Below are 57,671 nucleotides of genomic sequence, written 5' to 3'. Positions count from 1 at the left end.
GCGTTTCCTTCCTGGGCCGCCCCGCAGCAGGGACAGTTCTCCCGGCGGGGCAGCTCCACCTTGGTAACGTCGCAGCTCCAGGCGTCGTACATCGCCAGCGTGCCGGACAGGCTGGGCTCCACGCCCAGGATCTCCTTGATCACCTCGATGGCCTGCAGCGCGCCCATGACGCCCACCGCCGGGCCCAGTACGCCGATCTCCGAACAGCTGGGCGCCACCGCCGGCACCTCGGGATAGAGACACCGGAAGCAGGGGTGCTGTCCCCCCAGGTGGGACTTGAAGGTGGTCAGGATGCCATCGGCCAGCTGCACGGCGGCGCTGACCAGCACAATCCCGGCCCGGCGGCAGGCGGCATGCACCGCGTCGCGGGTGGCGAAGTTGTCGCAGCCATCGGCCACGATGTCATACTGGGCCACCAGCGCGTCCGCGTTCTCCGCATTCACCGGCACCGCGTGCTCCACCAGCCGCACATGCGGGTTGATACGGGCCAGCGTCAGGGTGGCACTCTGTACCTTGGGCATGTCCAACCGGTCGACGCCGTGCAGGATCTGACGGTGCAGGTTGGATGGCTCGACACAGTCGAAATCGGCGAAACCCAGCGTGCCCACCCCCGCCCCCGCCAGGTACATCAGCAGGGGGGAGCCCAGGCCGCCGGCACCGATGACCAGCACGCGCGCGGCCTTAAGCCGGGTCTGGCCGGCAACGCCGATCTCCGGCAGAACCACCTGCCGCCGGTAGAAACTCGCCTCATCAGGAACGGTCGACATCACCCAGGCCTCCTGTTCCATTTTTCTTGATTGCTCAGGCCGCGCCGGCGGCCTCGCGGATACGCTTCACGATCAGGTGCACGCCGTTGGCACGGCTGGGCGCCAGATTGCGGCCCACGGCCAGTCGGTCCAGCACCGCTGGACTGTGGGCCAGGATCGCGGCGGGCGGCCGCCCGTCATACAGCCGCAGCACCAGGGCCAGCAGGCCCCGCATGATCAAGGCGTCGGAATCCGCCCGGATACGCAGGGCCGCCGGCGTCCGCTCGATGACCAGCCACAACTGCGACTGGCAGCCGGTCACTTGATCCTGGTCACGCCGCTGGTCCGGCGGGATGCCGTCCAGGGCGCGGCCCAGGTCCATCAGGTGCTTCAGGCGGGCGGACCAATCGTCCAACCCGGCGAACTCCGCCTCCAGCGCCGCGGCGGCGGCGTCGATATCCGCGACGGTGGAAACGGGGAGGTCGGCCAGGTCGGTCATGGTCCGCCCCTGTCTTCAGCGTTTGTGCCGGGCCACGATGCCGCCGGTCATGGGCGCCTTCACCCCCGTGGTCTTGGGGAAGCTGATGGGAAGGCCGGCCAGCACGCGGGCGGCGAGATAGGCGAAGCACTCCGCCTCCACCGCGTCGCCGCGCCAGTCCACCGCCTCCGCCGGCACAGCCTCCACCTTGGCGCGCTCGCCCAAGGCGGCCATGATGGCCGGGTTCTTGCGGCCGCCGCCACAGACGATCAGCTTGGTCGGCCGGGTGGGCAGCAAATCCAGCGAGCGCCCCACCGTCCCCGCCGTGAAGGCCGTCAGGGTGGCCGCGCCATCCTCCAGCGACAGGCCGTCGGCCATGTCGGCGGTGAAGTCGTAGCGATCCAAAGACTTCGGGTATGCCGCCGACAGGTAGGGATGGTCCAGCAAGCGGGCCAGCCGCGCCTCATCCACCCGGCCGCGCCGGGCGATGGCGCCGTCCACATCCATCTCCCCCGCCCCGTGGCGCATGATCCAGTCGTTGATGGGGCCGTTGGCGGGGCCGGTGTCGAAGGCCTCGAACTGGTCCTTGCCATCCCACCAGGTGACGTTGCCGACGCCACCCAGGTTCAGGGCCGCGACCTCAGGCCCGGCGTGGACACGCTTCAGCAGGGCGGCATGATAGCTGGCGGACAGGGGCGCACCGTGACCGCCCGCGCGCATGTCGGCGGTGCGGAAGTCATAGACGACGTCGATGCCCAGGATGTCGGCCATCAGTTGACCGTCGCCCAGCTGGCGGGTGTCGCCGAAGCGGCCGGGAACCGGCGCGCGGTGCAACACCGTCTGGCCGTGGAAGCCCACGGCCGCCACCTCCCCCGGCCGCATGTCGTTCTCGACCAGGAACTGGGCCACCGCCTCGGCCTGGGCACGGGACAGGGCCCGTTCCGCCTCAGCGAAAATCGGGGGCTCCGCCCCCTCGAAGCGCCAGGTGAGCGCCTGGGCCACCGCCTCCCCCAGAAGGCCGCGCAGGTCCGTCGGATAGGGCGCCAGCTTCCACGGGCCGAAATCGTACACATGAACGCCATCCGTGCGGATGCACGCGATATCGATCATCCCGTCCAGGACTGTGCCCGTCATAAGGCCGATGGCCCACATCGGTTGCATTGATTGATCTCCCTGATTTCCCCAATGGTTCTTAACTCTACGCTCAACGGACTGAGGCGTATTGGAACGCCTCCTGATGCCGCGCCGGGGGCGGCGTCGCCGCCTTATGCTTGGCGTGGATCTCACCATTCGGCTTGCGGCAACCGGCACAGAGCAGGATGGACTGGCGCCCGTCCTCCGCCATGCGGCGACGGAAGTCGACGGCGCGTCCCACCACCGTCTCCGCCGTCTCTGTCATCAGGTTGCCGACGACACCCTGAGCGCCGTGACTGATGACGCAGACCGACGTTTCGCCATCCGGGGCCATGCACAAGGTATGGCCGGCCCAGAAGCAGGCGCCGGTGGGCACGGGCAAGGACGGGTTGATATCCTGCGACATGCGGCGGTGCAGCGCCTCGTCACTTTCCAGATCATCCAGTTCCCGGATTTTGTGATGGGCGCCGCCCGGCAACAGGGGCGTGACCTTCACATGGGTGTCCACCCGTGCCGCCAACGCCAGAAACTCTGGATCATAATCCTCGAGCGGTTCGTTGAGATCGATCTGGTACACGCCGACGCGGACGTGGCCATGGTCCCGGCCCCGCGCGTCCAGCAGGGTGCGCAAGCCCCGGAGGGTCTTCTGGAACGTGCCCTCCCCCCGGTTCAAATCATGGCTCGCCTGGTTGCCGCCATCAAGCGACACATAAATGGTGTGGGGAAAGGGTACCGATAGAATTTCGCTAACCCGTTTGGGTGTCAGCAGGGTTCCATTGGTATGCCATTGGAGTGGGGCGTCCGGCAAAAGCCGTCGCGTCATGGCCAGCAATTCATGAAACCGCGGGTTCATCAAGGGCTCTCCCCGCCAATTCAGGTGTATTCCCTTGACATCAACCGACGATGAAGTCGCCAGTTTCACCAATACCGCTTCAAGATCATCCGGCTCAAGGTCCAATTTCCCATGACTTTGCTTTGTATAGCAAAGGCGACAGGACAAGTTACACCTGCTGGTCGGATCAAGCCATAACCATATCGGATGTATATGATGAGACTGGTCATGCAGTGGTTTGAGCAACGTACACCTCCGACCGTTTTATTGTCATACAGGGGCGGCCCGTTAGCCCCAGGCGGGAAGGATGTCGTGCCGAGACGTATACCAGATTAATACCATCATGACATCATTAAATTCACATGGTACGGGTGGAAAAAATTTCCCAGGGCGAAGAGACTGTTGGCCATCGCGGGAAGCGGGGCGGGGAGCGGGCCGGACGCGATAGGGGAGACCACGCTTGCTTCAGGTTTGCGCGTTGATTTCAGAGGCCGGCGGCACGTCGGCCAACGAGGATGCGGCGGGTCACCACGGCGACTGGGCCTGGGTCATCGACGGGGCGACGGGCATCAGCGGCGCCACCATCACGGGCCTGAGCGATGCCGCCTGGTTCTCGCGCCAGGTGGACCAGGCCCTGCGCCGGCATGCGGCGGACAGTGATGGCCTTGCCACCGACACCGTGCTGCGCCGGGTGGTGGAGGATGTCGCCCAGGCATTCATCGGCGCCACCGAAGGACATCCCCGCGCCCGGCATGAACGGCCATCCGCCGCCTTCGCCCTGCTGCGACGGATCGACGACCGGCTGGAGATGACCACCCTCGGCGATTGTGGGATCATCCACCGCGACCGCGACGGGCGGGCGGGGGTCTTCGGCTCTTCCAACATTCCCGTCTTCGAGGCGCGCACCCTGCACGCGGCCCGCCAGGCACTGGAGGCGACTCCCGACCTGACCCCGGCCGAACTGTGGAACCAGGTCGTGGGCCAGGTACGGGCCAACCGCCAATCCATGAACACCGCGGATGGCTATTGGGTTTTGAGCACCGATACCGAGGCGTTGGCGCATGTGGACCGCCAGATGGTTCCCTTGGACAACGGTCCGGTCGCCCTGGTCACCGACGGCTTTCTGCGCCTCATTGATCTGTTCGGACGGGCCACGGCATCGGATTTCCTGGACCTGGACGATCAGGCCAGGGCGGAAACGGCCTTGCGCGACCTGCGCCGCATCGAGGCGGCGGATGATCCCCACCACGGCCATCTGCGGCTGAAGCGATCAGACGACGCCAGCCTTATTGTCGTTCGCCCCGCCTGAGGGTCAGTCGGGCGCCCGCCCAGCCAGCGCCAGGGCACCTGTCACGGCGTCGCCCAGGGTGGGCGACAGGCGGCGGCGAACGTCGGGGGCCAGCCAAGCCTCCATGGCGCTGGCCAGGCCGCCGATCAGGCTGACGCGTGGCACCCCGTCGGACAACAGCGCCCGCACCAGACCGTTCACATGCTCCGCCGCCTCCTGCACCACATGGCGGGCCACGGCGTCCCCCTGGTCTGCCTGCCGCAACACCAGCGGGGCGAGGGTGGCATAGTCGGTGGCCGTCGCCCGGTCCATCCACAGCACCACCTCCGTCGGGTCCCCCTGGAAGCGGGCCATCAATTCCCGCGTCAGCACGCCGCCCGCTTCGCGCCCGTCATGGGCGCGCAGGCTGTGCTGCAGGGCCCGCAGGCCCAGATAGGCGCCGCTGCCCTCATCGGAAATGGGGAAGCCGTAGCCGCCGAACTTCATCTCCCGTTCCGCCACACGGCCAATGGCGCATGAACCAGTGCCGACGATGACGATGCCGCCGTCCCGGCCACCATGCGCGCCCAGACAGGCGATCATGGCGTCGCTGGTGAAGGCGATACTGGCGAAGGGATGATGGATGGCCTCCAGCGCCGCGCGGGCGCCCTTGCGGCCAATGCCGGCCACGCCCACGCCGGCGCGGATGCGGCCCACCCGTGCCGCATCCAGCCCCGCCTCCGCGATGGCGTGGCGGGCCGCCGTCTCGATGGCTTGCCACGACGCCTCGATACCGAAACGGGTGGCGGCGGGGCCGGCGATGCCCTGCCCCAGGACGGTGCCCGCCGCATCCTCCAGCCGCGCGCGGCAGCCGGTGCCGCCGCCATCCACACCCAGGTACAGCGTGTCGTCCATCAGCCGGGCACCCGCTCGATATCAGCGCCGCAGCGTACCAGCTTGCGCGCCAGATCCTCATAGCCGCGGTCCAGGTGGTAGACGCGGTTCACCACCGTCTCCCCCTCCGCCACCAGCCCCGCCAGGATAAGGCAGACAGAGGCGCGCAGGTCCGTCGCCATGACGGGCGCACCACGCAGCCGCTCCACCCCGCGCACCAGCACGGATGTGCCGCGCAGGGTGAGATCGGCACCCAGGCGCGCCAGTTCCGGCACATGCATGAAGCGGTTCTCGAAGATGGTCTCGCGGATCATGGTGGCCCCCTCCGCCACCGACATCAGGGCCATGAACTGGGCCTGCAGATCGGTGGGGAAGCCGGGATAGGGTTCGGTCGAGACGTCGGTGGCGCGCAGATGCCCCGCCCGTTCCACCATCAGGCCCCGGTCGGTGGGATAGACGCTGACCCCCGCCCGCTCCAGGATCTGGCATTGCACCGCCAGATGTTCCAGCCGGGCCCCGATCAGTTCCAGCCGGCCGCCGGTGATGGCGGCGGCCACGGCATAGGTGCCGGCCTCGATACGGTCGGGGATCAGCGTGTGCGTCGCCGGGCGGAAGCTGGCCAGCCCCTGCACCAGGAGGCGCTGCGTGCCAGCACCCTCGATATGGGCGCCCATGGCCACCAGGCAGGCGGCGAGGTCCGCCACCTCCGGCTCCCGCGCGGCGTTCAGGATTTCCGTCTCCCCCCGCGCCGTCACGGCGGCCATCAGCGCCGTCTCCGTCGCGCCCACGGAGGGCAGGGTCAGGACGATGCGGGCGCCGGTGAGGCCACCCTGCGGCGCCTGGGCGGTGACGTAGCCGCCGTCCACCGCCACCTCGGCACCCAGGGCGGTCAGCGCTTTCAGGTGCAGGTCGATGGGCCGGGCACCGATGGCGCAGCCGCCAGGCAGGGAGACGCGGGCGCGCCCGAAGCGGCCCAGCAGGGGGCCCAGCACCAGGGCCGTCGCCCGGGCGCGGCGCACGGTGTCGTAGTGCGCCTCGGCATTCACGGCGGCCGCCGCGTCCAGCGTCACCTGGTGCGCCTGTCCGCGCGTCACCCGCACGCCATAGCCACCCGCCAGCGCCAGCATGGTTTCCACATCGGTGATGGCCGGCAGGTTGGCCAGCGTCACCGGCCGATCGCTCAGCAGGCTGGCGGCGATCAGGGGCAGCGCCGCGTTCTTGGCGCCGGCGATGTCCACCGTGCCGGCCAGCCGCCGCCCGCCCCGGATGATCAAGCGATCCATGAGGTTTTCCGCATCCTAGCCCCGTACCGACCGGCACCGCGCCTGTTCCAATCATCATGCCAGTTCGCCAAGTGGTGACAAACTGGTTTTATACTGTTAGCCTCGACACCGATCCCCATCGACCGAGCAGAAGTCCAACCGCGATGCCTGCTGCACCGATCCATCCAAGCTTGACCCCAGATCAGGCCCCCGATCAAGCCGGCCCGACCCAGACCGCCGGCGCAACCTGCGAAATCTTCGTCAACCGCCGCCGCTTCGCCATCGGCAACCAGGGGGTGACCGCCGCCGACATCGCCGCCCTGATGGGCGTGCCGGCGGACAATGCGGTGGTTGAACGCAGCGCCCCCACCGGCGACTGGGTGGCCCTGCCCCTGGCCGACACCCTGGACATCCACCCGGGCGACACCTTCCTGGTCACCCGCCAGTTCGTGATGGGCGGCCATGGCTGAGCGCCTCTCCCCGAACGGGAAGCCCTGCCGCGCCACGCCCACAGGCTTGCTGCGCCTGGCCTCACCGGAGAAGGAGGCGCTGTTCGCCACCACCTTCACGGGACAGCCGGATCGGGAGGGCGGCTGTTTCGCCCGTTTCGGCTGGCGGACGACAGGCTCCCACCTGGCGGTCACGCTGGCCGCCATCGACCCGCCGCAGCCCGGCGATATCGAGGGCGGCGGGGCGGATATCAAGATCACGGCCAACGCCCTGCGCCGTGCCGCCCTGGCGGCCGAGGGCCATCCCCTGGCCGTCGGCTTCATCCACGCCCATCCCGCCGGCGTGGCGCCCAAGCCCAGCGCCCTGGATGACGAGATGGACCGGTACATGGCCGGCTATTTCGCCGACCTCGTCCCCGGCCGCCCCTTCGTCAGCCTGATCGTTTCTAGGATCGGCAACGACACCGCCATTTCCGGCCGTATCTTCCACGACGGCGCCTGGCATGAGATCGGCCGCGTGGCGGCGGAGCGGGACCCCACCGTGATCGCCTGGCCGCGTGGCGAGCCACCGCCGGAGCCGCCCATTCCGCCGGAGCGGGTGGCCCGCCTGACCAGCGCCTTCGGGCGCGAGGCGTACCAGCGCCTGCAACGCTCCACCGTCGCCCTCATCGGCGCCGGCGGCACCGGCTCCGCCGCCATTCCCATCCTGGCACGGGCCGGCGTGGGCCGGCTGATCATCATCGACAGCGACCACGCCTCGGAATCCAATCTGGAGCGCCTGCACGGCAGCACCCCGGCCGACGTGGCCAGCCGCGTGCCCAAGGTCACCATCGCCAAGCGGTCGGTGGCGGAATACGCCCCCGGCACGGTGGTGGAGGCCATCAACGGCCGCCTGCCACAGCCCGAGGTGCTGGACGCCGTGCTGCAGGCCGATGTGCTGATGGGCTGCACCGACCAGCATTCCAGCCGCATGGCGGTGGCCGACATCGCCACCCGCTACCTGATCCCGGCGGTGGATTGCGGCGGCCTGATCGAGGGGCGTGATGGGGTCGTCACGGGCCAGCTGGTGCAGATCGTCCGCTTTCTGGCGGCCGACCCCTGCCCCCGCTGCCGCGGCATGATCTCCCCCACCCGGGTGACGCAGGAACTGCTGCCGGTGGTCGATCGCCTGGCCCCGGCCGACCAGGCGGCCCTGGCGGCGGCGAATGGTGAGCGGCCGGACCCCATCCTGACGGCCGTGCCGCAGATCGATACCGTGGGCTACATCACCACGACGGCGGGCACGCTGGCGGCGGGCTTCGTCATCGGCTGGCTGACCGGCCGCTTCTCCCCCACCTTCGAACGGCTGCAGCTGGACCTGGTATCGGACTGCCTGGGCGCGGTGGATCGGCCACAGCGGCCCCGACCGGGATGCGCCTGCACCACGACGCGGGGATATGCCGACCAGGCGGCCGACGCGGCGCCATTCCAGCCGCCCGCCCACTGGCCCGCCCCGGTGCGGCTGTAAGGGCGCCCCTAGAATCCCAGGCCGGCCGCGGGGCGGTGGCAGGAACAGCCGACGAAGTGGCCCGACAGCGCCTCCAGCGAGCGCAACTGCGCGCCGTTGGCCACATGATCCTCCCCCGCCGCCGGCTCCACCTCCAGCACCACGTCGCCGTCGGTGCCAAAACGCGCCGGCAGGTCGGCGAAGGGCAGGTTGCCCGCACCCAGCTCCAACCCCTCGGACGAGAGGGCGCGCACCAGGGTGGCCGCGTCCAGACCCGGATCGGCGCAGGCGCGTTCATCCAGGCGGATGGCATCGGAGACGTGCAGGTAGCTCATCCGCTCATCCACGAAATCGAAGGGTTCCAGCCAGTGCGCCCGGTCCAGGTCATCCGTCGTGATCCAGCCGAAGCGCGCGTCGCCGTCGGTCAGGCGCGGCTGGGCGCGGCGGCGGTTGAACAGGTTGGCCGACAGGGTGGCGTGCGCCACGTCGATGAACGGCTCCACCCCCGTAAGCCCGTGGCGGGCCACCACCTCGCGGAAGCGCTGGATCTCCCAGGGGAAGAAATGGTCCAGCGGGCCGGTCATGTAGCTGCGGCCGTCACGGGGCAGTAGGGAATAATGGCCGACATTCTCCACCAGCAGCCGCATGCCGCCCGCCAGGCGCGCCAGGTCGCGCACCGCCTCCTCGAAGCCCTGGGCGGCCTCGTCCCGGTCGCGGGCCCGGGGCGGGGCCTGGCCGAAGACCATGTCGAAATAGCGATGCAGCACCACCGCCTCGGCCCCGATCTCCGACGCGAAAGCCAGGGTGTGGCGGCATTGGTCGGCATCGAAGCCGACGCGGGTGACCAACGGTACCGACTGTGGCGGGATATGGACGATCAGCCCGTCCACCGGAAACGCGTCCCGCAGCCGGGCGACATTCCGCCGGGCCAGGGCGAGGCCGGCGGCGGAGGTCACGTCCCGCTCGCCAAAGGTGTGCAGTTCCAGCCGCACCGGCCGTCCCCGGGCGACGAGATAGGCGGCGCGCGCGGCCAGTTGGCCGTAATCGGCCACGGCGGCCTTCAGGACAAGGTTGGGCATGATCGCATCCCCGCCGGATCGCTGGAGCCAGCGTCGCATGGCCAGCCCACCTGGACAAGCTGGTATTCATATGGTATCTAATCGGTGGTCCGGTGGCATGCCCCAGGCGGAGTTGCCGGCCCTTCCGATAAGGACAAGAACCAGGGGGCGGGCCCCATGCCGGAATCATGGTCGCGAACACGGACGGACGTGCCGGGGGCGTCGGCGCCGTTCACGCCCCTTGAGGTTCCCGCCGCCATCCTGGACCGCGCCCACCAGCTGCTGCCCCTGATCGATAGCCTGAAGGTGGAGGGGGAGCGTGAGCGCCGCGCCCCCGCCGCCCTGATCGACGCCATAAGGCAGGCCGGCCTGTTCCGTCTGCTGCAGCCCCGGCGCTATGGCGGGGCCGAATGTCATCCTGCCACCTTCTTCGCCGTGCAGGCCGCCCTGTCGGCCGGGGACATGTCCATCGGCTGGCTGCAGGGTGTCATGGGCATGGTGGCCTTCCACCTGGCGCTACTGCCGGTCGAGGCGCAGGACGATGTCTGGCGGGATGATCCGCTGGCGCTGCTGGCCTCCAGCTACATGCCAGCGGGCAAGGCCACGCGCGTGCCGGGCGGCTTCCGCCTCAGTGGCCGCTGGGGCTTTTCCAGCGGCGCCGACCACGCCGACTGGTTCATGCTGGGCGCCATGGCGGCGCTGGAGGGCGACACGCCGGAGCATGTCATCTTCCTGGTGCCGCGCGCCGACGTGCGCATCCACGACACCTGGGACACCATCGGCCTGCGCGGCACGGGCAGCCATGACGTGTCGGTGGAGGACCGCTTCGTCCCCGCCCACCGGCGTCATGGCGTGCAGGAGCGTTTCCTGACCGGCGGCCCCGGCCTGGCCGTGAACCCGGCGCCGCTCTACCGCATCCCCCTGCCCCAGATGCTGTTCCGCGCCATCTCCACCCCGGCGCTGGGCGGCCTGCGCGGCATGCTGGACGCCTTCATCGAGCACAACCGCCGCCGCGGGACGGGGCCCTTGACCGACCCCGTGGCCCAGCTGGCCTGCGGCGAGACAGCGGTCGAGCTGGACGAGATGACCCGCACCCTGGAAGGCAATTTCGAGCGCATGCTGGACCATGCCCGCCAGGGTGGGGACGCGCCCATCGCCGACCGCATGCTGTATCGCGTCCAGGCCACCTCGGTGGTGGAACGGTGTGACCGGCTGGCCCGGCGTCTGTTCAAGGCCGCCGGCGCGTCTGCCTTGTCCGTCGCCAATCCGCTGGGCCCCATCTGCGCCGACATCCAGGCTGCCCGCCAGCACGCCGCCAACCAATATGAAGTCTACGGTCGGACCCTGGGCGCCCACCTGTTCCAACTGGACGTGAAGGATACTTTGCTTTGAGCGGACAGCCGGACCAAAACCCCTCCCCGCCCCTACCCTTCAGCCTGGGGTACGACGACCGAGATGAGGAAGAGATCATGCGCCGCTGGCGCGCCATCCTGCGGTCCAACAAATGGAGCCACGCCGCCCAGCTGGAGGAGTTCGAGGATGCCTGGCGGGCGTGGAACGAGCTGCCGGCCGTGGCCTTCGACAATTGGGCCGGTGGCGCCATGGCCGTGCTGGACCATTTCGAGGTGCGGGGCGCCACCGTGCTGTGCCCCTCCAACACCTTCCTGGCCACGCCGCGCGCCGCCCAGCTGTCAGGGGCGGAGGTGGTGTTCTATGACTGCAACCGCCACGATTTGTGCGGGTCCTTCGATGATTTCGTGGCCAAGGCGGAACGGCATCGCCCAGCCCTGGCCTTCATCGTCCATATAGGCGGCCACATCGCCTTCGACATCCACAAGATCGCGACCTATTGCCGGGACAAGGGCATCATCCTGGTGGAGGATTGCGCCCATGCCGTGGGCGCCGACTGGAACGGGCAGAAGCCGGGCAGCTTCGGCGACGCCGGCATCTTCTCGCTCTACGCCACCAAGACCATCACCACCGGCGAGGGCGGCGTGGTGGTCAGCCGGCATGAGGACGTGTTGCGCCACGCCCGGTCATACCGGGACTACGGCCGGGGCTCGGGCTACAAGGTGCAGAGCCTGAACCACCGCATGGATGAGTTCCGCGCCGCCTTCGGCACCGTGCAAATCCGGCGCATGCCGGAAATCGTGGCCTGGAAGCAGGCCTATGCCCGCGATGTGCTGGACCCGGTCCACCCCGACCGGGTGCACTTGCCCGATGGCATGAGCAGCGGCTTCTACAAGTACATCGTCTTCCAGAGCATCCCCACCTCGACCGGCAAGGTTTACGAACTGCCCTGTCACCGTATCATGGGGGTGGAGGCCGACCTGCCCAATACGGAATGGGTGGCCAAGAACCATTGGTGCGTCCCGATTTATTATCCCCGTCCATCCTTGTCGTAAGCAAGCTCAGGGAGTGGGGTTTCCCCACCCCTCATCCACACCCGCCGCACGGCCAGGTCGGGCGACAGCTCCACCAGGTCCGCCCGGGCCCCCGGGGCGATGCGGCCCACATCCGGCAGTCCCAGGAAGTCCGCCGGCACCTTTGAGGCCATGGCCAGCGCCGTTTCCCGCGACACGCCCATCAGGCCCATGGCGCCGCGCACGGCCGCCGCCATGTCGATATCGGCGCCGGCCAGCACGCCGTCCGCCGTCTCCAGGCGGCCATTGCGGCGGTGGATGGTCTGGCCGTACAGCTCGAACCGGTCGGCGTCGGTGCCGGTGGGCGGCATGGCGTCGGTCACCAGGAACAGGCGCTCCGGCCCCTTGGCCGCCAGCGCCAGGCGCAGCATGGCACCGTGGACATGCACGCCGTCGGCGATGACGCCGCACCAGCCGCGCGTGTCCGCCAGCGCCGCGCCGGCGATGCCCGGCTCCCGGTTCATCAAGGGCGGCATGGCGTTGAACAGGTGGGTGAAGCCGGTCAGGCCGTGGTCCAGCGCGCCGCGCGTGCGGGCGAAGCTGGCGGCGGAGTGGCCCCCGGCCAGGATGAGGCCGGCATCGGCCAGGCGGGCCAGGATGCAGTCGTCCACCACCTCCGGGGCCAGGGTCAGCAGGACGCGGCCGCCGGCGAAGCGCGCCGGCAGGCCCAGCAGGAACGCGACGTCCTCATCGGTGGGCGCGCGGACATAGGCCGCCTCATGCACGCCCCGGCGTTCCATGTTCAGGAAGGGGCCTTCCAGGTGGATGCCGATGACGCCGCCGCCGGGCATCCGCGCCGCCTCGGCCGCCGCGTCCACCGCCCGGCGCCATGTGCCGGCGGCGTCGGTGATGAAGGTGGGCAGCAGCGCGGTGGTGCCGAAGCGGCGATGCGCGGCGGCGATGGCCAGGGCCCCCGCCGCCGTCGGCGTCTCATTGAACAGCACCCCGCCGCCACCGTTCACCTGCGTGTCGACGAAGCCGGGCGCCAGCAGGCTGTCCGACGCCAGGACCACCTCGGCCGCGCCCGCCGGCGGCTGGGGCGCCAGGTCCAGCACGCGCCCATCCTCCACCAGGACGCCGGCATCCGTCACTGTCCGTTCGCCGGTGAAAACGGGGCAGCCGTGGAAGAAGGTCCGCATCACACCGTCTCCGTCACCTTGCGCAGGTTGGGCGGCACGTCGGGGTCCAGGCCCCGGGCCCGCGCCACCCGGTGGATGGCCCTGTAGAAGCTGGCGACCGCCGCCAGGGGGCCCACCTCCGCCGGCAGGCCCGGCACCACGGGCAGGGCCTCGACGCCGTCGATGCCGATCTCGGTGGCCAGGATGGGGGCGCCCAGGGCGGCGGCCTTGGCCAGGGTGTCGCGCGTCACCGCCGCCGTCACGTCGTCCTGGGTCAGCGCCAGGATGGGGAAGCCGGGGCCCACCAGGGCGAAGGGGCCATGCACCACCTCGGCCGCGCTGAAGGCTTCGGCATGCAGGCGGCAGGTCTCCTTGCACTTCAGGGCGATTTCCGCCGCCGCCCCGCTGCCGATGCCCCGGCCCAGGACATAGAGGCCGGTGGCCAGTTCCAGCCCGCGCAAGGCCGGGTACCAATCCAGGGCCACGGCCTGGTCCAGCCAGCCGGGGACCCGGGCCACCGTGTCCGCCAGGCCCGCATCCTCCCGCCAATGGGCCACCAACTGCAAAAAAGCGACGCAGGCGGTGAGGTAGGACTTGGTGGCGGCGACACTCCTCTCCGGCCCGGCGCACAGCGGAATGAAGACATCGGCCAGCGCGGCCAGGGGGGAGGTCTCGTCATTCACGAAGCCCACCACCAGGGCGCCGCCGGCCTTGGCGGCCTCCGCCAGGCGCAGCAGGTCGGGGCTGCGGCCGGACTGCGACACCGCCACGAACAGGGCGCCGTCCACGGCCAGGGGGGCATTGTAGAGGGAGACGACGGAGGGCCCGACGGAGGCGACGGGCACGCCCAGCCGGGTTTCGATGAGGTATTTGCCGTAGGCGGCGGCGTGGTCGCTGCTGCCCCGCGCGCAGGTGACGACCACCTTGGGCTTCAGCGCCCGCAGCCGGGCGCCCAGTTCGCGGAACAGCGGTGCCGTGCGGGCGATCTGCCGGGCCGCGGCGGCGCCGGACTCGGCCGCCTCCAGGGCCATTAGCGGAACCGTCGGGGACGCGGTCTTGGCAACAACCATAGCCTATCCTGCATCAAATGATGGCGGCGCCCGATGACGGGCACGACATAATACCATATAGAAACCAGTCGCCAATCCCCGCATATCCGCCTGACTCGGCCATCTCATAATTTGTTGTTATATAATTATCTATAGCCACTCTTCCCTGGTGGTGGCGCAAGGAGGAATAGCACCACGCCAGACCAGAATAATACCATATGTGAGTGACAGGGATGGTCGGGGTGACGCGCCCCCCTGCCGCCTGTCAGCCGTGCCGGCCGAAATCGAAGATCAGGGGCTGGGTGATGGGCACCTGGCGGTTGCGGCACACCGCCAGGAGGCCCGTGCCGCCCAGTTCCCCCATCCAGCGGGTATAGACGCCCTCCAGCATGTAGGACATCCAGGGAGGGGACATCAGGGCCGGCGCGGTGTCACCGGGGTGGGGTGGTCCGGCATGGGGCACGGGGTAGGCGCCGTGGCTGATACGCAGGAACTGCCCCTCATCCACCAACCGGACCCAGCCCCAGTCCAGCGCCGCCCAGCAATCCCCGATGGCACGCTCCAGATCCTCCAGGGATTCGCAGGGCGGCAAAGCCATCCCTTCGGCGAAGCGCAAACCGACCGATCGGTAGAAAGCTTGCGCCGCCGCCGGTTCCACACCGCTTTCCAGTTCAGCGAACAAGGTATGGATGAAGGCGCGCCACTGAAGGGCGCAGGATTGCCACCGGTGATGGCGCAAGGTGACGGCATCCGGGGATTCCGGCGCGGCGGGCGACGCCTGCAGGGCGGCGAACCGTTCCTGAAACGCGGCAAGCATGGGGGTCAATCTCCAAGAGGGGTTTTCAGGGTGATGCGGCCGGTGCTCTCGGTCCAGTCGGCGGACCGTTTCACGGACAGCGAACCACCCAGCGTGAGGAAGGAATTGATCCGGTATTCGAAGGCGCCGTTCAGGCCATACCCGATGTTGGTCGTTTCCTGCCCGCCGAAGCGCGTGCGGAACAGGCTGTCGGTGACGCGGTCGGCCGACAGCGCCACCAGCGCCGCCTGGCTGGTCGGATCATCCGGGAACAGGTTCGTCGCCTCCTCCCGGAAATGCTGGACGCCCAGGCTGCCGCCCAGCGAATATCGGAAGTTCGCCCCCTGCACGGTGTAATTGACAGGGAACGTCAGGGCGTAGAACTCCTGCGGGCTAAAGTAGCCGCCCTGACCGTAGGTGAAATAGCGCAGATTGCGGTCATAGCCCATGCCCGTGGCGTTCACGCCCAAGGTCAGATCGGACGCGGACGTCTTCGCCAGGTGCATGTAGGCGCCCAGCGTGGCCTGGACCTCACGATTGGCCGTGACATGGACACCGCGCAGCTCGCCATAGCCCATGTCGCCGTACAGCCCGAGGCTTCCGTCGTCATAGGCCAGCCCGGCCAGAGCGGCCGTCTTGGTCACCCCGCCCCAGGTCTGCCCCGTGATGGGATCGCGGGCGCCGGCGTAGCTCAGCACGCTGTCGGTGACCGCGCGCCGCGACATTTCGAGTTGCAACTGCGTCACATCGGAAAGCTGGGGCGTCCACCTCAGGCCACCGACCGGGCGCACGACACGGAAGCCAAGCGGCGTGGCGCCCACGTCCAAGGCCACGTCGTCCAGCCGGTACGACAGCTCCGGCGCCGCACCATTGGCGGCCTGCGCCTCCGGCTTGGTCACCTGCGTCGCCGTCAGGAACATGTTGCTGCCGAAGCGGCGGTAGGTGTCAGTGTTGGTGCCCATGTCGCCGGCATCCAGGTGCACCCCCGTCAGGGAGGCCTGCAACTGCCCCATGCCGAACAGCGGCGTGCTGAACCCGGCCTTGGCCGACGATTCCACCAGCCGGCTGAGGCCCGATTCACCGGAGCGCAGCCGCGCCTGCACCTCAGCCACGAAGCGGGGCATGGACTGTTCCTCCACCGCCGCCGTATCCGCCGCCAGCGTGGCCAGCAGGGGGTCGCCCAGGGGCACCGCGTCGGATGCCTTGGCCGGAGCGCGGAACGGGTTGGCGTCGGGGGCATCAGCGGCGGCCACTTGCATCGGCCCCCGCCCGAGTTGGGCCAGCCGCAACTCTTGCGCCGTCTTCAGCTCCTTGAGAGCCGTGCCGCTGTCATCCTCCTTCCGCGCCAATAGCGCCAAGGCTTGGTGCACCTGAGGATCGTCCGGGTGGGCACGGGCCGCCGCGGCCAGGATTCGACGTGCCTGCCGCGTCTCGCCGGCGGCGATGGCCGCCTCGGCGGCACCCCGCTGGGCATCCAGGTCTTCGGGGTGGGCGGCCAGGACACCGCCCAGCAGGGCCAGCGCTTCGGCCGGCCGGCCGGCGCTGAGGTAGATGCGCCCCATCGCCTGGACCAGGGCCGGGTCCCCGCTGTTCGCCTTGAACAGCGGGGCGATGGCGTCGTAGGCGTCGGCATAGTCACCGCGTTGGCGGGCGCTGTCGGCGATACGAACCGCCATGGCCGATTTCAGCCCCGCCAAACCCTGGCGCTCGGTATCGGTGAGGTCGGCGCGCTGCTCCAACTGGCGCAGCAGACCCGCCGCCTCAGCCCCACGGTCGGCCTTCATCAGCAGGGCGGTATATTGCAGGAGCGGCGTGGCCGTCACCTGGGCGCCATAGACGTCCGGCTGCAACAGGCTGAGCGCGGCCTGCGCGTCCCCGGCGTCCGCCAGGGCCCCCGCCAGCAAGCCCCGCGTTTCCGCCGTCCGCGCCAGGGGGCGCAGCCCCAGCAGGCGCACCCGGGCCTCGACAGGCGGCTGCATCTGGGCCAACGTCATCTCACGCCGCAGGGTCGCCTGCTCCAGCAGGGCCGTCATGGCCGGCGTCAGGGCGGCGGCGGGCACACGCTCCAGCAGGCCGCGCACCGCGGTCCAGTCCTGCCGGTCGGCCTGGAACAGCGCGGCGGCATGCAACAGGTCGACCCGCGTTTCCTCCGGCGTCACCGCCATGATCGATCGCGCAGCCGCATCGTCATGCTGGGCCACCAGGAAGCGGGCATAGTCCAGACGCAGCCAGGCGTCATCCGGCGTCAGTTGCCGGGCCTGGACGAACGCCGCCCGGGCGCCCAGCACGTCGCCGGCGGCCACCGCGGCGTTGGCGCGGGCGTGCGCCAAACCGCCCTGCAGGACGGTGTAGGCCGGTGATTGGCGCAAGGCCTCGGCCTCCGGGCTGGCCGCCAAGGCTTCCGCCTCACGGTCGCGCCGCTGCCGCAGCAGCACGTTGAACAGGCCGGACAGCGCGGTGGGCTGGCCGGGGGTCGCCTTCAACACGGCGCGGTAGGCTTCCTCCGCCCCGGCAAGCTCGTCGCGCCGCACCCGCACATCCGCCAGCAGCAGCGTGGCGGCCTGCCGGTCGAGGGGGGAGCGCGCGCCGGCGCCCAAGGCCTGGGCCCGATCCTCCGCCGACGCCAGCCGCCCCGCGTCACGGTCTTCCGTCGCCGCCTGCATGTCCCGCCAGAACACGGCGCTGGCCAGCGCGTCGCGCCATTGCGCGGCCCGGGCCGGTGCGGCCTTGCTGGCGCCATCCAGCAGGCTTGCGGCCTCGGCGAAGCGGTTCTGGCGCAAACGCACCAAGCCCAGCCCGGCACGGGCCTCCGCATCCGCCGCATTCTCCTTCAGGGCCGATTGGAACCCCGCCTCGGCCACATCCAGCCGTTCGGCCCGCAGGGCGGCGTAGGCCCGCGCCCGTGCGACACCCCGGTTGTCGGCGCGGGCCGCTGGCTTGTCCAACGCCGCATAACGCGCCCTGACCGCCCCGTCATCCGGGTTGTCGGCCAAATACTGGGCATACGCCGCCTTGTCGTCGGCGCCGGCGTTCAGCCACAGCAGCGTGTCATGGCGTATCTTCTTGGCCTCGCCATCGAGCGGCGCCGACTTCGCCATGGCCGCGAGCTGGGACAACACCTCCCGCCGCGTCGCCTCGCGATAACTCAGCACCCGCAAATAGCTGATCCGCGCCTCGGTTGGCGCGCCGGGCTGTTCCGCCAGTTCACGCAGGCCATCCCGCGCCTCCTCCCAGCCGCTCTCGGTGCCGGCCAGCGTCTGGTAATACTCCAACGCCAAGGGGATGGTCGGCGGGGGGCCCTGGAAGATCTCCTTGTACCGGGCGATGGCGCCGGCCAGGTCGCCCGATTGGGCCGCACGGCGCGCATCGGCCAGGGTGGCCCGGTGACCGCCGGCCTCCACGGCCCGCACCTCCGCCGCGACACCCGGGCTGGCCGGGCGCAGGGCGGACAGACGGCGCATCAGCGCCTCCGCCTCCGCGCGATGCCCCTGGTCAGCCTCAATCTCCGCCAGGCGGGCCAGCGCCACCGGCTGATTGGGTGACACGGTGAGCACGGCGTTCAGGGTTTCCCGGGCCAGGTCCGGCCGGTCGCGCCGAACCCAGAAGTCGGCCTTCTCCAGCATCAGGTTCAGGGCGTCGGGCATGGTCTCCGCCCAGGCGGCGGAGAGGGAGGACAACAGCAGGAGTCCGGCGAACGCGACGGTCTTACGCATGCGACGCCCCTTAGGAACCAGTGCGGGCCAAGCGATCCTGGGCCCGGCGGCGCAGGAAGCGGATGGACGGAACGGAAATAAGCAGGATGGCCAGACCGAGGGCGCCGAGCACCAGGATGGGATGGCGTGACGCCCCCCACACCACAAACATCAGGGGCGGCAGATCACCCACCCAATAGCGGCGCCCAACCTGAAAGCTGGACACCTCGGCGCGATTGAGGATGACCAGGTCGCCCTGAATCCTGGGCGCCGTGCGTGGCTGCCGCAGCGCGTCGACCAGGCCCGGCAGCAGGTCGGCGTTCCCCGCCGTCAACGCCACGACGCTGCGCTTGGGGGTCAGCGGCGACTCAAAGCCCATCATCAAGGCCAGCTGCGTACCGCTGACCAGGACGCGCTCCGCATCACCATCGGTGAGCACCCCCGCCGATACCGGGTCGGCATCCAGCAACTGGGTCAGCCGCTGAAGGGGCGACAGGGTATTCAGGGCCATGACATCGTCGGTGATGCGCACGGGTGCGGCCGCCGCCCAGTCCCGCAGCAAGGGTTGATGCGCCGTGTCGCCGATCAGCAGCAGGTCACGGTCTTCAAGACCGGCCTTCCCCTCGGACGCCCGCCGCACGGTCACCTGGGTGGCGGGCATGCCCGTGCTGGCGCCCATCAGTCCCATCATGCCCAGATACGCGGTGACATCCCCCGCCTGCGGCCTTTCCGGCAGCACCACCACCGTCTGCGACAGATCGGCCATGCGGCTATAGGGGAAACCCGCGCTGGCCAACGACGCCATGTTGGGCAGGGCCGCGAAATGGTGGGCGGAGGACAGATCCAGCGTGCTGTCGGGATCGACGCCCGTGCGCAGATTGTCCGGGGTGGTGCCGTGACAGGCGCCCCGATCCACCGGCTGCAGCGAGTACATGAACTGCAGTTGGTTGCGGCCATAGAAAAGGTAGGGCGGCACCTCCACCATCCGTTGGCGCGCGGTGTAGTCCCCCAGGGCGTAGGTCCGGAACCAGTCCGTCAGGCCGTCCTCGCGCAACTTGAGGCTGGTGACATAGGTCCCGTTGAGGGAGACATCGAGGCGGGACTGTTCCATATCCAGCCACTTGCCACCCGGATACCGATAATTGACATGCAGCGGCACACCCCGGTTCTGCCAGACGAACAGATCCGGCGGCAGGCGGAACGGCACCTGCATCGGGCCCGGCGCCATGCCGTTGCTTTGCAGCACGTCGGCCCCCACCAGCTCACCCAACCGGACGGACCGGTTCAGGGACAGCCAGCGCGGCGCGTCGTAGGGCTGGCGCGGCACCAGCAAAGGCGGGGTCGCCCGCGCCTCCGCGCCGTTGAGCGCGGAGGCGCCCAGCACCAGGGTCAGCGCGGCGGTGCGCAGTTCCTCATCATTGCGGCCCATAACCAGCAGCAGGCGCCGGTTGGGGGCCACGGGATTGGACCGCACCGCCACCATCGGGCCGTCCACCACCCCCAGGTCCAATTCCACCGGGTGGCTGGCCGGCGTCGCGAAGATCACCGCGTTGTCCGGCGGAAGGCGGCGACCCGACGATGGGAAGCGGGCGGGACGATAATCGGCCATGGCACCAAACCAGGAGGCCACGATGCCCGCCGCCCGCAGCACACCGTCCGAAGGCTCATCCCCCAGCAGGAAGGGCAGCGCCAGGGGCCGGCTGTCATGATCGTTGAAAAACGGACGGGGCAGGATGGACAGGTCGGCGGCCACCGGCAGGCGCTGCAATGTCAGCCGCAGGCTGGAATTGGCGCTGAGCAGGGCCCAGAGACTGGAATGTAGCGGATCCTCGCAGCCGGTGGCGTAGTGGCCAATGAACTGGAAGGTCAGATGGTTGTCCTGCTGGATGAGCAGGGGATTGACCGGCAGTTCCACCACCTGGCCGCCGGCCGTGGCGGCATTGAGGGGAATGGTGGTCAGCAATTCGTCATTCAGCAGGACCTTGAGCTGGCTCAGGTCCTTCAGCAGGGCCGGCGAATTGGTGATGGACAGGCTGAGCTTTGCCGCCGTGACGACATCATCCCGGCGGATGGGAAAGTCAACGGTACGGAAATCCTGCACCCCGTGGAAGGTGAGCGCCCCGGCGCCAAGGTCCGTCAGGGTCAGCACCTCGCCGCGCGCCGGTTCCAGCGGCGTCGCATCGGTGGGCTCGCCCTCCGCCGCCCCCTCGGACGGCGTCCCCGGGGACGCCGCGGCGAACGGGGCGGAGGTGGCTTTGCCCGGATGGGCCGGCGCGGACATCGCCCGCGCCGCCGGCAGCAGCAAGAGGCCCGCCAGACCCAAAGCGACCATCAAGCCGCCGGTCCGCCGGGCCCGCCGCCGTGCGGCGATCAGGCCGAAACCATTGCACATGATCGCCCACGCCGACCGTCGGACCCCCGTCACCGATTGGCCGGTCCAGTCCAGCCAGGCGTCGGCGCGCCCGAAAATGGCGCGCACCAGTTGCCGGTGCTGCCAATCGTCCAGATCATCGAACGCCAGGCGCACCGTGCCGTTCCGCTGTTCGATGACACGCGCCGGCAACAGGACGGGTAGGCCCCGGGCGGTCAACTCCACCGTGACCCTGTCGGCAAAGCCGTCGATCGACTGCCTATGGTCCATCGCCAGCAAAGCGCCGCCCATGGAGATGTTCCGGGTTTCGCCCACAAAGGCGCGGCCATCCGGCAGCGTCACCGCCATCTTGAGATGGGCACCGATGCGGACCTGCCGGCGCACTTGCCGTTTTTCCACCCCCGCCGCCGCCGCCGCCGCGAGGATGGCGATGCTGAAGAAGGCCCAGAACAGGTTGGCCACCAAGACCACCACGTCCTGGCCCTGCATTCCCTCGTACAAATATCGCCCAATGCCCCAGATATAACCGGCCAGCAGCAGCAGCAACGTGGCCAGTTGCGGCAGTACCGAGCGGCCATCGAACTGGTCACGATCAAGGATGTCGCCCTTGCGCGTGACGTTGAAGGCGCCCTTGTAGGGGTTCAGCACCGTGCGCAGCGTTGGCACCAGCAGATGGAACGCCAACATGGTCTCATAGACCTCCGCCATGAAAAGCGGACGCACGGCCCCTTGCAGCCTCTGGTTCACGCCAACGGACAAGATGAGGTGGGGGATGGCGTAGGCCAGGACGACGATCGGGCTGGCGCCAATGATGTTCATGCCGAACAGCAGGTAACAGAGCGGCGCGGTCAGCACGACAATGCGCGGCAACGCGAAGAAATAATAAAGCATGGCATTGAGGTAGCAGAGACGCTGGGGCAGCGTGAGCCCGCGCCCCAACAACGGACTGTCCAGGCGCGCGATCTGGACCATGCCGCGCGCCCAGCGCGCCCGCTGCCCCAGATGCTGCACCAGCCGCTCGGTCGCCAGGCCCGCCGCCAGCGGCAGGCGCAGATATTCGGTGTTCCAGCCGTGGCGCTGAAGGCGCAGGGCGGTGTGGGCGTCTTCGGTCACCGTCTCCACGGCGAAGCCGCCGATCTCTGCCAACGCCTCGCGCCGCAGCACCGCGCAGGAGCCGCAGAAGAAGGAGGCGTTCCAAAGGTCATTGCCGTCCTGGATCAGGCCGTAGAACAGCAGGCCCTCCCCCGCCAGTTCGTGGCCTCGGGTCAGGTTGCGCTGGATGGGGTCCTGGGAATAGAAGTGATGCGGGGTCTGGACGATGGCCAGTTTCGGATCGCGCAGGAAACCGCCCACAGTCATCTGCAGGAAGGCGCGGTTGGGAACGTGGTCGCAATCGAACACCGCGACCAACTCCCCATCCGTGCGGGCCAGGGCGGCGTTCAGGTTGCCGGCCTTGGCGTGGCGATTGTCGGACCGTGTCAGATAGCCGACACCGTTGCGCGCCGCGAACTCCTTGAACTCCCGCCGGTTGCCGTCGTCCAGCACATAGATGCGCATCTTGTCCGCCGGCCAGTCGATGTCCTGCGCCGCCCAGATGGCCTGGCGAACGATCTCCAGCGGCTCGTTATAGGTGGGAATCAGGATATCGACGGTCGGCCACGCGGCGATGTCCTCGGGCAACGGGGCCGGCGTCCGCCCCAGGGGCCACACACTCTGGACATAACCCAGCGCCATGCCCAGCCCGGCATAGATCTCCGCCAGGAAGAGGAGAATGCTGAAAAGTCCTTCGGCGGGATGGGACAGGACGAGCGTGTCCGTCATCCGCCACCACAGGTAACGCGCGGTGTAGATCGACGAGGTGACGCACAGCAGGACCGACACCTCCCGCGACCGGCGGCCATACAGCACCAGCAGCATCAGGACCGCGCCAACCCCCAGGGCGACCTGCGCCTTCAAGTACAGGGGGGTGACAACAACACCAACGGCAAGCACGCATCCAAGGGCCAGCATGACCAGGTGGACGGGCGTGCCCGGCTCCAGCCACGACAAAGCCAGACGCCTGACAAACGGCACCGGCGGCAACGGGGGAGACTGGTTCATCGGGTCCACCATCTCAGGGCGCGGCGGCCGAAGCCGGGCGCTGCTTGGGGAGAGGATGCGGCAGGCGGCGGGACCAGGGCCCGCACCTTGGAGGCGAGGTCGGCGATATCGGCGGCGGCGCGCGACGCGGTCTTGCGGCTCAGGATCGGACTTTGCGCCGCGGCAGCCTCGGCCACGCATTCATCGCGATGGATCGCGCCGACTATGCCATCCTTGAGCAGGGATCCCAGCAAGGAAGCGACATCGTGGTTGAGCCGCCGGGCCGGATCGACCTGATTCAGGACATAGCGCTTCGCGACGCTGGACGGCAGCCGCCCGGTGGTGAAATGGCCTGACTCGATCTTGGGCACCAGCGACAGCGACACCGCGTCGGCCAACAGCACCACCAATTCCAGATCGGCCGCGCGCCGCATTTCCTCCAGATACACCGACACGCCTGGGGCCTGGTCGACGACGACATAGGCCCCGCCGGATGCCATCCGGGCGCATTCCGCCGCCAAAGCCCCCTCTCCCGCCAGGACCCGCGCCTCCAGTCGGGGCAACTCGATATTCGGCACGTGCCCGAAAGGCAGGACCCGCACACCCATCACCATGTGGGTGGAAAGCTGCGGCCGACCAGCCACGGTCCATGGCGCCTGGGCGAAGCCGGGCGTGTTGATGGGCAGGCCGAAATGCAGGCGCAGCGAGTTCTGGGGGTCGAAATCGAGCGCGACCACCTGCTCACCGGCCTGGGCCAGGGCGAACGCGAGGTTGCCGGCAAGGGTCGTCTTACCGACCCCTCCCTTGGGGGAGGAGATAACAATCAGGGGCATGATCGCCTCGAAAAGGTAGGAAAGCCCGAGACGCGCCTTGGACTCAAGGCGCTGCCGCTTCCCTCGGCGGAACTAGACCTCAACGGGAATGGGGGCCTGAACTCGCTGCCGTCCTGTGGCTCCTGCGCCAACCGTTGGAACAGTTCCGCAATCGACGTGCGTCCCGAGGAAGCAGGCCGCCGCGGCGCCGAGGCGTCGGCCGGCCAAGCCGCGATGGCGAAGCTTTCCGGCGCCAGACCCAAGGGCACATAGTCGCCGTGAGAAATGGCCTCATCGCGAGCAACCCGGCGATCAACACTGCGAGCATTTCCATTATTGCTCGTAGTGAAACCATGGGTTCGGATTTGATCATTTTCCTGGAATTCCCGATATGGAAAATCGGGCATGCCGGAATTAACCAAAAGACTCCGAATGTCGTCCTTCATTTTTCAACCGCCACTCATCTTCTGAAAGGCGAATAGGGACAGCAATCAAATCTGTCAAATAATGACAAATTCTTACAGGCCCTTTTTCTGCGCTTTCTTGGTTGACGCCTATCTAAAACTTAAAGCCAGCCACGTCAAAAGGATTCCTAAGCCTTCCAGGCGTATCCTTTCGGATAGATAGCCTAGAAATGAGGTACGAAAAATTCGATGCTCCCATCTCCGACGCATTCAAATTTCGCCGTACTTATATAAAATTGTAGTTAATGCAACAAAGCCCATCCGCCGACAGAAGCGACGTAAATAAAAATACCGCTCTACAGGGAGGTTTCCGCAATAATCGGCAGGATCTTAACTATTAATCCTATATTAATTCCATATTTAAAAATATTTCCCCACTTTTGTTATTATAAATAGCCTCACCTCCAAAATCTTCTGCACAACAGATCTATCATTCAAAGCCTGCGACATAAAAACACCTCAGCGCCCCTTAAGCCCCTCCGCGGCCCGGAAAGCACCGGCCCACCATCGCCATGCATGGCCCATGCCAAGTGAATTCCGCGTTAATCCACGCGGGTTACGCCTGTAGATTCAGGTCGCTCCTGGCGCCCCCGGACATGTCGGACACGTCGGACACCATGGACACGTCGGACAGGTCATGGCTTTTGCAGCCAGCGGGGCGCAATGGAGCAAGCGGGGGGATGACGTCGATATGCCGCTTTTCGTTCTAAGCGGAACAGTCCCTTTCCATAATCGATGGAAAAGGCGTGCTGTCGCTGAACGGTGCCCGGGTTGGAACCACGGCGGCGACCGCGCACGGCCGCCCACCGCGTTACGCTAGCGGGAGTTGCGCGAACAGCGTCAGGCTGGCCGAAAAGTAGTCATCCTCCGCTGTCAGATCTCTGGCGGGCGCAGAACCGTCAACAATAAGTTTTGCGACCGACAAGTATCCGCCATGTTCAGTATAGGGCGCCACGGTGCCAGTCACCAAATCCACCCAGCCGGGGGGCGGCGCGGTCAGCCACAGGGCACGGAAGGGCGCCGCCAAGTCCGGGGTGAGAAGGCCGGCCAGCGCCAGATAAAGGGGAATGCGTACGGCGTCATACCCGAACCGGGGCGGAAAGCGGGGGTCCGGCACCAGTTCCCCGTCCTGATGCCGCAGGAGCCAATCCGGCGGCAGGGAATGCACCCCGAACCGCGCCTCACGGATCAGGTCCAGGCCGCCCCTGGCAACGGCCTGCCAGGCCTGGTCCGCGCCCGCTACCGCCGCCATCCGCTCCAACGCCGCAAGTTCCTGGAAGGCCGGAAACACATAATAAGAAAGATTGAGCGTCAGCCCGTCCTCATGCTGGAAGCCCTGGGTGCCGGGCAGCAAAAGCGGCGCGCCCCCGCGCCCCCCGGGCACCAACAGCTTTCCCCGGATCGCCGCCGCCATACGCAGCGCGGCCTCCCGATAGTCCGGCACCGTCCATCGGCGCGCGGCGCGGGCCAGGGCCCAAGCCGTCAAAAGGTCGCCGTCCGCGGCGTTATTGTGATCTGGCACCGGCACGGGGCCATCGGGCAACCATCGCCAGGCCAGCAGGCCATCGTCACGCCGCAGGTTGGCCCGCGTCCATTCCCAAATGGCGGCGAAGCTGTCGTGGTCATCGGCGGCAACCGCGAACAAAAGACCGGTGCCCTGCCCTTCGGAATGACTGATGCCATGATTGCCCGTATCGACAACGCGGCCCGTGGCGCGAACGAAACGGCGGCGATAGGTTAACCAGGCATTGCTAAAAGGCATATCCATGGCCCAAACGGGATAAATGGCGGTCATGCCCGCCAAACCCGCGACAACCCCCCTCCGGCTTAACACAACCGCCCCCGATTTCATTATTCCATTAATGAACGCATTAGCAATCACACCGAGAAAGCAATATTCAATTTCAAATACAGGAAGCCACAGCCGGATTTCAACAGACATTTGTATTGAACAGGGAGAAAAATTCGACGAATACCTTGCAGGCACCGCAGCCTCGCGTCAGGCGGACAACGCCGCGCTGGCCGACGTGAATGCCCCGTCGGAGATCGAGCGACGATCGTCGCGAGGACCTCAAGCGACCTGGCAGTTCCCAATGGAATCAAACGCTACTGGTGTCTCAGAACACGGGTAGGTCCTTGCGCCGCAGGCTGAGCGCCCCTGATATATGGCAACTATTGGCCCTTGCGCTCTTGCAGCAAACGTAGGACGCGATCGCGCTGCTCCGTTACAATACGCAGTTGTTCGTCCGTCTGACGCCAAAGGTCCAACCGCTCTTGCGCCTGGATAGCCATGGCGGTCGCGCGGGCCCGTAATTCGTCCCGTTCATCGTTCAGCAACAGCGACCGGTACGTCAGGATTTGGGTGGTGATCTGGGCGCGCATGGCGTCCAGATCCGCCAGCAGGGATGCTTGGCCGTCATTCTGCGACAGCGCGCCCAACAGGGTATACAGGCGGCCGATGTCGAAGGGCGCCCCGGTGGCGTCATCGGTCGCCCCGGCGGCACGGACCAGATCGGGGCGAATGGTCGGCCCCTCCGTTCCCTCTACGGCGGGTACGATGCCTTCGGGCAGATGCTGCCGGATGGCTGCTAAGACGACCGGGTCGCCGCCCGTGATCATGGCATCGAAATGCAACCAAACCCGGGGCCGTCCCCGCGTTTGAGCCTCAGCTTCCAGATTGTGCAGGGCCCACAGCAGGTGGCTGTGCGCAGCACTCATTCCATCGCGGCTCGCCAGGGAACGGGCCACCGACCAGGGATCGCGGATGACATGCAGGTAGCAGATGTGCACCGGCAAGGCATCAAGGTGCGGCTGCCAGAATGGCAAGGTGCGGCACAGCCGGGGGTCCTTCATGAACCAGAGCGGCCGGGCGCGCGCCAGGTCCGTGAGAAAGGCGGCCGCGCGGTCCGTCAAGGAAGCACCTGCACGCCGAATATCGTCGCCGGAAACCGCGTCGATGGTGCGCCAGTCGGTTCCGGCGGCGGACAGCAGGAGGTCATTAAGGGTGACCAGTTCCTCATGTTCCCAATAGCCGTCGGCGTTATCCTGGCTGGCCTGAATGAACCGGTCGCCCGCGCAAACGCCGCGGCCGCCGAACAAGCCGGCAAGCGCCGATGTCCCGCTGCGGTGCATGCCCATGACGACGAAGCCGGTGGCGGCCCACCTCACCAGCTCCGGCTTTTCCCGCAGCAACCAGTCGAAATACGAACCAGCCCCCGTGCGCAAGGGCTGGGGAAGGCGGTGGCCCACCCCAGGTCATTCCGGAACGGCAGGCGCATGGCCTTGGAAACCGCCATGCCGTTGTCAAACCGGCCATACGCCCACCATCCCTTGGGAATGCCAGGCATTTCCTGCGCGGCGATGGCCCGCTTGTACCAATGCCAAATCTCGTGGACATGGGTGTTACCGTCGGCGTAGCGCTCGGTCATGGCGTCGCCGTTGGCGTTGACCTTGGTGAAATGATAGAATTTTAAGAGGCTGCCATTGACGCGAATGCCGCCGTCCCGTCCAATCTCAACTCGCCGCCGGCTCAGATTCCAGCTTGCGACATTGCAACCGGGATCGCGTTCGATACGCACCCCGTCGAAAAAGGCCGGTACCAGATCGCACCATTTCTGGTCGGTGAAAAGCCCCGCGGCCGGATCGTCGAAACACGCCTGCCCCAGCATGTCCGCCCACCAGCGGGCGAAGCGACGCCCCTCCGGCCTGTTCGAGACGGCGATGAAGCCCAGGTTGTAAATGCCATGCCGGAGCGACCCCAACTCATTGTCGGCGACAGCGGATGGGGTGTCGTTAGGATCAATCTGGTGCGGTGTCAGCAGGATGGCGCCATCATCCAGACGGGACAGCACGCCATCAAGGGACGAGAACACCGCGATGTCCGGGTCGAGATAGACGACGGTGTCGCATCCCTGTCGTAGCATCTCCACCAGCATCGGGCCCTTTACCGCCGTGCAGGCCTCTACCAGGTCATGGCGGAAAATCCAGCTGTCGAAGGACGGGATGCCAAGGTCGCGCGCGAAGACCACCCGGTCAAACCCGGCATGGGCCTCTTCCGCTGGCACACCCTCTGGCAGATCATCGACTATCAGAGCCCAGATGGTCCAGTCGGGATGGACGTGGCGCAGGGTCTGGGCCAATACCCTGGCCCGGGACAGGTAGCTGTAGGTGAAGCTGGTGAAGCAATGGACGCTGGACATGCCTTAGCCCTCAATCCTGACAATGTCCTCAAGCCCGCCGACGACCGCCGCCGTCGCATCGCCGTACTCCACCCGGCCCGTGGCCACTCCCTCCCGCAGCCGATCCCGGACATGGGCGACCGCCTCGAAAGTGGTAAAGAAATCAAGCATGGCGCGGTCGCCGGCGAACACGCGGCCGCGACCCTGCTCTAGGATGGCATCGGCGACATCGCCGCTGTCCGCGAACGCTATCACGCCCGCCCCCGCGGCCGCCGCCTCATGCACAACAAATGACACGGTTTCCGGCAGGACGGTCAGCGCGAGGACCAGGTCGATCCCATGTGTCTCCAGGGCGTGCGCCAGGCTGCGTGCGCCCACGGCCGTTGCGGGGGCAGTCATTCCGAAGCCCTCCGCCGCAAGGATAGGGACCTCGGTGACCCCAGCCAGCTTACGGAAACAAGCCGGCGGAGCGAAATGATAGAAACGATAGCTGAAACAGTCCTGAAGGGTCTGGACCAGTTCCTCAAAAACCTCCCATCCGTCGGGAAAGCTCGGACTGCCGACAAAGGCGACACGGACGGGAGCATCCGGCAGGCCCGGCAGGGCGTCGTCGCCACCCAACAGACGACGCCCCCCCTGTTCTATCACGTGGCTCTGCGCCAGCACGACGCTCGACCCAAATGGAAGGGTTGCCGTCCTCCACCAAAGGTCAAGCGCTGACCGCGACGGCGCCACCACCTCAAAATCAATGGCCTTGAACAGTTGTGTCATAAGGGGCAGATGGCGGCGCCGAGCCTTGCCATACAGGCAAACGCCGCACGCCGGAGTATCCGGCGGTGGTGCGCCACAGAAGGAGAGGTCGTTGCGCAGCAGCAGGGGATTGGCACAAAGGGATGAAAAATCCCACAACCAGAAGCAGTTGCGCGCCGGCTGCAGCGCCCGCTGCACGGCGATCACGCCCACCACGTCATGGCCTAGGATGCCATGGACGACGAAGATGCGGTGCAGCGTGTGGACACCCAACCGCTCGGCCAGAATATCGGCCAAATCGGCGTAGTCCGATAAGCCCATGCGCTCGCCATCAACCGACACCTCGATAAAATTCCCCGCTGTCTCATCACCCTGGATCACCGACGACGACACCCTGGGGCGGAGATGGATGTAGCGGTAACCGAGTGCGCTGAAGCGGCGTTGTTCGTTTGGGACCTGCACGCTGGCACCGCCCATGGGAACGGCTGCCACGCCATGGTCGATGGCGACAACCACACCCCGTAAGTTGCCCTCCGCTGCCTCAGCGCCCTGGACCGATCGCCCAAGCGCAAGCGCCTCCGTCAAGCGCGCCCGGGACATCACGGTAACGGCGAGGGGGGGATGAGCGGGGGCGGCGTCCCTTTTTTCGAGAGTGGACAAAATCCGCAACATGGCCCGCCGGCGCCTGTCTAGCGGATATCCCCGCCGGCCTTCCCGTTTGCCGGCGACGATATAATGCCAGAATGGGTTGACACCCGCTTCGACAATATCGGGATTGGTGGCCAGATAGTAGGCGGTATCAAAGGAAGAGGAAGGGTTGCGCCCCTGCCGCCAGCCGGCCTCACAGTATTGCCGCAACAGGGCAGCAGCGGACGTAGCCGCACCGTCCGACAGGGCCTCTGGATACGCAACCCTGTAGAAATCAGCATCGAAATGGGGGGCGATCGCGGCGGCGACCGGATCCGCCGGGGCATCACCTGCGACTGCCGGTGCGCGGTCGGGAAAGGCCCCAGCGGCCGCGGAGACGGCCATCAGATTGGCGAAGGCCAGCGCGTGGGCCAGCGGCAACCCGGAAACGCGAAGATGGTCCACCGTGAGGCGAAGCGCCTCGTTGGAAAAGGCCGTAGGCGACGGAACAGCGACGCCAGGCGCCGCAATCTGGACGTTGGCGACTTCTACCTCGCCGCCGGGATGGCTGATTCGTATCTCGGCCCAGCCGGCGTCGATTTCGAGATGTGACAACCGCAGAGCTGAGCAAACAAAAGGTTTGAAGGGGGTGTTGCCGATCAGGACGGACACATCCTCGACCTGATCGAAGACCCGCTGGGCCGTCGTCAGCGTGACACTACCGATAGGACGGCAATCATCCCCGTGCAGAGGGAAAATAATGACAACGTTACTAGAGAAATCCGAAAAGCATAAAACGCGCAATATTCCCACCCCTTTATTCTCCGCAACTGGCAGAAACCTCCCCCCAATACTGCCTCATGAGAAGCCCCGCTACTTGCCTCGATACCATGAACGGCACGGCACAACAAGCGTACCGGGGAGCCACCGGATCTGACGGCGGAGAAACAAAGCAGTTGAAGTTGTGTTCCCCGGCGGTGGCTCACTCAGCAGATAAATTCTTGTCCGAGGGGGTCGAACAAAGTCATATAGTGGGTGGATAGGTGGGGCTATGCCCCTATTCACTGATTGGGCACCAGGACATGGACGCGTCGCGGTGATAGGACCGAGTTTTTTAGGTATCGGCGCACAGAAGTCCGGCACGACTTGGATCTATGAAAACCTGTCGCGCCACCCTCATGTTAGATTTCCAGCAGGCAAGGAGATCCATTTCTGGGATGCCCGCCGGGAGCTTGGCGTGACTTGGTGGCTGGACCAATTCGGGCCCAGGCAGCCAGGTCTATACTCTGGGGAGATTACCCCCGCCTACGCCACAATCGACACGGACACCATTCACGAAATCCACGCGCTTTGTCCAGACCTGCGTCTATTCTATGTGTTGCGCAACCCCATCGAACGGGCATGGTCGGCGGCACGCATGGCGGTCCTAAGGGCCGAAATGACCATGGATGAGGCGTCCGAGCGCTGGTTCCTGGATCATTTCCGGTCCGCCGGCTCCCGCCGCCGTGGCGCTTACGCGGAGGCGATCCGGCGCTGGCGGTCCGTCTTTCCCGCCGAGCAACTGATGATCGCCCTTTTCGACGACCTGCGATCCCAGCCCCACGCCTTCCTGTCCCGGCTGTGTGAACACATCGGCGTCGAGGCGGGCTTTTACGACGAGGTCCCGGAAGAATCTCTGCGTCAGCCAGTGTTCGAGGGACCGTCAGCCCCCTTGCCGCCACCGCTGCGACGCGCCCTCATCGACCAGTATGGCGAAACGGTGGGGACTTTGGGCCACCTGCTGGGGATCAATCTGTCATGTTGGCTGGCCGAGCCTTAGGATCGCATCCCTATGAGCCCCCATCCCCTGGAAACCATGGACCAAATGTCTGGAGCAGCTTCATGCTGGTGCCGCCGCTGATCGACGGCATCGCCTTTGACGGGCTGATCGCCGAACTGAATGACCGTGGCGCCAAGGGCGTCATCTCGCAGCACCCTACCCGCCCATAGAAGCTCAAGATCGACGCTGCCATCCACACCTGGCGGCAGGTCATCGAAAACTTCTTCTGCAAGCTCAAGGAGTTCAAGCGTATCGCCATGCGTGCGTGCAATACCGACCTCAGCTTCGAGGCGATGATCTTCCTCGCTGCCACCGTCATCAACTCACGATGAATCCCCACAGGCCCTAGACTGCTTCCAGCCGGCGGAGTGTGCTGCCTACATCCGACACGGAAGATATGCTTCTATCCAAATTAGACAAAGTCGTCTGTGAAGAATGGCCCTGATTGGCTCAATTGGAGCTGATCAGGGCCATTTTGCTTTGGGTTTGGATGAGCAGGAAGAGGGCACGCCAAAGGTCTTTGAGCCACCTGATGAGGAGGTGGAAGTTGAAGCCGGCGGCGGCGAGGATGGCGTTGATGCGGTCGCCGCTGCGTCCCTTGAGATAGTTCCGCCCCATGCGGTGTTCGGCCTTGAGGTGGCCGATAATGGGCTCGATGGCGGCGCGGCGCTTCATCTCTCGTTTGATGGCGGCGGTTGTCCTTCGGACCTGGCCGGTGATCCAGACCTTGAACTTGTTGGGATGGTCGTGCCCGCGATAGCCCTTATCGACGTGGACCCGGTCTGGATCGCGCCCGGTGTTGGCCTTGATGTCGGCGACGGCCTTGGCGAGGGTGTGTCCGTCGAAGGGGTTGCCGTGGATGGCCTGGGCATGGAGGACAAAAAGCCCTCCCTTGGGCTTGGTGATGGGGACGGCGACGCTGACCTTGCAACCGAACTCGTAGGGGGCGCGGGCCTTGCCCTTGCCGATGCATTCGACCTCGGGGGCGTGGAGGGAATAGACTTTCTGCCCGCGCTGGCGCTGGGTCTGCATGCTGATCTTGATGGCCAGGTCACGTAAGGGGCCATAGTGGGCCAGGAGTTCCGGGGCCTCGGCGTCCCCCTTGGCGGCGATCTTGCGGTTGATGTCGCGGATGAGGCGGCCCAGGCGGGTACGCAGGAACTTCAGTTGGCGATTGGCCCGCTTGTGCTGGTGGGCGTGGGTGTAGCGGCCGACCATGATGGCGGCCTTCTTGGCCACGCGCAGATAGCTCTGGCGCAGCGTGATGCCGTTGTCCTTGGCGAAGGCGACCAACTTCTCGATGTCGATGGCCTTGTGGGTCAGGCGGGCGTCGGTGGGGTGGGCGATGGCCTTGGGCTGGACGGTGGTGTCCACCGCCACCCGCGCCAAGTCCTTGGTGCTGAGAGCGCCGGTGGCCTGGGCCACCCGCAGGCTCTCCTGGATCAGTGCCGCCAGCCGTTCCTCGCCCAGACGCTGGCGCCAGCGGGACATCGACGACCGGTCGAAAGGCAGGTCGTGGCGGAAGACCTCCTCGCCGCAGAAGAACTGGAAATAGGGGTTCTCCGCCCAGCGGGCGGTCAGCACCTCGTCGGACAGATTGTGCATGTGCTTCAGGATCAGCAGGCCTGCCATCAGCCGGACCGGCAGCGGCGGCTGGCCCGGGCCGCCCTTGTAGACGCCCCCCAGACGCTGTTCCAGGAAGCCCCAGTCGATCTTCCCCGCCAGCACCACCAGTGGATGCTTCAGGTCGATGATCTGGTCCAGGGCTGGACGCAGAAGGTCTTTCTGTCGGGTATCCCGTGGTCGTGACATGGCCTGTTCCCACCGCTGTTCACAGGGGGAATCGAATCACGAAACGGCCCAAAAGGGGATCCCCAAATCGCAAGAAAGCGGAGGTCGAGCCCCCGCTTTCCTGCAAACCAGATTACTCACCGGGCGCCGAAACACCCGCTATGACAGCGCCTTAGCGATCATTCACGGACGACGACAGACTAAGGCGACGCCGCGCGAATTGCCGATCAGAGCCGGGCCCTGACCCCGCCGAAAATGCCCCGGCCCGGCCGCAGGAAGCCAGTGGGGCTTTGGTAGTCCTTGTCCAACAGGTTGGTGATGCGGCCATAGACCGTGACCATTTCGCTGAAATCGTAATTGGCGGCCAGATCCACGGTGGCATAGCCGGGCGCCTTCAGCCGAGGGATGGAGAAATCGCGGTTGCCGTCGATGAAGCTGCCCACCGCCACCACTTCGCCGTCCAGTGACAACCGGTCGGTCGCCTGCCAGCGCACGTCCACGCTGCCCTTGTGCCGGGGCCGGCGCAGCAGTTCCTGGTTCAGCACGTCGTCATAAGCCTGGGTATAGGTGTAATCCAGCCGCACGGTCACGGTCTCCAGCGGCCTCACCGCGACGAAGCCCTCCATCCCCTGGGAGTGGGCCTTGCCGATGTTGGCATAGCTGGTGAAGCTGGCGTTCTGGGTGATCAGGTCGGTGAAATCGATATGATACCAGGTGGCGCCAACCTGCACCCGGCCCGCCGCCATGTCCTGCTCGACCCCCAGGTCATAGCCGGTGCTGCTCTCCGGCTTCAGGTTCGGGTTGCCGAAGAACCCGAAGGCTGGATAGTCCTGGAACATCTCGCTCAGGCTGGGCGCCTTGAAACCACTGCCGACGCTGGCCTTGAGGCGGGTGCCGGTGGCGGCGACCAGATAGGTGGGCGCCACGCGGTAGGTGACCTTGCCGCCGAAGCGGTCGTTGCCGTCATAGCGGACGCTGACCGTGTCGTGGAAGTTCTCGAACAGGGTGGATTGCAGCTCGGCATAGCCGCCGTCGAGGGTGGTGTCGGCCGCAACGGGCTGATGAATGGCGTCACGCTGGTGCTCGGCCCCGACCACCAGGGTGTGCTGGGCGGACACGGCGTAGTCCGCCTGCCAGTCGACCTTCACCCGGTCACCGACATAATAAGTGTCATCGCTGTCGGGCGTGTGGGCGCTGGTCTTGACGCTGCCATAGGCGACGCCCAGCGTCTGGTTCAGGCGGCCATCCAGCAGGCTCACATGCGCCGTGCCCCGGGTGTAATACTGCAGCGTGTCGTTCTGGCTTTGCAGCGCCGCCGGATGGCTGGGGGAGGTGCTGAAGTCATCGCCGGTGAAGCGCAGGTCGGTCTTGGTGTAGCGCCCCACCAGCCCCAGATCGACAGTGTCGCTGATGTCGTAACCCAGCTTGGCGGACGCGGTGACGTTGTCATAGCTGTCGTCGTTCCGCTTCTCCCCCGGGGCCAACAGATCCAACGGCGTCACCGGCGTGGCGCCGGACCGGAAGTGGGCGATGGTGGCGGCATAATGCAGCGGTCCGGTGGCGCCGCTGACCCCGCCATTCTGGTTGAAGGTGTCGAAGCTGCCGCCCTCGATCCCCGCCGTCAGGCGGGCGGGGCCGTCACCCGCCTTGGTGATGATGTTGATGACGCCGCCGATGGCGTCGGAACCGTAAAGGCCGCTTTGGGGCCCGCGCAGCACCTCCACCCTCTCGATATCCGGGGTCAGGAACTGGCCGAAATCGAAGGCGGCGTTGGGATTGCCGGGGTCGCCCATGTCGATGCCGTCGACCAGCACCTTCACATGGTTGGAATTGGCGCCGCGCATGAAGACATAGGCCTGCCCGCCGGGGCCGCCGGTCTGCACCATGTTCAGGCCGGGCACGTCCTTCAGCGCATCGGGCAGGGTATGGGCCTGCTTGGCGGCGATGTCGGCGGCGGTGATGAGCGTGACGCTGCTGGCCACCTGCGACACCGGCGTCGGCACGCGGGTGGCAGCCACGACGATGTCGGTGATGGCGTCTCCGTCATCGCCGACATCGGCGCGGGCGTGCGGCGACAGGGCCACAAGGGCGGCGGTGGACAGCACAATGGATAGGCGCATGGATTTCCCCCTCGCGATCAATCACAAGAGGTCGCCCCACAGGCACCGACATCGGCAGCACGGGCAGCTTGGCCCCGTCCCGGCGACGACCCCCAAACGGTGTCGTCGCGACGGTTTCCCCCGCAGTCCCCGGCGCACCCCGGCCGGCAACAGGACGACGGCGCGAGGCAGGTCTCCTGGCTTCCGGGTCACCGCTTCCATCCACCTTCCCAGGGCTTGGGAGCCCCAGTGGCGTATCGGATGGTCGCTCACCGGTCACAGTTGCGGGGGCAGCCGCGGACTTGAGATACCGCGTTCCCTTTCGATCCCTTGCGGGAACCTTGCGCCTGGGGCCGGAGCATACGCCAGGCGCCGCGCCGGTCAACCGGGGCGCGCGGCCCCGACCCGCAGGGCAGGTCAGCGCCAGGCGTAATTGAAGCTGAGGGAGATGCGCTCCTCATCGGCGCGGTTCAGCGCCACCTCGTGCCGCAGCCAGCTTTCCCACATCAGGAGAGTACCCTCCCGCGGTTCCATGGCGATGGTGGGTTGCAGGCTGCGGTCGGCCTTGGCCTTGCGCGGCGGCGCGGCCATCATGAAGGGCAGGCGCGGGTCCTCGAACTTCAGGACCGAGGCGCCGGCCGGCACGCGCACGTAATAGGTGCCGCTGATGACGCTGTTGGGATGGATGTGCGACCCGTGGAAACCACCCGGATCCAGCACGTTGATCCACAGGGAATCCAGTTCCAGCTTGCGGCCGCCCAGGTCCCAGTCCTGCACCTTGGCGAAGGCCTTGGCATGGCGGTCCAGCTGGGCCTTCAGCTTCTTCAGGATGGGAAAGCGCCAGATGAGGTCGTCCAGCGAGGCGTAGCTGGTGTACCCGGTGTAGCCATGCTTGTCCGACCAGCGCTGGCCGGCGCCATCGTCCTCCGCCGCCGTCAGGCAGCAGGTCGCCACCTCCCCGTTCAGGGGCAGCAACTCCTCCAGCTCGGCCCGGTAGATGCGGGTGGCGAACAGGGTGTCGATTTGGGCGGCGGGGGCGGTGGCGGGGGTATCGTCGGTCATGCCTGGGCTTTAACGCGCGGGCCCCGGGCCGTCAATGCGGCAGTGGAAGGGCGCGTCGCCCGCCAACGGAACGGACTGCCCACCGTATGGCCGATACCGCAAAAGCAGTAGGGCGCGGGCGGGTTTCTGCCGGTATAAAGGGAACCCCTGGGGGCGCCCGCCCTTATCTCCAGGGTTCGCCTTGAACGACGACCGGCCCAGGCATCCGCCCCCACGCGGACGCCCAGGGCTGGGACCGCCCACGGAACGCGCATCCATGCACTTGGCCCCCGACGCCCTTCCGCCGGACGTCCGCAAGGACGACCCCCACGCCGGCATCGGCTTCACCGAATTTGTCCTGATGGTTTCGGCCATGATGGCCATGAACGCGCTGGGCACGGATGCCATGCTGCCGGCCTTGGGCCAGATCGGCCGGTCGCTGGGCGTGCTGGAGGAGCCGCGCTGGCAGTGGATCGTGACCGCCTTCCTCCTGGGCTTCGGCGGGGCGCAAATCTTCTATGGCCCCATCTCCGACCGCTATGGCCGCCGACCGGTCCTGCTCTGGGGCATCGCCTTTTACGCCCTGGGCAATCTGGCGGCGGCCCTGGCGCCCACGTTCGAGGTGCTGCTGGCCGTGCGTGTGGCCCAGGGCATCGCCGTCGCCTCCACCCGCATCGTCGTCGTGTCGGTGGTGCGCGACTGCTACGCCGGCCGGCAGATGGCGCGGGTGATGTCACTGGCCTTCATGGTCCTGCTGGCCGTGCCCATCCTGGCGCCCAGCCTGGGGCAACTGATCATGCTGGTGGCCCCGTGGCGCGCCATCTTCGCCTGCCTCACGGCCTATGCCCTGGCGGTCGCCCTGTGGCTGTGGCGGCGGCTGCCGGAAACGCTACACCCCGAATACCGGCGGCCCATCGACGTACGCACCATTTGGGCCGCCGCCCGCCAGACGGTGACGGACCGCCAGGCCATCGGCTACACCCTGGCGCAGACGCTGATGATCAGCGCCGTCTTCGCCTACCTCAACAGCATGCCGCCCATCTTTGACGAGGTGTTCAAGGCGCCGGCGCTGTTCCCCCTGATCTTCGCCCTGACCGGCATGGCGCTGGCCGTGTCCGCCCTGCTGAACGCCCGCATCGTCCTGCGGCTGGGCACGCGGCGCCTGTCCCACGGCGCGCTTCTGGGCTTCATCCTGTTCACCGGCATTCACACCCTCATCGCCCGGAATGGCGAGGGGCTGGTGGTCTTCACCACGCTGCAGATCCTGACCATGTTCTGCTTCGGCCTGGCGGCCAGCAACTTCGGCGCCATGGCCATGGAGCCCGTGGGCGCCATGGCCGGCACCGCCGCCTCCGTCCAAGGGTTCATCAGCACGGTGGCCGGCGCCCTGATCGGTTTCGTGATCAGCCAGCACTTCGACGGCACCACCCTGCCCCTGGTCGGCGGCTTCCTCGCGTGCGGGACCGGCGCCCTGGCCGTCGTGCTGGTGACGGAGCGCTTCCGCCTGTTCCACCCGCATATGGGCAAGTGAGGGGGCGAGCCCTCACCGATGCTCGGGCTTGTCCTCCGGCAGGGGCTGCCCGTCGTGCAGGTAGGGCGGCGCCTCGATCAGGACGAACACGATGCGGGCCGGCGTGGCGGCGCTGGGGTTGCGCCACAGGTGCATGGTGCCGCGCTGCACGATGATGCCGCCGGCGCCCACGGTCTTCTTCACCCCGTCGTCCAGCTCCAGCTCCACCTCACCCGACAGGACGATGCCATAGTCGATGCTGTTGGTGCGGTGCATGGGGGACACGCCGCCCGGCAGCATGTCCACCACCCGGATGACGGACCCCTGGTTCAGGGTCAGCCCCGCCTCCCGCAGGCGCCCGTCCGTTCCATCATTGTTGTCGGCCGGGACGGTCGCCGTGGTCCACAGCAGGGTGAAGGCGGCATCGCCGGACGGGATGCGGCGGGTGGGGAACTCGTCATCCGCCGTGAAGACGGCGCGGGCCTGGGCATTGTGCCCCGTCACCACGCGCCGCACAGGCGGCAGCCCGGAATCGCTGATCATGTCGCAAGTCTTTCCCATGGAATCTGAAACTGACCGGATCAGATGTCGGCCAGCAAGGCCGCCTGAGCCTTGGCCATCATGGCGCCCATGGTCTCGGGTGAGACATGGTCCTGCTGGGCCTTGCCGATGGCGACGCTGCTTTCCACCACCAGGCGGCAGCGTTCGAAGCGGCGGTCGGTGAAGGCCTGGAAGGCGGTCGGCGCGTCGGTGTGACGCTGCAATTCCTCCACCAGGACCAGGGCGTCCTCCACCGCGATGCCCGCGCCGGAGGCCAGGTGCGGGGTGGTGGCGTGGGAGGCGTCGCCGATGAGGATGCTGCGGCCCTTGAACCACTGGTCGCGGGGCAGCAGCACGGCCTCAAGCGGACGGACATTGACCAAGGAGTCCGCGTTGAGCGCGTCGCGCACCGCGCCGACCGGGCCGCTGAAGGGCGCCAGCAAGGCCGCCAGGCGCTGATAGGCCGTGGCCTCGTCCACCCTCCGCATCTCCGGCACGTTTTCCAGCAGCCACATGTACATCAGGTCCTGGCTGACCGGCACCAGGCCGCAGGTCACCGGCGCGCCGACGAAGAAGTGGGAGCGGTCGATCTCCGGCGGGCGCTTGGCGACGACGCGCCAGCAATACTGGCCGGTGTAGGCCGGCCGGGGCGCGTCGGGGAACAGGAAGGACCGCGCCTTGGAAAAGGCGCCGTCGGCCGCGACCACGAAGTCATAGGTGCCGGTGCTGCCGTCGCTGAACCGCGCTTCCACCCGGTCGCCCTGGTCGGTCCATTCGGTGGCGGTCAGGCCCAGGCTCACCCGCACTCCGGCCTCACGCGTCAGGCGCGACAGCAGGGCGTGCAGGTCGGGGCGCATGATGCCGCCGGATACAGGCAGGTCGGGCTGAATGGGGCGGTCCTGCAGATCGGCCACGGGCGTACCGTTGGGGATGCAGATGCGCCCACCCTCCGTGACGTGATAGCCCTGGGCCTTCAGATCGTCCAGGATGCCCAGGCTGCGGAAGGCGCGGTAGGTCGGGCCGGTCACGGTGATACCGGCGCCATAGACACGCCAGTTGGGATCGGCCTCCACCACATGCACGGGCCAGCCGGCCCGGCTGGCCAGGATGGCGAAGGACATGCCGCCGATGCCGCCACCGAGAACAAGGATGGGGGCGCGGTCCACGCGCGATGAAGACTGAGACATCGCCAACTTCTCCCGTTTCTTCCCTATGCGCGCCCTCTAAAAAAGGGGTGCGTCAGGGGCGATCCTAAGAGCCGCTCAGCTATTGTTAAAATTGATTTGGAAGATATCTTGGCAGCGGTTCGGCAAATGGCTGGCCGGCGGAAACAACGGCATCAGGGCGAAAAAAGGATGGATTCCAAAGGCATGGCCCGATTACCCGGAACCCCGCGCGTATGACGGCGCCGTCCGCGAACCGTCCGGCCACACGGCTGGCCACCCGCCTGGCGTTCCTGGCCGCCGGGTTCAGCATGTCCTGCTGGGCCCCGCTGGTGCCCTATGCCCGCGCCCGGCTGGGGGTGGACGATGCCACCCTGGGCCTGTTGCTGCTGTGCCTGGGCATAGGGTCGGTGGCGGCCATGCCGGCGACCGCCCCCTTGAGCGGCCGGCACGGCACCCGGCCGCTGATCCTGGCCGGCGGGCTGGGCATGGCGCTGGCGCTGCCGGCCCTGGCGACGGTCGGCAGCCTGGCCGGCATGGCCGTGGCGCTGCTGGTGTTCGGCGCCTCGCTGGGCACGCTGGACGTGGCCATGAACGTGCACGCGGTGGAGGTGGAAAGCGATTCCGACCGGCCGTTGATGTCGGGCTTCCATGGGCTGTTCAGCGTGGGCGGATTTTGCGGATCGGGCGGCATGACCCTGCTGCTGGCCGCGGGCATGGCCCCCTGGGTCGCCGCCACCCTCAGCGCCGCCCTGGTGCTGCTGATGCTGGCCCTGGCCGCCCCCCGTCTGCTGCGCAAACGCCCAGCGGGGCCCCAGGCCGGAGGCCAGGCGGCGGGCGAACGCGCGCCCCTGTTCGTGGTGCCCCGGGGGATCGTCCTGCTGCTCGGGGTCCTGGCCCTGATCACCTTTCTCACCGAGGGGGCGCTGCTGGACTGGGGCGCGCTGCTGCTGACCGATCATCGCGGCGTGCCGCCGACCCAGGCCGGCCTGGGGTACACCCTGTTCTCGCTGTCCATGACGGCAGGGCGCCTGACCGGAGACCGGGTGGTGGCGGCCCTGGGCAGCCGCCGCGTCATGCTGTGGGGCGGGACGGCGGCCATCGCCGGCCTGGCGCTGCTGCTGCTGGCCCCCCAGACGCCGCTGGGGACGGTCCTGGCCTTCGCCGGGTTCCTGCTGGTCGGCGCCGGCGCCGCCAACCTGGTGCCGGTGCTGTTCAGCGCGACCGGACGCCAACAGGTCATGCCCCCGGCCCTGGCCGTGGCCGGCATGACCGCCATCGGATACGCCGGCATGCTGGGCGGCCCGGCCCTGATCGGTTTCATCGCCCGGGGCTGGGGCCTGCCGGCCGCCTTCGCCCTGCTGACGACGCTGATGTTGCTGGTGCCACTGTCGGCCAGCCGCGTGGGCCGCATCGACGCCCCCGCCAACGATAGCCCCTGAATGCGCGGCGGGACATTATGTCGCGCACCCGCCACCAGCGCCACAACCGGGAATGGTTGATCGCCGCCGATCACCCGGTACACTTCAATTCAATAGCGTCGGGGCGGGGGTGGACATGTCGCGCGCGGAAACAATGTCACTGAAAATGCTGGTGTCGCTGGCGGTGATCCTGACGGCTACATCCGCAATCATGGATATCAGCCACCGATGCGACACGCTGTCCATCATCGCCGATGCCGGCTGCTTCCTATTCGCCGCGTCGTTTTATTTCGCGTTCAGGAACAAGCTTTCGGATCAAACCGCCCGCGTTCTCGGCCTTATCTACCTGATGATCTGCGCCGCGGGGGGCGCGGGCATCGCGGGCACCTTATTCGGCTTCTGACGCCCAAACCTCCCGCACCACCGTCTGGAGCTGTCCGCCCAGGACAGGTTTGTACAGGATGGCGGCGGGGTGATCCGTGTGGATACGTTCCAGGGTCGCCGGCTCGCGCGAAGCGGTGATGAAGATGACCTTGGACCCGACGGTGTGGTGTATGGCCAGGGCGGCGTCCACGCCATCGCCCTTACCCTTCAGCCGCATGTCCATCAGCACCAGACGGGGGCGCTCCGCCTGCGCCATGGCGATGGCGTCGGCCGCGGTGGCGGCGGTGCCGCACACCTGCAATCCCATGTCCTGGATCTGAATGCTGAGCGTTTCCGCGATCAGGAACTCATCGTCGACGACCAGCACGCAATCCTTCAGGGGGCCGCTCATGGCGCCGCGTCCATTCCCGGCTGCGACGCTGGCCCCACCGGGGGCGCCGGCAAAATGATTTCCACCCGCGTGCCTTGGTCGACCCGCACCGTCATCGTCCCGTCCAACTGTCCCACCAGGCCCTTCATGATCATGCTTCCCACCCCCCGCCCATAGGCGCCAGCCGGTTGTCCCGCGTCCGGCGCGGCGGCCCCGGCGCCGTCATCGGCGATGACCAGCAGCACATCCCCCTCCGCCCGGCGGCACATTTCCATTGTGATGGTCCCGTGTCCATCGGGGAAAGCATGTTTCAGCGAATTGGTGATCAATTCGGTCACCAACAAGCCCAGGGGGATGGCGAAATCCAGGGTGACGGTCAGCGGACAGAGGGAAATGCGCAGCGAGACCCGGTCATCGGCACCGGATTGCAGGATGTTGCTGGCCAATTCCTGGAGGAAGGGGGCGATATCGAAGGTTTCCAGGTCCGGCGAGGTCATCAACTGCTGATGCACCAGCCCCAGCGCGTAGACCCGGCTGCGCAGTCCCGCCAGCGCCTGGCGCGCCTCCGGGTCGGTCAATTGCAGGCTTTGCATCATCACCAGGCCGTCGATGACCTGCAGATTGTTCTTCACCCGGTGATAGACCTCACGCAACAGCAGGTCACGCTGCTTCAAGGCGGCCGTGCGCTCGGCCACCATCTCCTCCAGATCCGATTTGGCCGCGCGCAGCGCCGCCGTCACCGCCGCCCGCTCCGCCAGCGCCTGGGTCAGCTGGGCATTGGCGGCGCTCAGTTCCGCCGTCCGTTCCGCCACCCGCCGCTCCAGCTCCGAGTTGGCGGCCAGCACCCTGGCCTCGCTGTCGCGCAGCAGCGCGGCGGTACGCGACTGCTCCTCGACCGTGCGGGTCAGTTCGGCATTCAGCAGGCTGAGCTGGGCGGGCGTGGGCAGGGCCAGCACCCGGGGCACCACCGGCCACAGCATGACCGCCGTCGCCACCGACAACAGCGCGGTCAGCAGCTTCTCCAGTCCTTCCACCCCGTAAGCCGGCACCCACAGCGTCATCACCGCCAGCATGTGCGTCAGACCGCAGGCCAGGATGAAGGCCATGAACAGATGCCCCACCCAGCGGTAGGCCAGGTCGCCGCGCTTGCGCACGAACCAGGCCAAGGTCAGGGGGATGGAGAAGTAGGACAGGCCGATGATGGCGTCGGACCCGGCGTGCAACCAGATGAGCCCCGGCACCCAGCTGAGACAGAAGCCATGGGGCGTCAGGCCGGATGGATCCAGCAACCAGTCAGTCACGGTCATATAAGCCGGCCCTCCACCGCCAGGACACCCTGGGTCGTAGGACGACATGTCCCTAAACCTTCGCGGGTGCCGACGGTGGGCCGCGCCGCAGCGGCCGTCAAGTCGCGCGTTGGGGTGAATCCGGTTGTCTGGGCCCCGAGTCAGCCGGCCTGGGCCGCCGCCGTGACCTCACGCCGCACCAGCTTATCCAGCAGGGGGAACTGGGGATCGCCCAGCCAGGCGCGCACCGCCGCCACATCGGCCAGCGCGTGCAGCGCCGCCGTCGCCTGTTCCGGACGGCCAACCTTCACCGAAATGCCGTCCAGGCCATGCACGCTTTCGAACGCGTGCTCATCGGGAACGTCATCGCCGATGAAGATGGGCCGGCGTCCCTGGAACGGCGGCGTCGCCATGAAACGGTGGACGGCATCGCCCTTCAGCGCCTGGGCCGGCAGCAGTTCCACGCCCACATTCCCTTCCACCACCCGATATCCCGCGGGCAGGCCGGGCAATGCCGATTTGGCCAGGCGGGTGATGTGCTCCAGGCTATCGGGGTGGGGGCCGGTATGGATGGCCAGCACGGGGCCCTTGCGTTCGATCACGATGTTGGGGGCGTGGCCCAGTTCAGCCTGCGCCCGTTCCGCCAGCGCCGCCAGGGCCGGCGGTTCCTCCGCCGCCACCGCCGGCTCGTCCGGAGACAGGCGCAGCTCAATGCCGAACAGCCCGCCGGCGCGCAGGCGCAGAGGCTGGAACAGCGTGTCGATGGACGCCAGCGACCGGCCGCTGATCAGCGCCAGCGCCCCGTCCAGCTGACGGTCCAGGTTGGCCAACAGGTCGCGCAACTCATCATCGACCACCACGCCGGTGGGGTCCTTGTGATGTTCCAGCAGCGTTCCGTCGATATCCAGGAACAGGGCCCAGCGATCCCCGGCGGTGGGCGCCAAGGCGCTGTCGGCCTTCGCGTCAGAAGTGGTTCGGCTCAACGCTCTTTCCTTTCCCCATGCTGGTTCCCATGCTGACAAGGCGGACCACGTTGCGACCCAAGGGCGTGCGACCCAAGGCGCCCCGCGCGGAGTGCTGGCGGGCCAAGCGGGCGGTGACGTGGGCGGTATGGTGGCGTTTGCGCAGGCGGGCGCCGTCCAGCAGCATGTTGCCGGCCCAGCGGTAGATGTTGTTCTCGCGCACCGTCTCGCGCATGCGGCGCATCCGCTCGCGCTGCTCCTCCGGTGACATGGTCAGGCCACGCAACAGCGCGTCGGCCGTCCCGCAGGTGTCATAAGGGTTGATGATGATGCTCTCCGGCAGTTCCTTGGCCGCCCCGGCGAAGCTGCTGAGCAGCAGCACGCCCTGCTCATCCTCGCGCGCCGCCACGAACTCCTTGGCCACCAGGTTCATGCCGTCGTGCAGGCTGGTGACCATGCACAGGTCGGCGGCGCGCAGCAGGCCATAGACCTCGTCCTTGCCATCAGGATTCGTTCAGCAGGTGCACGGGCTGGTAGCCCTCATGGCCATAGCGGGCGTTCAGCTCGTCCACGAAGTCCAGGCACTCGCGCTGGCACTGCTGATAGGCCGGCAGGGCGGTGCGGCTGGGCGCCGCCACCTGCAGCACCACCAAGCGGCCGATCCACTCTGGATGGCGCTTGAACAGCTCCTCCACCGCGCGGAAGCGGTCGATGATGCCCTTGGTGTAGTCGAAGCGCTCCACCCCCACGCAAAGCTTGGCCTGCGGCGGCAGGTTGAATTGCTCGAAGATGTCGCGGCGGCAGGACGCCACCGCCGGCTGGCGCGCCAGCGAGGCCGGCGGCCATTCGATGGAAATGGGATGGGCGTGCACGTGGGTGGTCAGCCCGCCGAAGGTGATGGCGGCCGAATCCCGTTCAATGCGGCTTTCCAGGAAGCGGTCCACCGTCTCGATGAAGTTGTTGCAGTAATACTGGGTATGGAAGCCCACCACCGAACTGCCCAGCAGGCCATCCAGGATGCGCTCCCGCCAGGGGCAGATGCCGAAGATCTCGGCGTTCGGCCAGGGGATGTGCCAGAAGGTGATGATGACGGCGTCGGGCAGCCGCTCACGGATCATGCGGGGCAGCAGGGCGAAGTGGTAATCCTGGATCAGAACCACCGGCCGCTCATCCCGCGCCTCCTCCACCACCACGTCGGCGAAGCGGCGGTTCACGGCCTCGTAAACCTCCCAATCCTCGGCATTGAAGCTGGGCCGGGTGAAGGCGACATGGCACAGCGGCCACAGGCCATCGTTGGAGAAGCCGTAATAGTAATGCTTCTCCTCATGCTCGTTCAGCCAAACACGGCGCAGGGTGTAGGAGGGATTGTCCGGCGGCACGGCAATGCGGTCGTCCGCGTCCACCATCAAATGGTCGGCCGAACCGCTGCCGTGGGCGATCCAGGTGCCGGAGCAGGCGCGCATCACCGGATCCAATGCCGCCACCAAACCCCCGGCCGGCGCCCGCAGCTTGACTGCGCCATCCTCTTCCAGGTCATGGATGAAGGGTTCGCGGTTGGACACCACGATGACCTGCGCGCCCGTCAGCTCGGTCTTCAGGAGATGCCGCAGCGTATCGGGCGTCCAGGTGCCCAGCCGGTCGGTGGCCACCCCCTCGCTCCGGGTGGAGCGCAAGGCGCGCTGGGCGGCGGCGTGAGCGTCACGGGCATGGGCCACCGGGCCAGAGGCGATGGGGGTGGAGGTGATGGGGGAATGACCCGTCCGGCCCCGACCATCGCCACGCGAAAGATCCTCGCGCAGGGAAATGGTGGCGTCATCCACCGCCGCCGACCGGCCGCGTCCCCAGCGCAGCAACACCGCACACGAGACGGCCAGGGCCGCGGCGGATAAGAGCAGGCTGGCCCCCACCAGGTAGACGGTGGCGGAGTCCTGCGAGAACAGTGCCCCCGGATCGATGTCCATCATGGTGATACACCCATACCCTATCGGTTAGAAGACTATGACCTGGGATTATGATTATTAGGACCAGGTCCTATGACGCATCGCTTGCATGAATACATCTAGTCACGCCGTTTCATTGGCGGGCTGAAGTATTAACCTATCAATCCCGAACCTTGGATTGTGGTTCCCTAGACGACAGGCCGAACGCCGACGGCGCTCAACTACGGACGATGAGGGGCACCAGCCCCTCCTCATGGTCGGAGATGGAGGCGATGACCTGCCCCCCCATGCGCTGGAAAAACAGGTCGACGGTGTGCTCACCCACCGTCAGGCGCCGCACGGTCAACTGATCGATGCCGATGGGCAGCTTGGGCCGGTTCACATGGATTTCGCCGCGCCAGCCGTCGACTTGGATACCGAGGCAAGCCTGCAGCAGCATGAAGACGGAACCGGCGGCCCAGGCCTGGGGCACGCAGGCCACCGGATAGGCGATGGGCGTTTCCCCTGCTCACGCGGGAAGCCGCAGAACAGCTCGGGCAAGCGCATGCCGAAACGCACCGCCGCCTCGAACGTGTCGCTCATCAGCTTGACCACCCCGCCGCGCACGCCATAGCGCGCCAGGCCGGCGGCGCAGATGGCGGTGTCGTGCGGCCAGACGGAGCCGTTGTGATAGGACATGGGGTTGAAGCAGACCTCGGTATCCGCCAGCGTGCGGATGCCCCAGCCGGTATGGAAGGCGCCGGCCAGCAACTGGTCGGCCACGCGTTGCGCCCGTTCGGGCGAGGGCAAGCCCACGAACAGCAGGTGGCCGACATTGGAGGCGCGCACGCGGCAGGGCCGGCCCTTGCCATCCAGCGCCAAGGCGTAAAAGCCCATGTCCTCCATCCAGAAATGGGTTTCCACCGCCTGGCGCAGGGCTTCGGCCCGGTGCTGCCAATAGGCGGCCTGCGCGTCCTCCCCCCGGCGGGTAGCCAGGCGGGCCAAGCCACGATAGGCGGCATAGACATAGCCCTGAACCTCGACCAGGGCGATCGGCCCTTCGGGCAGGCTGCCGTCAGCATGCTGGATGCTGTCGAAGCTGTCCTTCCAGCCCTGGTTGGCCAGGCCGGATTCCTCGGCGCGCTGGTAATCGACGAACCCGTCGCCATTCTGGTCGCCCGCCCCCTCCATCCAGGCGGCGGCGGCACAGAGCGAGGGCCATAACTGGTCGATGAAGGCCATGTCCCCCGTGCGGTCGGCGTAGACGGACGCCAGGTAGATGTACAGCGGGGTGGTATCGACGCTGCCGTAATAGCGGCCGAAGGGCAGCTCACGCAGCACCGCCATTTCGCCCTTGCGCGTCTCATGCAGGATCTTGCCCGGCTGGGCATCGCTGAAGGGCGCCGTCTCGGTCGCCTGGTGGGTGGCCAGGAAGGCCAAGACGCCCCGCGCCAGGCGGGGGTTCAGCCACATCATCTGCAGGGCAGAGATGATGCCGTCGCGCCCGAAGGCGGTGGAGAACCAGGGGATGCCGGCATAGGGATAGGGGCCGGTCGCCAGCTCGGTCGTCAGCAGGGCGGTGTCGGCCTGGGCCCGGGCCAGCCAATCGTTGAACACCCGGCCGGAGCTGTAGACGCTGGCGCCCCGCCGCCGCTTGGTGCGCATTTCCAGCCGCGCCCGCACGGCGGCGGCCCGGAAGCGCACGCGGCTGGGCGTGGCCGTGCGCTCCGTCCCCACCTCGATGTACAGGACGTGGCCGCCGCGCGTGGGCAGGTTGACGTTGAACACGGCGCGGTCACCCTGAAGGCGGTCCGGCGCCTGGCTGAAGGACAGCGTGGCCTGGCGGGTGACCTGGTCCAGCCCCTCATAGCTGAGCGTCACACCGTCACCGGACAACTGGGCCTCATGCGTGCGGCCGCGCAGTTGGCGGGTGGAGCCGCGCACCTCGAACATGTCGCGGAAATCAGCGGCGAAATTGAGGGTCAGCGGCACGACGATGTCGCTGCCGCCGAAGTTGGACAGGGTCACCCGTTCATACATCCGGTTCTGCCACAGGATGCGCGTGCGCTCGATATGGATGACACCCCACAGGGTCATGCCGCCGCCGGGGGCGGGCATGGGCACATTGGTGCTGTTGGCCGTGAACAGGATGTTGTCCTCGCTGAGCGAAGCGCCCAGCAGCGACGGCTCCTTGTCACCGATGCGCAGCTGATAGCGGGACAGGATGCGGGTGTCGTCCACGAACAGGCCATCGCCCTGGCCCTGGATGTCGCCATGGGCATCGGCCACGACGAAGCAATCGCCATGCTTCAGCGCGAACAAGCGAAAGGTCTCACGGGGGCCGCTGCCATCCGGGCCGGCCAGCCCGATGGCCGGGTCCAACTGTCGTTCGTCGAGGGCTGCCATGGAGGTCTGGTCTCGCTCGCGGGGGTCAGGAAGACGGGGCGGCGGCGCGCCCCCACAGCAGGCGCTCGTACGCGGCGACGTAGTTGCGGGCCATGGCGGCCACCGAGAAGCGCTCCTCGAACACCTGGCGGATGCGGGCGCGGTCCAGGCGGCGCGCCTTTTCCACCGCGTCCACGGCGTCGGCGATGCTGTCGACGACAAAGCCCGTGACACCGGGGTCGACGATCTCGGGCATGGCGCCGTTGTTCCAGGCGATGACCGGCGTGCCGCAGGCGAAGGCCTCGATCACCACCAGGCCGAACGGCTCCGGCCAATCGATGGGCATCAGCAGGGCAGCCGCGTCGCCCAGGAAGCCGGGCTTGCCGGCGTCATCGATCTCACCGACATGCTGAATGGCGCGGCCATCGATGCGCGGCTCGACCTGCTCCTTGAAATAGGGGCCGTCATCGTCGCCCACCTTGGCCGCCATTTTCAGCGGCAGGCCGGACTTTTCCGCGATCTCGATGGCCCGATCAGGCCGCTTGTCCCGCGAGAAGCGGCCCAGGAAGGCCAGATAGTTCCCGGTACCGCCGGGCCCGTCGGCGGGCGGGCGGTACAGGTCCAGCGGCAGGCCGTGATACACGGTGGCCAGCCAGTTCGCCTCCGCCAGCGGCTGTCGCTGCCGGTCGGAGATGGAGATCATGGGGTAGCGCGGCCACAACCCGTAGGACGGCGCCAAGTCGACATAGTCCAGGCGGCCGTGCGGCGTGGTCACCGTCTTCCCCGGGCAGTCCTTGAAGAAGGGGAAATGCATGAAGTGGCTGAGGTGGAAGTGCAGCACGTCGAAGTCGTCGGCGCGGGCCCGCACCCGTTCCAGCATGGCCAGGTGCGCCGCCACCGGCGATTTCAGCGGCGCATCATCCAGCCACAGGGCCTTAGGCCGCATGGGGACCACGGTGGCCTTGGTGCCCGACTCCCCGCTGGCGAAGAGGGTGACGTCGTGGCCAAGATCAACCAGCGCATCCGTCAAATAAGATATAACCCTTTCAGTACCACCATAGTATGTCGGCGGCACCGTCTCGTAGAGCGGAGCGATTTGCGCAATCTTCATTGACGACAGTTCCCAAAATCGCTGATGGAAATTGGCGTCCGCGAGACAGAAGTATTGATTGTGCGGCGCCGAAGGGACCACGATAACCGTATCACCACAGGGTGATAGCAACCATAATTCTTAATGAATAGGGCATGGGGGCGAAGCCGGCGGCCATTCTTGCACCGCCGCCGCATCCTGGGCCTTTTGGACTATGACCGGCGCTTGGCCCTTCGGGGAATTATGCCAGCGGCACGAGATGGAGACTCGTGCCGCTGTGGGCCCCGACCGGGGCCGCCGGAGCGAGCGCCGCCCAGTTAGTGTAAAGGGGGGCACAGCGAGGACAAGCCTAGGCGGACGGACGTCCGCCGTCCGGCGACTGAGGGAGCATCTGAACGGCCGCGTTCAAATGCCGCGCGTATTAGGCCGCGGGCTTGGCCTTGGCGGCGTAGCGCTGGCGCACGCCCTCATCGGCGGCGGGGCCGGGGACCAAGCGGAAGTCGCGGCTGGTGGCCGGCTTGCCGCTGACGCGGTCCACCAACATCAGGTCGGCGGGCAGGCCGGTCTGGGTGTCCACCAACTGCACCGACGGCCCCTCGGGCGCGAATTGCCGGTTGCCCCAGGCCAGAAGGGCCAGCATCACCTCCCGGAAATCGCGGCCACGGTCGGTCAGGACATATTCGTAGCGGGGCGGCCGCTCACTATATTGCCGCTTTTCCATCAAGCCGGCCTCCACCAGGGCGGTCAGGCGGCGGGTCAGCATGTTGGGGGCGATATCCAGGCTTTTCTGAAACTGGTCGAAGCGCGTCATGCCGTGGAAGGCGTCCCGCAGAATCAGGATGCTCCACCACTCCCCCACCCGTTCCAGGCTGCGGGCGATGGGGCAGGTCAGGTCTTCGAAACTCTTGCGCTGCATGGCGGGCACACCGGGGATGGCGGATCACGCATCCGCGACTTTCATGGTGCAAGTGTAGGGCCGCCGCAGTGGACTGCGCAAGGGGTTGCCACGCTGGGCGGCCTGTCAGAAACGCAGCCCCTGGAACCAGCGGAACAGGGCCTGCAGGCTGGTGTACAGGTGCCCGACCCCGATGGCGTCCATCCAGTCCTGCCAGGTCTGCACCCAGCCGGACAGCCGGTCCGTCACCGGGTTGATGGGCAGGCCGTTGACCCAATCCGCCAGCGGGTGGGCGCCCAGCGCCAGGGCCACCAGACTGGCCGCCGCCAGCGACAGCGCCACCGGCCAAAGCCGGGACGGGGCGGCGCCCTCGATCACCTCCACCGGGTTGTAGCGGGGCCGCGCCGGCGGGCGGCCGGCTGCGACGCCGGTGGCCGGGGTGGAGACGGAGGTTGTGGGGATGGCATTCATGAGGCCCGCCCGTCAGAACTGAAAATAGATGAAGGGGGCGACACCCTCGGGCGCGCAGGCCTGGATCAGCACTACGGCCAAACCCACGGCGGCCCCCATGGCGGGCAGCGGCACACGCCGCACCCAGTCCTCCACCCGGGCCAGCCGGTCGCCCGGCAGGAACTGGCTGGCCAAGGTGCCAATGATCAGCAGCAGGGTCAGCGGCGTCACGGCGGTGGGCAGCACGTCCCAGCGGCCGAACCCGGCCAGGAAGCGCCCGGCCAGATCCAGCGTGGGTGCCCGGAAGAAAATCCAGGTGAAGCAGACGAAGTGGAAGGTGGCGACGATGGCCGCCACCCGCCGCCAGCCGCGCAGGCGCGGCGCCTCCCATTCGCCCAGGGTGATGGCGCGCAGGCGGTTCACCAGCAGCTCCACCACCAGCATGCCGCCGTGCAACGCCCCCCAGATGACGAAGGTCCAGTTGGCGCCGTGCCACAGGCCGCCCAGCAGCATGGTGATCATCAGATTGCGGCAATGCGCCCAAAGGCCGCCCCGGTTGCCCCCCAAGGGGATGTAGAGATAGTCGCGCAACCAGGAAGAAAGGGAGATGTGCCAGCGGCGCCAGAATTCCTGCAGCGAGCCGGACCGATAGGGCTGGTTGAAGTTCTGGGGAAAGCGAAAGCCCAGCAAGGCCGCCAGGCCGATGGCGATGTCGGTGTAGGCGCTGAAATCGCAATAGATCTGCATGGCGTAGCCATAGGTGGCCAGCAGCAGATCCAAGGCGCCGTAGCGGTCCGGGTCCATGAACACGGCGTCCACCAGATCGGTCGCCAGGTAATTGGCCACCACCACTTTCTTAAACAGCCCGCCGATGATCAGCAGATAGGCGCGCGTGGCGCGGATGTCGTCCGGGTTGGGGCGTTCCCCGATCTGCGGCAGGAAATGGGACGCGCGGACGATGGGCCCCGCCACCAGCTGAGGAAAGAAGGAGATGTAGAGCACCAGGTTCATCAGGCTGGCCGGGCGCCGCAGGGTGCCGCGGTACAGATCCACCAGATAGGAGATGCCATGGAAGGTGAAGAAGGAGATGCCGACCGGCACCACCATGTCCAGGAAGCCCAGGCGCACGGGCAGGCCCAGCACCGTGGCCGTGTCGTTGACCGCGTGGCTGGTGAAATCCGCGTACTTAAAAAAGGCCAGCACGGCCAAATTCACCGCCACGGCCAGGGACACCGCCAGCTTGGCGCCGCGCGGCGTTTCCTGGCGCACGATGATATGGCCCGCCAGGTAATTGAACAGCGTGCTGCCGCCCAGCAGGAACAGATAGCGCCAATCCCACCAGCCGTAGAAGACATAGCTGGCGGCGGAGAGGAAGGCGATACGGCCCTGCGGCCACCGCACCAGCGCCCAGGCGAGGGCGAAGACGATGAGGAAGAACAGGCCGAAATTCAGGGTGGGGAACAGCATCGGACGTCCCTCACCGGCCGGCCGCGACGCCAGTTTCGCCAGCCACCACCGAGCGCGGCGGGGCGGCCCCGGGCTGGATATAGCCCTGGTACTGGTCCATCAGCCAGGCGAAGAAGGCATTGGCCGTCAGGGTGTAGCCCTCCGGCGTCAGATGGACATGATCGGCCCGGGCCAGCGGCACGGCCTGGCGCACCCACCGGTCCATGCCGCAGGCTCCCGGCATCAGCTGCGACCAATCCCAGAAGACATAGTCGCCGGACTTGGCGCCCTGGGCCTGCATGGACCGCACCCGCCCCAGCATAGGCGGCGTGTACCAGGCGCACTTGCCCAGGGGCGGCGGCGTGTCCTGGCAGGGGAACACGGCATCCTTGTTCGCCACCTTCTTACAGGCGGCGGACTCCGCCTGGCCATCCAGGGGGCCCAGCACGATAACCGCGACGGGTCCGGCGTTCAGCCGGCGCAAGGCCGCCTTGAACCGGTCCTGATAGGCGGCCATGTCCAGGTCGCGGTCGAAGCCCTCATTGGTGCCGTAGGCCAGGATCACCAGGTCCGGCTTGCGCTTGGCCAATTCCAGCGCGACCGTTTCGGGATTCCAGCGGTCCATGGTGGTCAGGCGGGCACCGACCACACCGGCACTGTCGAACACCACGCCGGGCTTGGCGCGGTCCAGCGACCAGCCGGCGATGTCCACCGGCCGGCCGTCGGCCGCCACCAGCTTCAACTGCTGCGCCTGGCCGGCGGTGGGCAGGGTGATCCAATCGGCCTGGCCGGCGGGGCCTTGCGTCGAAATCTGCTTCACCACCCGGTCGTCGATCAGCACCAGCAGGTCACCGCCGCCCGGCTGGCGCACGATGGTGACGCCAGCGATGTCGAAGCCCAGCCCATCCTTGGGCGTGACGCTGATGGCCGCGCCGCGCGCGCGGCTGCGGGCGACGAAGCCGGTCATGCCCCAGCCCGGTGGCGGCGTGTCGCTGAGGCTGTTGAAATACTGCCACTTGCCTTCCTGGGTCACCGCGACATCCGGCCGGCGCGACCCGATATAGGGCTTGCCCGCCGGCATGTAGCCGGGGCCGGCCGAACCAAAGCGTTCCTGCAAGGCGTCGCGCAGGCGGGTGGTGAAAACGCCGCCGGCGGTGTGGCTGTCCCCCAGTTGCAGGATGTCGACCGTGCCGCCGTGGCCGGCCTCGATCGCGGCCAGGCGCTGGAAAAGCCGTTCGAAGCCCGGATTGCCATCATAGGGGGAGAATACCCGCGCCGGCAGCGCCGACGGCGGGGCGGCACGCCCCACCGCGGCCGGGGTCGCCTTGGGGTTGCTGGAGGCGGTGCGGCCCGCAGGGGCGGCGCTGCAGGCCGCCACTGCGGCCAGCATCAGGCTGAGAGACAGGAGACGTCGGCGCATGAGGATCAAAGCTGCCGTGCCGGCGTGCCGATGAGCGCGCGGCCATGAGAACCGATGGAAGAGCCGGCGGCGGCCCCGGTGGCGGCGCCCGGGGGCTGACCCGACGACGGGTTGACGGGCAGGTCTGCGGGGGTGACGTGGGGTGACGCAGCGGCGGCGCCCGTGGCGGACGGGGGCGGGGCGGGCGTTTCGGCGGCGGGGGCCGGGCGGGCGGGGACGTCCGCCGGCTTCGGCGCCAGCTTGGCCACGGGCGCCGAAGCCATCTGCAAGCGGGTCAGCACCTTGCTTGCCACCAGTTGATAGCCATAACCGGTGAAGTGGATGCCATCGTCGGAGCGCAGCTGCTGGCTTTTCTGTCGGCTGTCGTCGATGCGCGCCATGAAGTTGCCGTCGGCATCCAGGTAGTCCTGGTAGAGGGGCAGGAACACGGCGCCATACTTCTTGGCCTCAGCCTCATACAGGCCGGTCATGAACTTGGCGTCCTCGTTCGTTTCCGGCTTGCGCATGACCGGAAGCCCGATCCACACCGTGGTGACGTGGTGATCCTTCAGCGTCTGCAGCAGCCAATCGATGCGCTGGGTATAGACGTTGGTCCAGCCGGGCGACTTGAACAGGTAGCCCTTGCGGTTCTCATCCCGAACGCCCTGCATGTCGTTGGCGCCGAACATGACGATGGCATAGCCGCCCTCCCCCGCGTCGTCGATCTGCCGGGCGGTTTCGGCCTGCCAGCTGGCGTAATCGGGACGGGTCAGCCCGGCGCCCAATTGCGAATGCCGCACCAACCGGGTCTGCGGCTGGGATTTCAGGCGGTCGTACAGGCCACTCCACACCCCATCGGCCAGGGAATCGCCGTAGACGGATATGGTGGTCTGAACCGGAGCGGCCGGGGGCGGGAGCGTCGCGGGTGGGGCGACCGGCTCAGCGCTGGCGACGGCGGACAGACAAAAGAAAGCGCCAAAAACAATAACTAACCGGCGGTTCATCGAGCGCCCCTGACTGCCGAACCTAGTTAACCAATAGACGACACGGACGGCGCCATTACGACCGCCCGCACCGTCATACCGGGAGTCCCGGCGCCTGTCACGCGCCGGCTAGGGATAGCTCCACCGCCTAGGTGTCACGCCGTGAGGAACAGGGCCTGCTCCTTCTGCCGGCGGGCCGCCAATCCCGGCAGCGTGACCAGCTGGCCATTCACATGCGCCTTGTCCCAAACCAGGAACTGCGCGGCGGCGCCTTGATAATCGCCCTGGTTCAGCAGGCGCAGCAGCGTGGACTGGGTCAGGGCGCCGACCCCCAGGTTGAAGGCGAAATCCGTGAGGGCCGCATATTGGTTATCGGTCAACGGCACGGTCACCGCCGCCATAACGCCATTGCCGGCGGTGGCCAGGTCCTGGGCCAGCAGATCCTGGGCCTGGGCCTCGGTGATGGTCATGCCCTCCGTGACATCGGGGCCCGTGTGGCCGTAGCCGATGGTCAGGTGCCCGGCCGGGCAAAGATAGGCTGTCAGGTTCAGGCCCTCGGACTCTTCGGTCAAGGCAATCCCCGCTGCGTTCACGGCCCTGGTCATTCGCTGCTTGATCTCCTCTTCGGGGCGCCCCGCAAAAGCGGCGCAATTCAGGATTGCCTTTATAAGTACGCTTTACCCGCAACCAAACCAGAAAGCCGATACGGCCGACGTCAATTTGACCAAAGGGCCGGGCGTCTCCATCTTTCGTCCGCCCTCCTTCGTCCGCGTTGGGCGTACGGTATCTCCATTGTATTGTCGGATCCTTAAGGTCCGCCGCCCTGGCTGCGCCCCCCGAGGGAGTAATCCGGGGGCTGCGCCCGAGGGGGTAATCCAGGAATTGGCCTTAGCAAGAAAGGTCCGCCCGCGATGATCCGTCTGCCGCTCCCCCGCCCGCGTCTGCCCCGTTTCCGCCGGGCGCATCTGATCGCCGCGGTGGTGTCCACCCTGGTGGCCCTGCCCATGGCGGCCAAGGCGGAATACGCCTACACCGCCAGCGGCACGATCCTGCGCGCCGGCCCCGGCGGCGGCTATCCGGCCATCGCCAGCCTGCCGCCCGGCGTGTCGTTGAACGTCTATGGCTGCCTTGCCGGCTGGTCGTGGTGCGACGTTGATTTCCAAGGCTACCGCGGCTGGCTCTATGGCGGCAGCCTGCTGTATCCCTACCAGGGCCAGCGGGTTTACCTGCCGCAGTTCGGCGGGGTGATCGGCCTGCCCGTCATCACCTTCTCGTTCAATGAGTATTGGGGCCGCTATTACCGCGACCGCCCGTGGTTCGCGGATCGCCATCGGTGGGAACGCCTGCCGCCGCCCCGTCCCATCTATCGCCCTGGGCAGGACTTCCGCCCCGGTCCGGGCCCCGGCCGCCCTGGGTGGGAGCATCATGATTGGGACCGCCACGACGGCCATCCCGGCCCCGGCCGCCCCGGCCCTGGTGGTCCTGGCCCCGGCCGGCCTGGCCCAGGGGGGCCGGACCATGGTCCGGGGGGACCGCACGATGATCACCGCGGCCCCGGCGGTGGTGATCATCGTGGGGATTGGGACCACGGCCCGCGTCCCTAGCTAGCCGCTTCCTGACCCGCCGTCCCCCGGGCCCCACCTTCCCCCGCGTCCGTGACGCCTTCCGAACGGAAGGTGCGGTAAGCCGACCGCCACGGCGATATCGGCCGGCACCCCCGGCCGGGTCGACAAGCCCGGCGGGGAGGCGATCAGGCGCAGGCGCACCGTGCCGTCGCCGCCGACCGGAACCGCCTCCGCATGGTAGGCCGTGCCGGTGACACGGCCCAGCCAGACCCAGCGCCCCTGCCCATCATCGGCGTAAACATCATGATGGGCCGCAAGGGGGTCAGGTGCCCAGCGGAGACGCACCTCCGCCCGGCCGCCGCCGGCACCGATCGCCCGTGCCTGCGCCATCAGTCCGCGCGGCACCGGCATTGGGACGTCGCCTGGCGCGGCACCGGCATAGACCTCACCGATGCGGACATCCACCACCTGGGGGCCGCCCTTGGCGGCGGCACCCAGCAGCAGGGCCGCGATGGTGCGCCCGTGATACGGGGCCAGGCTCAGCGTCAGGCGCGACCAGCCGTCAGCCAGGTCCTGCCTGGACGCACCGGCCAGGGGCAGCCAGACGGGAGCCGCCGGCCTGTCGGCGAACAGGAGGCCCAGGCGCAAGGCATCGGCCCCCTGCCCCTTCACCACCAACTGAACCACGGGGGTTATGGCCGCCTCCACGGTCAGCGCGGTCTTGTACAGCCATACCCGCGTCGCGTTGCCGGGCCCCAGCGTTCCCGTGACGCCCAGGGAGGAACCGCCGTTGAACGCCGTGTCATAGGCGTAATCGACCGCCAGCAAATCCGCGGCCGACGCACCGGCAGCCCCTGCCAGTGGCTCAACCCGCCATTGCCAGGTGGGCAGGATGTCCTGGATGCCCAGGTTGTACCACGGCTGTTCCGCCACCACCGCGCCATCGACATGGAAGCGGTCGCCCTCGCCCGTGTTGAAGCGGGTGACGAAGGGAAAGGCGCCGATGACCGAACGCTCGGCGATGAAATTGGCGACGCCATAGGTCAAGGGCAGGTTCAACTGGTCCGTGGCCTTGGGGGCCGCCGGGTCATAGTCGGTATAGCGGTGGCGCCCCCGGGCGGCGTTGGGAAGATAGGCCTGCGCCTGGGCGGCATCCGGCGCGTTGTCGGCGGCGGGGTTCTGCGACTG

47 protein-coding genes and 1 riboswitch (2 of these 48 only partly in view) are annotated in these 57,671 nt (G+C 67.4%); of the genes, 10 read left to right on the top strand and 37 right to left on the bottom strand.

Annotated features, from left to right (window positions below; all coding sequences use genetic code 11):
* The 4 genes in view from UCD39_RS13300 to UCD39_RS13285 are tightly spaced (at most 43 nt apart) and all read right to left on the bottom strand, a layout consistent with a single transcriptional unit that may run on beyond the window.
* Positions 1–767: the 5' portion of a HesA/MoeB/ThiF family protein gene (locus UCD39_RS13300; RefSeq protein ID WP_330496473.1), read on the bottom strand. It extends 76 nt beyond the left edge of the window; 767 of the gene's 843 nt are visible here — the first part of the coding sequence; it begins with the start codon at positions 765–767; the stop codon falls past the left edge of the window.
* A gap of 34 nt (positions 768–801) precedes the next feature.
* A complete protein-coding gene (locus tag UCD39_RS13295) occupies positions 802–1,245 on the bottom strand; it encodes a SufE family protein (RefSeq protein ID WP_330496472.1) in 444 nt (147 codons plus the stop codon).
* Positions 1,246–1,260: 15 nt separating this feature from the next.
* Positions 1,261–2,385, bottom strand: a complete 1,125-nt coding sequence (locus UCD39_RS13290; protein WP_442943635.1) for an anhydro-N-acetylmuramic acid kinase — start codon at positions 2,383–2,385, stop codon at positions 1,261–1,263.
* A gap of 43 nt (positions 2,386–2,428) precedes the next feature.
* Positions 2,429–3,436, bottom strand: a complete 1,008-nt coding sequence (locus UCD39_RS13285) for a radical SAM protein (protein ID WP_330496471.1) — start codon at positions 3,434–3,436, stop codon at positions 2,429–2,431.
* A 214-nt stretch (positions 3,437–3,650) separates the two neighbouring features.
* On the opposite strand from UCD39_RS13285, the gene UCD39_RS13280 reads away from it, so the two are divergent.
* Complete coding sequence (locus tag UCD39_RS13280; RefSeq protein WP_330496470.1) at positions 3,651–4,499, top strand: protein phosphatase 2C domain-containing protein; 849 nt, start codon at positions 3,651–3,653, stop codon at positions 4,497–4,499.
* Between the two features lie 3 nt (positions 4,500–4,502).
* Here UCD39_RS13280 and UCD39_RS13275 read toward each other — a convergent pair whose 3' ends face one another.
* Together UCD39_RS13275 and murA are read right to left on the bottom strand one after the other, a co-directional pair.
* Complete coding sequence (locus UCD39_RS13275) at positions 4,503–5,372, bottom strand: glucosamine kinase nucleotide-binding domain-containing protein (protein WP_330496469.1); 870 nt, start codon at positions 5,370–5,372, stop codon at positions 4,503–4,505.
* Entirely contained in the window at positions 5,372–6,634 is a 1,263-nt protein-coding gene (gene murA, locus UCD39_RS13270) for a UDP-N-acetylglucosamine 1-carboxyvinyltransferase (RefSeq protein ID WP_330496468.1), read from the bottom strand. The genes UCD39_RS13275 and murA overlap by 1 nt, the downstream gene beginning before the upstream one ends.
* Before the next feature lie 170 nt (positions 6,635–6,804).
* Here murA and UCD39_RS13265 point away from each other — a divergent pair, with 170 nt between their 5' ends.
* On the top strand, positions 6,805–7,083 hold the full coding sequence (locus tag UCD39_RS13265) for a multiubiquitin domain-containing protein (protein WP_330496467.1): 279 nt from the start codon (positions 6,805–6,807) through the stop codon (positions 7,081–7,083).
* On the top strand, positions 7,076–8,569 hold the full coding sequence (locus UCD39_RS13260; RefSeq protein ID WP_330496466.1) for a HesA/MoeB/ThiF family protein: 1,494 nt from the start codon (positions 7,076–7,078) through the stop codon (positions 8,567–8,569). Before UCD39_RS13265 ends, UCD39_RS13260 begins: the two co-directional genes overlap by 8 nt.
* Positions 8,570–8,577: 8 nt before the next feature.
* Here UCD39_RS13260 and UCD39_RS13255 read toward each other — a convergent pair whose 3' ends face one another.
* Entirely contained in the window at positions 8,578–9,627 is a 1,050-nt protein-coding gene (locus UCD39_RS13255) for an IolE/MocC family protein (protein WP_330496465.1), read from the bottom strand.
* A 156-nt stretch (positions 9,628–9,783) separates the two neighbouring features.
* On the opposite strand from UCD39_RS13255, the gene UCD39_RS13250 reads away from it, so the two are divergent.
* Positions 9,784–10,998, top strand: a complete 1,215-nt coding sequence (locus UCD39_RS13250) for an acyl-CoA dehydrogenase family protein (RefSeq protein WP_330496464.1) — start codon at positions 9,784–9,786, stop codon at positions 10,996–10,998.
* Positions 10,995–12,011, top strand: coding sequence for a DegT/DnrJ/EryC1/StrS family aminotransferase (locus tag UCD39_RS13245; protein WP_330496463.1), 1,017 nt, complete (start codon positions 10,995–10,997; stop codon positions 12,009–12,011). Before UCD39_RS13250 ends, UCD39_RS13245 begins: the two co-directional genes overlap by 4 nt.
* On the opposite strand, the gene nagA is transcribed toward UCD39_RS13245, so the two are convergent.
* The 10 genes from nagA to UCD39_RS13195 all read right to left on the bottom strand — a co-directional run bounded on the left by nagA (position 11,987) and on the right by UCD39_RS13195 (position 30,778).
* On the bottom strand, positions 11,987–13,168 hold the full coding sequence (nagA, locus tag UCD39_RS13240) for an N-acetylglucosamine-6-phosphate deacetylase (protein ID WP_330496462.1): 1,182 nt from the start codon (positions 13,166–13,168) through the stop codon (positions 11,987–11,989). The genes UCD39_RS13245 and nagA overlap by 25 nt on opposite strands.
* Positions 13,168–14,217 carry an SIS domain-containing protein gene (locus UCD39_RS13235; RefSeq protein WP_330496461.1) on the bottom strand — a complete coding sequence of 350 codons (1,050 nt, stop codon included), beginning with the start codon at positions 14,215–14,217 and terminating at the stop codon, positions 13,168–13,170. Before UCD39_RS13235 ends, nagA begins: the two co-directional genes overlap by 1 nt.
* Positions 14,218–14,461: 244 nt before the next feature.
* A complete protein-coding gene (bcsD, locus tag UCD39_RS13230) occupies positions 14,462–15,013 on the bottom strand; it encodes a cellulose biosynthesis protein BcsD (protein ID WP_330496460.1) in 552 nt (183 codons plus the stop codon).
* A gap of 5 nt (positions 15,014–15,018) precedes the next feature.
* Complete coding sequence (locus UCD39_RS13225; protein WP_330496459.1) at positions 15,019–18,705, bottom strand: cellulose biosynthesis protein BcsC; 3,687 nt, start codon at positions 18,703–18,705, stop codon at positions 15,019–15,021.
* A gap of 10 nt (positions 18,706–18,715) precedes the next feature.
* Complete coding sequence (gene bcsA / locus UCD39_RS13220; RefSeq protein WP_330496458.1) at positions 18,716–23,155, bottom strand: UDP-forming cellulose synthase catalytic subunit; 4,440 nt, start codon at positions 23,153–23,155, stop codon at positions 18,716–18,718.
* Complete coding sequence (bcsQ, locus tag UCD39_RS13215) at positions 23,152–23,967, bottom strand: cellulose biosynthesis protein BcsQ (RefSeq protein ID WP_330496457.1); 816 nt, start codon at positions 23,965–23,967, stop codon at positions 23,152–23,154. The genes bcsA and bcsQ overlap by 4 nt, the downstream gene beginning before the upstream one ends.
* A gap of 1,254 nt (positions 23,968–25,221) precedes the next feature.
* Positions 25,222–26,352 carry a family 8 glycosyl hydrolase gene (locus UCD39_RS13210; protein ID WP_330496456.1) on the bottom strand — a complete coding sequence of 377 codons (1,131 nt, stop codon included), beginning with the start codon at positions 26,350–26,352 and terminating at the stop codon, positions 25,222–25,224.
* A 230-nt stretch (positions 26,353–26,582) separates the two neighbouring features.
* The gene (locus UCD39_RS13205; protein ID WP_330496455.1) at positions 26,583–27,548 is read right to left on the bottom strand and encodes a sulfotransferase family protein; all 966 of its coding nucleotides are present in this window, start codon (positions 27,546–27,548) and stop codon (positions 26,583–26,585) included.
* Positions 27,549–27,574: 26 nt separating this feature from the next.
* Entirely contained in the window at positions 27,575–28,549 is a 975-nt protein-coding gene (locus UCD39_RS13200; RefSeq protein ID WP_330496454.1) for a hypothetical protein, read from the bottom strand.
* Between the two features lie 63 nt (positions 28,550–28,612).
* Positions 28,613–30,778: a hypothetical protein gene (locus UCD39_RS13195; RefSeq protein WP_330496453.1), complete on the bottom strand. Its 2,166-nt coding sequence runs from the start codon at positions 30,776–30,778 to the stop codon at positions 28,613–28,615.
* 238 nt (positions 30,779–31,016) lie between these two features.
* Between UCD39_RS13195 and UCD39_RS13190 the strand changes: the two genes are divergently transcribed.
* The gene (locus UCD39_RS13190; RefSeq protein ID WP_330496452.1) at positions 31,017–31,784 is read left to right on the top strand and encodes a sulfotransferase family protein; all 768 of its coding nucleotides are present in this window, start codon (positions 31,017–31,019) and stop codon (positions 31,782–31,784) included.
* A gap of 450 nt (positions 31,785–32,234) precedes the next feature.
* Here UCD39_RS13190 and UCD39_RS13185 read toward each other — a convergent pair whose 3' ends face one another.
* The 3 genes from UCD39_RS13185 to UCD39_RS13175 form a co-directional block, all read right to left on the bottom strand.
* Positions 32,235–33,596: an IS5 family transposase gene (locus tag UCD39_RS13185; RefSeq protein WP_330496451.1), complete on the bottom strand. Its 1,362-nt coding sequence runs from the start codon at positions 33,594–33,596 to the stop codon at positions 32,235–32,237.
* A 206-nt stretch (positions 33,597–33,802) separates the two neighbouring features.
* On the bottom strand, positions 33,803–35,695 hold the full coding sequence (locus UCD39_RS13180; RefSeq protein ID WP_330496450.1) for a TonB-dependent receptor plug domain-containing protein: 1,893 nt from the start codon (positions 35,693–35,695) through the stop codon (positions 33,803–33,805).
* A 149-nt stretch (positions 35,696–35,844) separates the two neighbouring features.
* Positions 35,845–36,033: riboswitch (cobalamin riboswitch) on the bottom strand.
* 58 nt (positions 36,034–36,091) lie between these two features.
* The gene (locus UCD39_RS13175; RefSeq protein ID WP_330496449.1) at positions 36,092–36,736 is read right to left on the bottom strand and encodes a TIGR02466 family protein; all 645 of its coding nucleotides are present in this window, start codon (positions 36,734–36,736) and stop codon (positions 36,092–36,094) included.
* A gap of 256 nt (positions 36,737–36,992) precedes the next feature.
* Between UCD39_RS13175 and UCD39_RS13170 the strand changes: the two genes are divergently transcribed.
* Complete coding sequence (locus UCD39_RS13170; RefSeq protein ID WP_330496448.1) at positions 36,993–38,246, top strand: multidrug effflux MFS transporter; 1,254 nt, start codon at positions 36,993–36,995, stop codon at positions 38,244–38,246.
* Positions 38,247–38,258: 12 nt separating this feature from the next.
* Here UCD39_RS13170 and UCD39_RS13165 read toward each other — a convergent pair whose 3' ends face one another.
* Complete coding sequence (locus tag UCD39_RS13165; protein ID WP_330496447.1) at positions 38,259–38,768, bottom strand: cupin domain-containing protein; 510 nt, start codon at positions 38,766–38,768, stop codon at positions 38,259–38,261.
* 38 nt (positions 38,769–38,806) lie between these two features.
* Entirely contained in the window at positions 38,807–39,952 is a 1,146-nt protein-coding gene (locus UCD39_RS13160) for an FAD-dependent monooxygenase (protein ID WP_330496446.1), read from the bottom strand.
* Between the two features lie 212 nt (positions 39,953–40,164).
* On the opposite strand from UCD39_RS13160, the gene UCD39_RS13155 reads away from it, so the two are divergent.
* Both UCD39_RS13155 and UCD39_RS13150 read left to right on the top strand, forming a co-directional pair.
* A complete protein-coding gene (locus UCD39_RS13155; protein ID WP_330496445.1) occupies positions 40,165–41,370 on the top strand; it encodes an MFS transporter in 1,206 nt (401 codons plus the stop codon).
* Between the two features lie 115 nt (positions 41,371–41,485).
* A complete protein-coding gene (locus tag UCD39_RS13150) occupies positions 41,486–41,752 on the top strand; it encodes a hypothetical protein (RefSeq protein ID WP_330496444.1) in 267 nt (88 codons plus the stop codon).
* Here the strand turns inward: UCD39_RS13150 and UCD39_RS13145 are convergent.
* From UCD39_RS13145 to UCD39_RS13080, 14 genes are all read right to left on the bottom strand, one after another.
* The gene (locus tag UCD39_RS13145; protein ID WP_145735813.1) at positions 41,738–42,124 is read right to left on the bottom strand and encodes a response regulator; all 387 of its coding nucleotides are present in this window, start codon (positions 42,122–42,124) and stop codon (positions 41,738–41,740) included. The genes UCD39_RS13150 and UCD39_RS13145 overlap by 15 nt on opposite strands.
* Positions 42,121–43,410, bottom strand: a complete 1,290-nt coding sequence (locus tag UCD39_RS13140) for a sensor histidine kinase (protein WP_330496443.1) — start codon at positions 43,408–43,410, stop codon at positions 42,121–42,123. Before UCD39_RS13140 ends, UCD39_RS13145 begins: the two co-directional genes overlap by 4 nt.
* Before the next feature lie 140 nt (positions 43,411–43,550).
* Entirely contained in the window at positions 43,551–44,372 is an 822-nt protein-coding gene (gene otsB / locus UCD39_RS13135) for a trehalose-phosphatase (RefSeq protein WP_330496442.1), read from the bottom strand.
* Positions 44,353–44,808 carry a trehalose-6-phosphate synthase gene (locus UCD39_RS13130; RefSeq protein WP_330496441.1) on the bottom strand — a complete coding sequence of 152 codons (456 nt, stop codon included), beginning with the start codon at positions 44,806–44,808 and terminating at the stop codon, positions 44,353–44,355. The genes otsB and UCD39_RS13130 overlap by 20 nt, the downstream gene beginning before the upstream one ends.
* 46 nt (positions 44,809–44,854) lie before the next feature.
* On the bottom strand, positions 44,855–46,315 hold the full coding sequence (locus UCD39_RS13125) for an alpha,alpha-trehalose-phosphate synthase (UDP-forming) (RefSeq protein WP_330496440.1): 1,461 nt from the start codon (positions 46,313–46,315) through the stop codon (positions 44,855–44,857).
* A 193-nt stretch (positions 46,316–46,508) separates the two neighbouring features.
* A complete protein-coding gene (locus UCD39_RS13120; RefSeq protein WP_330496439.1) occupies positions 46,509–46,673 on the bottom strand; it encodes a hypothetical protein in 165 nt (54 codons plus the stop codon).
* The gene (locus UCD39_RS13115) at positions 46,670–48,676 is read right to left on the bottom strand and encodes an amylo-alpha-1,6-glucosidase (protein WP_330496438.1); all 2,007 of its coding nucleotides are present in this window, start codon (positions 48,674–48,676) and stop codon (positions 46,670–46,672) included. The genes UCD39_RS13120 and UCD39_RS13115 overlap by 4 nt, the downstream gene beginning before the upstream one ends.
* 25 nt (positions 48,677–48,701) lie before the next feature.
* Positions 48,702–49,766, bottom strand: coding sequence for a glycosyltransferase family 4 protein (locus UCD39_RS13110; protein WP_330496437.1), 1,065 nt, complete (start codon positions 49,764–49,766; stop codon positions 48,702–48,704).
* A 400-nt stretch (positions 49,767–50,166) separates the two neighbouring features.
* On the bottom strand, positions 50,167–50,661 hold the full coding sequence (locus UCD39_RS13105; protein ID WP_330496436.1) for a winged helix-turn-helix transcriptional regulator: 495 nt from the start codon (positions 50,659–50,661) through the stop codon (positions 50,167–50,169).
* A gap of 105 nt (positions 50,662–50,766) precedes the next feature.
* The gene (locus tag UCD39_RS13100; RefSeq protein ID WP_330496435.1) at positions 50,767–51,111 is read right to left on the bottom strand and encodes a hypothetical protein; all 345 of its coding nucleotides are present in this window, start codon (positions 51,109–51,111) and stop codon (positions 50,767–50,769) included.
* 12 nt (positions 51,112–51,123) lie between these two features.
* Positions 51,124–52,557, bottom strand: a complete 1,434-nt coding sequence (locus UCD39_RS13095; protein ID WP_330496434.1) for an MBOAT family O-acyltransferase — start codon at positions 52,555–52,557, stop codon at positions 51,124–51,126.
* Positions 52,558–52,567: 10 nt separating this feature from the next.
* A complete protein-coding gene (locus UCD39_RS13090; protein ID WP_330496433.1) occupies positions 52,568–53,956 on the bottom strand; it encodes a GDSL-type esterase/lipase family protein in 1,389 nt (462 codons plus the stop codon).
* A 5-nt stretch (positions 53,957–53,961) separates the two neighbouring features.
* On the bottom strand, positions 53,962–54,939 hold the full coding sequence (locus tag UCD39_RS13085; protein WP_330496432.1) for an SGNH/GDSL hydrolase family protein: 978 nt from the start codon (positions 54,937–54,939) through the stop codon (positions 53,962–53,964).
* A 134-nt stretch (positions 54,940–55,073) separates the two neighbouring features.
* The gene (locus UCD39_RS13080) at positions 55,074–55,490 is read right to left on the bottom strand and encodes a lysozyme (protein ID WP_330496431.1); all 417 of its coding nucleotides are present in this window, start codon (positions 55,488–55,490) and stop codon (positions 55,074–55,076) included.
* A 339-nt stretch (positions 55,491–55,829) separates the two neighbouring features.
* Between UCD39_RS13080 and UCD39_RS13075 the strand changes: the two genes are divergently transcribed.
* Positions 55,830–56,522 carry an SH3 domain-containing protein gene (locus tag UCD39_RS13075; RefSeq protein WP_330496430.1) on the top strand — a complete coding sequence of 231 codons (693 nt, stop codon included), beginning with the start codon at positions 55,830–55,832 and terminating at the stop codon, positions 56,520–56,522.
* Here UCD39_RS13075 and UCD39_RS13070 read toward each other — a convergent pair whose 3' ends face one another.
* Positions 56,523–57,671 carry the end of an endo-beta-N-acetylglucosaminidase gene (locus UCD39_RS13070; protein ID WP_330496429.1) on the bottom strand. It continues 1,218 nt past the right edge of the window, so 1,149 of the gene's 2,367 nt are visible here — the last part of the coding sequence; the start codon falls outside the window, past its right edge; the stop codon is at positions 56,523–56,525.

The organism is Nitrospirillum karajorum (assembly GCF_036348415.1).
Taxonomy (GTDB): domain Bacteria; phylum Pseudomonadota; class Alphaproteobacteria; order Azospirillales; family Azospirillaceae; genus Nitrospirillum; species Nitrospirillum amazonense_B.
Note: the sequence above shows the minus strand (reverse complement) of the source record. Positions and strands in the feature narration are given on the sequence as shown.

Coding starts and splice junctions, on each gene's coding strand:
- UCD39_RS13130 (WP_330496441.1), bottom strand. CDS start 44,808: ATGGTCACCAGCCTGCACGACGGCATGAACCTGGTGGCCAAGGAGTTC.
- UCD39_RS13075 (WP_330496430.1), top strand. CDS start 55,830: ATGATCCGTCTGCCGCTCCCCCGCCCGCGTCTGCCCCGTTTCCGCCGG.
- UCD39_RS13290 (WP_442943635.1), bottom strand. CDS start 2,385: ATGCAACCGATGTGGGCCATCGGCCTTATGACGGGCACAGTCCTGGAC.
- murA (WP_330496468.1), bottom strand. CDS start 6,634: ATGGATCGCTTGATCATCCGGGGCGGGCGGCGGCTGGCCGGCACGGTG.
- nagA (WP_330496462.1), bottom strand. CDS start 13,168: ATGCGGACCTTCTTCCACGGCTGCCCCGTTTTCACCGGCGAACGGACA.
- UCD39_RS13255 (WP_330496465.1), bottom strand. CDS start 9,627: ATGCCCAACCTTGTCCTGAAGGCCGCCGTGGCCGATTACGGCCAACTG.
- UCD39_RS13205 (WP_330496455.1), bottom strand. CDS start 27,548: ATGGGCATGCACCGCAGCGGGACATCGGCGCTTGCCGGCTTGTTCGGC.
- UCD39_RS13170 (WP_330496448.1), top strand. CDS start 36,993: ATGCACTTGGCCCCCGACGCCCTTCCGCCGGACGTCCGCAAGGACGAC.
- UCD39_RS13225 (WP_330496459.1), bottom strand. CDS start 18,705: ATGCGTAAGACCGTCGCGTTCGCCGGACTCCTGCTGTTGTCCTCCCTC.
- UCD39_RS13235 (WP_330496461.1), bottom strand. CDS start 14,217: ATGGTTGTTGCCAAGACCGCGTCCCCGACGGTTCCGCTAATGGCCCTG.
- UCD39_RS13095 (WP_330496434.1), bottom strand. CDS start 52,557: ATGCTGTTCCCCACCCTGAATTTCGGCCTGTTCTTCCTCATCGTCTTC.
- UCD39_RS13190 (WP_330496452.1), top strand. CDS start 31,017: ATGCCCCTATTCACTGATTGGGCACCAGGACATGGACGCGTCGCGGTG.
- UCD39_RS13175 (WP_330496449.1), bottom strand. CDS start 36,736: ATGACCGACGATACCCCCGCCACCGCCCCCGCCGCCCAAATCGACACC.
- UCD39_RS13160 (WP_330496446.1), bottom strand. CDS start 39,952: ATGTCTCAGTCTTCATCGCGCGTGGACCGCGCCCCCATCCTTGTTCTC.
- UCD39_RS13090 (WP_330496433.1), bottom strand. CDS start 53,956: ATGCGCCGACGTCTCCTGTCTCTCAGCCTGATGCTGGCCGCAGTGGCG.
- UCD39_RS13150 (WP_330496444.1), top strand. CDS start 41,486: ATGTCGCGCGCGGAAACAATGTCACTGAAAATGCTGGTGTCGCTGGCG.
- bcsD (WP_330496460.1), bottom strand. CDS start 15,013: ATGCTTGCCGCGTTTCAGGAACGGTTCGCCGCCCTGCAGGCGTCGCCC.
- UCD39_RS13105 (WP_330496436.1), bottom strand. CDS start 50,661: ATGCAGCGCAAGAGTTTCGAAGACCTGACCTGCCCCATCGCCCGCAGC.
- UCD39_RS13125 (WP_330496440.1), bottom strand. CDS start 46,315: ATGATGGACATCGATCCGGGGGCACTGTTCTCGCAGGACTCCGCCACC.
- bcsQ (WP_330496457.1), bottom strand. CDS start 23,967: ATGCCCCTGATTGTTATCTCCTCCCCCAAGGGAGGGGTCGGTAAGACG.
- UCD39_RS13180 (WP_330496450.1), bottom strand. CDS start 35,695: ATGCGCCTATCCATTGTGCTGTCCACCGCCGCCCTTGTGGCCCTGTCG.
- UCD39_RS13165 (WP_330496447.1), bottom strand. CDS start 38,768: ATGATCAGCGATTCCGGGCTGCCGCCTGTGCGGCGCGTGGTGACGGGG.
- UCD39_RS13210 (WP_330496456.1), bottom strand. CDS start 26,352: ATGTCTGTTGAAATCCGGCTGTGGCTTCCTGTATTTGAAATTGAATAT.
- UCD39_RS13115 (WP_330496438.1), bottom strand. CDS start 48,676: ATGGCAGCCCTCGACGAACGACAGTTGGACCCGGCCATCGGGCTGGCC.
- UCD39_RS13295 (WP_330496472.1), bottom strand. CDS start 1,245: ATGACCGACCTGGCCGACCTCCCCGTTTCCACCGTCGCGGATATCGAC.
- UCD39_RS13110 (WP_330496437.1), bottom strand. CDS start 49,766: ATGAAGATTGCGCAAATCGCTCCGCTCTACGAGACGGTGCCGCCGACA.
- UCD39_RS13260 (WP_330496466.1), top strand. CDS start 7,076: ATGGCTGAGCGCCTCTCCCCGAACGGGAAGCCCTGCCGCGCCACGCCC.
- UCD39_RS13085 (WP_330496432.1), bottom strand. CDS start 54,939: ATGAACCGCCGGTTAGTTATTGTTTTTGGCGCTTTCTTTTGTCTGTCC.
- UCD39_RS13100 (WP_330496435.1), bottom strand. CDS start 51,111: ATGAATGCCATCCCCACAACCTCCGTCTCCACCCCGGCCACCGGCGTC.
- UCD39_RS13185 (WP_330496451.1), bottom strand. CDS start 33,596: ATGTCACGACCACGGGATACCCGACAGAAAGACCTTCTGCGTCCAGCC.
- UCD39_RS13145 (WP_145735813.1), bottom strand. CDS start 42,124: ATGAGCGGCCCCCTGAAGGATTGCGTGCTGGTCGTCGACGATGAGTTC.
- bcsA (WP_330496458.1), bottom strand. CDS start 23,155: ATGAACCAGTCTCCCCCGTTGCCGCCGGTGCCGTTTGTCAGGCGTCTG.
- UCD39_RS13155 (WP_330496445.1), top strand. CDS start 40,165: ATGACGGCGCCGTCCGCGAACCGTCCGGCCACACGGCTGGCCACCCGC.
- UCD39_RS13250 (WP_330496464.1), top strand. CDS start 9,784: ATGCCGGAATCATGGTCGCGAACACGGACGGACGTGCCGGGGGCGTCG.
- UCD39_RS13140 (WP_330496443.1), bottom strand. CDS start 43,410: ATGACCGTGACTGACTGGTTGCTGGATCCATCCGGCCTGACGCCCCAT.
- UCD39_RS13275 (WP_330496469.1), bottom strand. CDS start 5,372: ATGGACGACACGCTGTACCTGGGTGTGGATGGCGGCGGCACCGGCTGC.